This is a genomic window from Vibrio sp. ES.051, from assembly GCF_002563795.1.
Taxonomy (GTDB): Bacteria; Pseudomonadota; Gammaproteobacteria; order Enterobacterales; family Vibrionaceae; genus Vibrio.
In genome coordinates, this window is record NZ_PDJL01000003.1 from 1095619 (window position 1) to 1153289 (window position 57671).

A 57671-nucleotide genomic window follows, 5' to 3' on the forward strand; every position below is an offset into this window, starting at 1 on the left:
GCAAATCGGTTACCGTTATTGCTTATATCTGAAAGTTTGATTCTGACTTCGTGCCACTTTTCACTCTCATTAAGAGGCACAGAATAATCCCCTACAGTAGGCCAACCGCTGTCAATTTTAACTAACAACTCTGAGCCATTAGTGTTGCCTTTCGTTTTCAAATCAAACACTAACTCACCATCCGAAGCCCAATCACTCAGATCCACTTCCGGTGAGATCAAAAACGCGTTACCGGTGTTGCCAGTTTTGGTGACTTTCATCACCTTGCCGCGTTCAGCAAGATCTTCATAACTGACAACGATGTTTTTCTCCGGGTCGTAACCACTCAAGATCAAGTGCTTATTCAACGCTTCTTCAAAAATAGAGAGTTGCTCACCTTTACCATAATTCGCATCAGGAACAATGATGAGTGGTGCACTATTCCCTTCAACAAACTTCGCTTCTTCTGATACGGTTGCGCAACCTTTACCCGTTTCAGGATCAACAGAGCATTGGAATACACGCACATAATCGACTGCCATGGTCTGTGGGAAAATACCGTGGTCAATGCCTTTTTCATTGGTATTCCCAGCCCACGATCCCCCAACCGCTAAATTCAACAGAAGATGAAAGCGTTCATTAAAAGGCGCAGGTGCCTCTGCCGTTACGAGCTGCCCATTATCTTTATACTGGGCATACCACCCCTCCTGACGCTGCGTAGCATAGTGACTATTATCGACATACCAGCGGATTTCTCCCTCTTCCCACTCAATCGCATAAGTGTGAAAACCATCAGAGGGGTTTAGATCATTGGGTAAGTGAAATTGAGTGCCAGAGTGAACGTTTTCCGGCCATTGCCGACCATAATGCAAGCTGCCATGAATACGCGATTCACTATCACCTGGCTGGGCCCCCTTTTCATCTGACTGAGTTTTTAGATTCACCGCTTCTACAATATCTATTTCTCCAGAGGCAGCCCATGTTCCATAAACATTGTCTGACGGTAACATCCAAATGGCAGGCCAAGTGCCTTGCCCGTATGGCAAGCGAGCCCTAATTTCAAACCGACCGTATTTCCAGTCACCTTTATTAAGAGTGCGTAAACGCGCAGAAGTGAAAGGCAGAGTCGCTTTGCTACGCATGTCTCCATCGGGGTTGTTGGCTCCGGTATAGCTGCCTTCCTTGGCCACAATATGGAGCACGCCGTCTTTCACAAATGAGTTTACTTTCCGCTTGGTATAACACTGCTTCTCGTTATTACCCCCACCCCAGCAATTCTCTTCATGACTCCATTTAGACTGATTAATTTCATTGCCTTCAAATTCATCAGACCATATTAGCGACCAACTTGGATCGGGAGTGCCCGTAGGGTCAACGAACTCACTTGCGCTAAACGTCACTGGCTCGCTGGTAGACTGACAACCTGTCAATGCCATCAATAGTGATATCGACATTAACGATAATTTAGGTAACGTCTGTTTTTTCACGTTAACTGACTTAATTTGCATCATTTTTGACCATCTCGTTTTAATTTTCGCTCGGAAAGTTGATTTAAAATTGATAGATAACGACTGACTCTAATGCGTGTTCACGCACAGCCATCATGCTGCTGTGAATCATCTACGCCGCTTGATGAGTGCAATAGCTATCTTCCTGATTGCTCGAACAACGAATAGTTAAGGAGCTCTTTGCCACTTCTTGCATCAAAGACCCCCGCATCTTAAATGTCTCTTAGATAACTATTCGAACCACGAAATATTTCGAATTTGGATCTCCGATTCCGTCAGCCCTGAGTTCGTGGTGTTATGCACAACGAATGGCTGGGCAATTTTGGTCAGGTCCGGCGCACCAGAAAACTCACTAATGTCAACATCAACGGTCTGCCACTCGGTGGTTAACTGGCGGCCACCTTCGTTAAAACGAATGGTGTGGTTGGATGCCCACTCTCCCCCAGTGTCAGACTGGAACCCGATCCCAAAACCAAACTCGGCCAGAGGTTTGCCCCCCTCGGTGTAGCTTCGAATGTCAAACTTAAGTGTTTTAATGTTGCTGAAGTCACGCACAGTGTCATCACCAATATGCGCCCCCCACCCCCAGTCTTTCGCACTATCTGGCAATGTCGCTACAGTCAGTACGCCATCATCATCAATGCCAGCCCAAGAGGTACCTTCCCATGCGATCGCACTCGCGCCGCTGAACAGGCTTGCACCAAGCACTTTAAATTCGCCCTCCAAAGGAGGTTGCTCCACAGGAGCAAAAGGCGGTGGCTGCACGTCTGCCAACAGCGTTTCCAGTACTCCGCCATAACTCGCCGAAAATGCGCAGTCACGCGTTAGGCCTAGTTCATTTAACGTTTTTACTTTGTCCCAAGCGGTGTACTTCACGTGGCAATCGATATCAATCAAACCGAAATGCTGCTCTGAGTGCCCGTTATTAGCAGCATCTCCTTTCCACGGCTCATCAAAAGCTTGAAAGAAGAACAGGGAAACCCCTGAATTATTGGAAAAATCTCGCATGTCATCGTAGAAGAGCTTCTGCTTGTATTCATCCGCTGCCTGAGTACCATCGTCGCCATAAGCTTCGTTAGAGAAGGTAGACCACCCGGTTTCCCCGATATGAATAGGTTTACTTGGGTCGACATCATGGATAAATTGTTGCGCTGCAGCATATTGCTCTAAGGAATGAACGTATGCTTTATCCATCGCGGTGGCAATTTGCTCTTCCTTAGTAAGCCCCTGATCTTGCTCAGAAACCTTCCACTCCTCACTTAACTCCGGATGCCATTTCGTATCGTGGAAAGCGTAAGTATGTAAAGACACATAATCCACCGCTTGAATCAGAGCTTTTAAATCGCTTTGTTCGTTTTGGTTACCGTTCGCGTCTATTCCTGCCCATACCGCCCAGTTGTCAGACGTCGTAATCCAAAGGTTTTGAATACTCTCGTGCGCTTGCTTCCAACTCTGCAAATCATTGACGTGATCTAAGATGATCGAAGGATGAACCTTATAAGAAGATGCCCAATCAACCATCGCCTCGTTACCGACTGCAACAACTTTGACGATATCTGGGTATTTTAGAGCCAACTCTTTAGCCTTGGCGATTTCTAAAGCGTTATTGGGAGAGTCCACGCTAGAGTCAATAGGGTTGCCTGTCCATGAGTTCAAAGCGTCAATCCAAACACCTAACATCACGTACATTTCAAAGCTCTTGCCATCAGCCTCGGCTTGATCTTTTAACAGGCGTATCGCAGCCAAAAGGTTTTCAGTATTACTTTGGCCGTCTGTTCCTTTAAAACCCTGCGTATTATAAGTACGCACCATTTTGATACCCATTGCCGAGAGTATCTTCATATCTTCGAGATGCTGTGCCACTGAAGGGACAGTATCACCATCAGTACGTGCTCTTTCCCTCCACGCACCGTATGAAATCGCCTGATATTCAGGGTTACCCAATAAAGGCTTGCCAGAATCAGAGACTGGGTAGTTTTTCGGTTGAGGCTGATCAAGCAATCCATAACCTTCATGACGAACGTTATCCCAATAAACGACCCTATCCACCCCGCTGTTGCCAAAATCAAAGAAAACGCTCTTCTTATTAAAAACAAAGCTTGGATTTAGTTCACCGCCTTTTGGTTGGGTGAAATCAAAGGTCAATTGCTCCCATTCATTCGCCTTTGTCGTTCTCACCTCAGCCTCGACAAATTCGTTGGCATTGTTGGCATTTTCCACTTTGAACAACACAGGAATATCCACTGCCGATGAATAGACCCACATGGTTATTTGACTACGTTTTTCACTAAGTTCGAGAGTTTTTGAATCAGGTAGCGTGGTACCAGCCCATATTTCTGCTGTGGTAGGCTTAGTTGTTTTGATCACGGTTCCCAAAGGTTTGACCACCAGCGAACTCGCTGGCGCCACACTATCAGGATTAATTGCGTTGACTTCAGTAACCGCGCCTCCAAACGAGAGATGCTCACCAGACAATAATTCCAGTTTATAATCTGGTGAAACAGATACCGTCACGCTATCGCCACTATCTTCGCCTCCAGGAGGATCAGTAATGATATTTTCTTTGAGGCTTTCATCACCACAGCCTATAAGCGCAAGGGTAATCGCTGAACATAACGCCGCCTTGGCAAATCGAGACCTCTGATTAGTTACTCTCATGCTATCTTTCCTTTTATTTTATTCACTCTTTCATTTCACTTTGCCCCAAAAAGAAAGCGCTTTCTTTTTGGGGCAAAAAAATAGACTTCTTAGAAGTTACATAACTAGAAGAAGACTAATGAGAATCGAGCCGCTCCTTTCTCAAATACTTTGGTATGTGGTAGCTCTAAGGCTCATTTTTTATTCTAGAAATAAATAACCGCATAAAATGTGAGCACACACGTTAAGAAAGCGATTTCTTATTGTAATGATCACATTTTAAGCAATTGTCTTAGAGGAAAATTTAGGAAAAATTTTGGCACCAGTTCGTGCATAAATTTATTAAGATATCTAGGCGTTCAATGCCGTTGCAGGTAAGATAACCACTAGATTAATCCGTTTTACATTAGAGGGCACCCCGTTGATCACAATTAAAGAAGTCTCTGAGTTGGCCAAAGTGTCTCAATCCACGGTGTCGAGAGCAATCAACGGCCACCCAACGGTAAAAGAAGCGAATCGTAAAAAGGTCTTTGAGGCGATTGAAAAGCTTGGCTACAAACCGAACGCGTTTGCTCAGGCTTTAGCGTCGAGCCGCTCCAACAGTATTGGTATGCTGGTTGGTTCGCTTGATGGTCCTTTCTATGGTCCACTCATGCACCACGCTGAAAATACGGTTCGTCAGCATAACATTCATCTTATTGTCACCAGCGGTCAAGAATCCCACAGTAAAGAACAAGATTCGATTAATTTTCTGTGCTCAAAGCGAGTGGACGGGCTGATTATTCACTCAGATACACTCTCCGATGATGAGCTCATCGACGTGATTAAAGAAACACCGGCCACCATCCTTCTCAACCGCTATATTCCTGAAGTCGCGGATAAGTGCATCTACATTGATAATGAACTTGGCGGCTACCTAGCAACCAAACATTTGCTAGAGCACGGGCACACCAAAATAGCTTGTATTACCGGCCAACTGAGTAAAATTGACAGTCGTGATCGTCTCCAAGGTTACCGTAACGCCTTAGCCGAGCACGGTATTGGCTATGATGCCAATCTTATCGTCGAAGGACGTTTCGACCATGACGGTAATCACGATGCAGCGCGACGTTTGTTAGCGCGCGACCCAGAAATCAGCGCTATTTTTTGCCAAAATGACAATATTGCACTGGCCGTGTATGACGTTGCTGTAGAGCTAGGATTGAGCATCGGCGAGCAGCTTTCTGTCGTCGGCTTTGATAACGATACCCACAGTCAACATATTCGCCCACGTCTGACTACTGTTAACTTCCCAGTGCAAGAGATGGGATGTGAAGCGGCCAAAGGGGTAATGGCGATGGTCAAAGAACAAACCTACCCGCTCAAGCACAAACTGATGCCACAATTAGTGATACGAGATTCGGTTGGAGTACACGCCTAAAATCGATTGACTTGTCGAGGTTCAATACAACCGAAAAGATCAACAGCCCTCTCCTCCATATTTTGTTTTTTGCAAAAAAAAAGACCTCAAGCAAAAGCTTGAGGTCTTGGTTATCAACCCACTCTCTAGACGCGCAGTCGTGCCTGAGGGATAGACACCAACACTTTTTCTATCTCACCGCTACGGGAGAAAAGTTTTGAACAAACTGCTTGAGGCAGTGTTAGTTGATCGAATGTCATAACATTGCCGTCCACCAGACAAACCTCGATGTTGGCTTGTGTCTCTGATTCAACCAGTTGATAAATCACTGGAACCTGACAATAAGTAAAGGCCAATTGTCCCGACTCGATGATATAACTGCGGGCTTCACCACGGACCGTCTGGAATGTGAACGGCTTCGGTGACGTAAGAAACTCGCAACGCTTAAGCAAACGCGGCTCGATGTGCACCTGACCTGCGTCAACCATTAGGCCTAACTCTATAAACCGAGTGATCACTTCTTCTTTCACTTGCCCTGTCATCCCAGGTTGCTGAGCGCCAGCGTGTTTTGGGGTATGGGAATACGGGTCGGTTGGAAACGCACCATAGTTTTGTGGCGTTTTGTTAAAACCAATCCCTTCACGGACTCGGTAATAGTAATCTGCCAATTGTTGGGTCTCAGTACTATTAGGATCCAACTCTCGTGCCATCAGATAGTTTTCTTGTACTGCCAGTAACAGCTTAGAAACCATATGCCAGTAGATACAGCCTAATCCTTCATAACCAAACATGGTTCCTGAGCGACCAGTAAAAGCTTTATGGTTGAAGATGTCTTCATATAACACTTCAATATTTTCCCACTCTTCATCGCTCGTCTGTGGGTAATCGACACGTAACGACTCAATCTTCGCCTTGAGATAACCGCTATTCTCTAGGCTTGCATGGAAATGGTATTGGCCGAGCTCGTCTAAGTTAACCAAACGCTGATCATTATTCGCCACCATGGCGTTTAATACGGCATTCGCTTTGACCTGTTCCTCGGTGACGCAGTTTTTGTCCATAAAATGGCTCAAATCGCGATCTGGGTACAGCATGAAGCTGTGTTGATCTTCGCGGTACATCTCACTGGCAAACAGGTTATCTAATAGCTTCACTGCTTGACTTGGTGTCAGTATCCCTGCACTCAATGCCGCCACTTGTCCTTCTAACATCGGATACAACTCTTCAACATGAAGACTCTCAGCCGAATAAGTCAAAATGTTATAGGCATTGTATAGGCCATCTTGTCGTAGATTATTGGTAATACTCGCATCGATCACCGTTAAGCTGACATCCAACAGTTGCTTAATGGCTGAAAACTCCACCGTTGTTTTACCCGAGAAACCATTAACGCGATACACGCGCTGACGGAAGTCTTCCGCCGCTTTTTCAAGTTGGGTAAGAATCGCTTTACGGGTTTGACGTGTTACGGTTTCTTGACGAATCTCTTTGGCTGCTTCAGATAAAATACGCGTAGTCGATGATATCCACTCAAACACTTCTTTCGACATACTCACTCGTGTAGGCGCATCCTCGAGCAATTGCTGTAAGAAAGCGACATAACGGCGCATGTAGTAGAGTGTGACCATTGATAAGCCATTGCCCACAATCGCGTTATTGGCGTCATTCCATTCTGGTCGCTGAGTATTAAGCCAAATACCACCGTCGAGCACCAAGTTACTCAGCTTCGCCAGTAATGGAACCAGGACTTTCTCGGTGAGGTTAACCATGTAAACATTTTGGTTACTATCGAGAACTAAGCGGCCATCACTGCCCATGAGCTCTACTCGCTGCTCGATCCGCTGCTGCAACTCGTCATTGAACGCGACAGTATCTTTTGGATTGGCAAACAATTTATCAACATCACACAGCTCGTAAGGCACGTTGGCGTAGCTGAACATGTCCGTCTGCATTAGTGCGAGTAAATCATCGCGTTGGTACTTATTCGCTAACTCAAGAAACTTAAGTAAATAGATGATCTGATGATCGCCCCAATAACCGATATTGCTCCAAGGATCGTCCGGCTCAAGCAGTTCCCAATCAATGCCATCTTTAGTGATTCGATATGGGTTATAACCATCCATCGTCGATGCATTAACAAATTTCGCTAGGAATGACTGAATAAACTCTGGGTAGCTAAGGGCAATCGCCTCCCAATTCTGGAAAATATCGCGCCAGTTGCCTTGGTAAGACAGTAAGCGCTCACCATTTTCATTCTTCAACTTAATTTCATAATGGTTCCAAGGGCGACTTGGATCCCCATGACGACGACCGAAAGTCAGCGGTAAGTACTCATAAGCGAGGCGGATCAGCTGCGAATCACCACTCTCTTTTGCTAATGAGACTAGCTCGGTATGAGTAAACTCCTCAGGCAGATCAGTAAACAGGTTAGCGTGTCGCTCGTAAACACCTTGATTGGCGTTACGAATTGTTGCCAGCACATCTTTTTTATCGAGGGCATAGTTGTTTTCAAACACCCCGCCGCGCATATTGTTAAATAATACATTGGCGTAGTGATGAACACTCGTCGCTTCTTCCGCCGTCACTTGCCAAGCATCAGCACCTGACATCAGACTGATCAGTTCCTGCTGGTTAGCAGCAATACTTTGCGAGACTCGCTGCTCCATGTTGACTGGCTGAGCAAGCTGGTTACGTAGTTTATTGATATCAGAGTGATTTTTATCAATATCAGCGACAATCAACCAAGACTTACTTTGGTTCGACTCCAACTTAATCGACTTATGGATCAAGTAGCTACCACGCACGCCTTTGGTCAACGACTCGTTACGTAGCTCACTTCCCTTGCGAAACGCGTTTAGCTGCTCACTGCTAAGCAAACGCTGGCCGTAGTCATTATCGACGCTGAATATCGTGGTCGCGAGTAGAGATTCAGCTGGCTCAGCTCGGTCACTCAGTTTGGCGTACATGGTAAATAGGGCGAGAGAACTGCCTTCAAGCAACTCATTCCACTTATATGCATCTACCAGAGCACTGCGGGTTTGCAATGCCGCCAGCGGCGCACCAGAAGGCAGCACGTTTTGTAGCCCGTCAACCAGCTCAATCTGACGTGTCTCGCCCGCGAGATCAACCAGTTCGGCACGGCGTATAAAACCGAACTCTTCACTCGTGCTCCAACTGTATTGAAATTTGAGCTTTAACGTGTGGTTAATCTCTTCAAAGACGATCTTATCACCAACGGTATTTTTGTATAAATGACGTTCAGTTTGGTATAACCCATCGTGATGGCGGTTAAACGGTTCCCACATTGCCACGTTGTTTTCAGACGCAATTTTGATGATGGTTTTTGAGCCCGTGTTTTCCGCACTCTCATGAATGTGGTCAACCGACTTGTAAGGAAACAATGCGTTCTCCGGACGGATACGGCCCGCTGATAGACTCCCAGTCGATGAGATAAACAACCAATGGTCACTTGATGACACGACGCTGATAAAAAACGGATTCATCTGGTCGACATTGGCAATCTTGTAATAACGCTCGCCGTCTAAATCGACAAAACCACCTTCTACGGCATGGCTAGAGTAATTTGCAAAATTCATACTATTCTTTCCAATAATTTTATGAAAGCGCTTTCTTTTCTCGCTTTTTTTATAAACTAGTTTCGCTGTTTTAACCTAAGTGATGACAACGCGCGTAATGATTTTCCCCGACCTGGCTCGCCTCAGGTAGTGTCTGCACGCACACTTCGGTCGCCTTCAGACAACGACTTGCAAACGGGCACCCCACGCTGCTTGGCTTCCATTGTGGAATATCCCCTTTCTTAGCCATTAGCTCACGTTTTCCGCCGTGACCCACTTCCGGCACGGCTGACAGTAAGAGTTGTGAATACGGATGCTGCGGATTCTGAGTAACGCTATCGCTATCGCCCCACTCCACCATATGCCCAACATACATCACCGCCGTTTTTTCAGCGAAGTAACGAGCGGTGGCAATGTCGTGGGTAATATACATAAACGAAATGCCGTGTTTGTCTTTAAGATCTGACATCAGGTTTAAAATGCCAAGCCGCACTGATACATCCAGCATAGAGATAGGTTCATCGGCTAAGATTACCTCTGGATCAACCGCAATCGCTCGAGCTATCGCGACACGCTGTCGCTGACCGCCGCTGAGTTCGTGTGGGAACTTTTCTGCGGTTTCTTTTACTGGTGATAAGCCGACTAGATCGAGCAATTCATAAACCAGTTTAGGAATGGCTTCTTTCTCTGCACGCTGATGGATTAACAGCGGACGAGCGATATGGTGATAGATCGTATGTACCGGATTCAACGAGCCAAACGGGTCTTGGAAGATCATCTGCACCTGACGTGCATACTCCAACTCACCGTGATTTTTAATATAGTCGCTCAGCGCTTCGCCTTTAAACGTTACATCACCGTCAGTTTTATCGTAAATACGCGTCAAGATCCGTGCACCAGTGCTTTTGCCTGAGCCAGACTCACCAACAATGGCGAGAGCTTCACCTTTACGTAGCTCAAATGACACGTTGTTCATCGCGCGCATGAGGTTATTTTTCGAAGAGTGTCCGACCGGAAAATCTTTCACTAAATTCTTGATTGAGAGAATCACTTCTGGGTTTGTTACATTATCCATTTATCCCTCCCGATTAAATTAAATGGCAAGACACGAGGTTGCCGTTGTGCGCATCGACCAAATTGGGTTCGCTTTTTTGACACTTTGCTATGCATTCTTTACAACGTGCTTGGAAATTACACCCCTGAGGGAGCTTAAGTAAGTTCACAGGATTGCCGGGAATACCATATAAACGCTCTTTCGGCCCATGAATGGTTGGGAAAGAGGAAATCAAGCCTTTGGTGTAAGGATGCTGTGGGTCACCAAAGACCTTACTCGCATCACCTAGCTCAACTAAGTTACCGGCGTACATAACGCCTATGCGGTCTGCAATTTCTCCCATCAAACTCAAGTCATGACTAATGAATAAAATCGAAAAGCCGAACTGACTTTTAAGCTCGTACAGCTCATTGAGAATTTCACGTTCTACCACCACATCTAAAGCCGTGGTTGGTTCATCCATGATGATCAATTTCGGCTCTAAGACCAGTGCAATGGCAATCACGACACGTTGACGCATTCCGCCACTCAATTGGTGCGGGAAGCTCGCCATACGGTCACCGTGAATACCAACGATACCCAACAACTCGACCGCACGCTTATGAGCCTGTTTATACGTCACTTTGCGATGAGTCAGAATCACATCAGTGAGCTGTTCTCCGATGGTGATCACTGGATTGAGCGAGTTCATCGCACTCTGAAAAACTATTGATACATCATTCCAACGGAAATCACGCAGCTGTTTGTCGTTCATCTTTAGTACATCTTGACCTTGGTATAGGATTTCTCCTTCAGAGATCAAGGCAGGGGCTTTGTGCAAGCGAGAAATGGCAAACGCCAAGGTACTTTTACCGCAGCCCGACTCACCCGCGATACCAAGAGTCTCGCCCGGTGCGATTGAAATGCTCACGTCATTAACCGCGCGAGCAATACCATTAGGGGAGATATAATCCACGCATAGGTTGTTAATTTCTAATAGGTTACTCATCTTAGACCTCGGCGTTTATCAGCTTCTTTTTTTAGTTTGTGCCACTGTTTGATGTGTGGGCCAGTACGAAGTTTTGGGTTACTCACTTGGTCAATCGACATGTTAATCAGTGCCAATGCACCACCTGTGATGGCTAAGGCCATTGCAGGGACTAGCATTTCCCACCAAGCGCCGGTGTAGAGCGACGATGACGTCTGTGCCCAATACAGCATGGAACCCCAACTGACTTCGGTTGCGTCACCTAAGCCAAGAATACCTAAACCCGCTTCGGCGCCCATGGCGTAAATCACGGTCCCTAAGAAGCCACCAAATACGATCGACACTAGGTTCGGTAAGATTTCGACTAAAATGATGCGGATTTTCGACTCACCCATGACTTCTGCTGAGATGATGAATTCTTTGCTGCGGATCGCCATGGTTTGCGAACGAATCACCCTCGCCCCCCAAGGCCAAGAGGTTATCCCGAGCAATATGGTGATGACTAACGATCCGACTTGGCCAAGAAAAGCCGCCAGTACAATCAACAAAGGCAGTTGTGGGAATACGAGGAACACGTTGGTCAAGAAATTTAAACGCTCATCAATTTTTCCACCAAAATAGCCTGAAGACACACCGATGATCACCGCTAGGCTCATCGCAATGATGCCCGCTGACAGCGCGACACTCAGTGATTTACGCGCGCCATGGAGCACTTGGCTATAAACATCACGACCACTTCGCGTCGTGCCCAAAATATGTTCTGCGTTCGGAGCGACGTGAGGCCTGGCGACTCGGCGCTCAGGATCATGCGTTGCTAGTGACGATGAAAAAATGGCACCAGCTAAGACTATCGAAAGTAACAAACCACCGATAATGGCTGGCGGGTTGCCGTAGAAAAAGGCATAAACTTTGCCAAAGCTTTTCTTGATTCGTCGCCAAGAGAATCGTGGGTCGGATGTCATTTGTTCAGCAGCCTCAGAAGATGTTGAATTAGTGATTAATTTGTCCATGATTCACCTTAATTAGAAATTCTCGGGTCAAGCCAAACATAAAGTAAGTCAGCAATGAAATTCGCGGTGAGTACCGCTGTCACGAGGATCAATAGAATGGCTTGAATGAGTGGATAGTCACGCGCGACAATACCTTTTAGTAAGATGTTGCCCAAGCCTTGATAGTTGAATACCACTTCAGTCATGATTGACCCGGCAAACGAGAAACCAATCGCCATCGCAATCGCGGTTGCAACTGGCAAAATGGCATTACGCCCCGCGTAACGACTCATCACTTTGTAGCTACTCAAACCTTTGGCTTCTGCCATGGTCACATAGTCTTCACCCAGCACATTAATCATGGCATTACGCATATTAAATACCCAGGTTGCGATACCAACAATCACCATCGAGCCCACAGGTAATACCGCGTGTTTCGCCACACTGCTAATGAATTCCCAAGTGAAACTTGGCTCCAGAGACGGGTCGTATGTATAAGCCAACGGCAAAAGCTCTAACTTCAGACCAAAGAAGTAGAACAACAACAGTGCCGTCACGATATATGGAAAATTACTAATAAAGGCCAATACTGGCGGTACCACTTGACCGAAAAATCCCTCGCGGCGGTATGACGCATAGGTACCAATGCTGACACCAATGATCAGAGCCACAATAAGAGAACCGAGAGCAAGGAACATGGTCCATGGAAGTGCCATCGCAATCACGTCAGAAACGTCGACCGGAAACATTAACACTGATGGCCCAAGCTCGAGCGTAAACACGCTTTTCATGTAAGCGATATATTGAACAAAGATGTTGCCATCCACAAAGCCATACATCTCACGTACAGCGTCCATCTGAGCAGGATCCATGCGACCTTGTGCGGCAGCAAATAAAGCATCAACGGGGTCACCTGGCATCAATCGAGGCAACATAAAGTTGAAAGAGATCGCTATCAGAAAGGCAGTAAAGTAAAAGCCAAATCGGCGAGCTAAAAACGACATAACAAACCTTTTAACCTAGGAGCCACAACACGTTAGCTGTGGCTCCGGTGTAATATAAAGAGAACGTATTAACTATTTAAGGTGTAAGTTGTTCAGGATGATCACGCGCTTACCGCCATCATACCAAACGGGTTGAACGTAAGGGTCTTTCTCACTCGGCCAACCTACAATGTTCTTGGTACTGTATTGGAACCAAGTCGGGTTAGAGAACAACGGAATAAACGGTACATTTTCCGCCGTAAACTCCTGCAGTTCAGACAGAATCGCTTCCTGTTTATTGGCGTCACCAATTTTACCGAAGCTCTCGATAAGCTTGTCGATTTGAGGCGAGTGAACGCCATGACCCGCATGCCAAGTTTTACCAATACGAGAGGTAGAGAAGTATTCCTGATAAGCTAAGATTGGATTGGTAGCAACCATCGACCAGTTGATCGACATGGTGTAGTTGCTCTCTTTTAGGTTTGCATCGTAGACAGCCCAGTCGACGGTTTTAACATTCGCCTTCACACCAACATCAGCAAAGTATTCCGTCACCATCTGAACGACTTGGATCCAGTCCGTCCAACCATTAACCACTTCGATATCAAACTCAACCGTTGAGCCATCTTTGGTGTCACGTAAGCCATCACCGTCGCGGTCAATAATGCCTGCTTCATCCAATAGCGATCTGGCTTTATCAACATCATACTCTGCTAGATAACCGTATTTTTTGTTAACATTTTCATCGATGTGAGTTTTATATAATTCCGCAATACCGCCCATATTGTAGTTAGGGGTTGGGTAACCATAGGCCGCGATGTCGACAATCGCTTCGCGATCGAGTGCCATCGACAGTGCCTGACGGACGCGTAAATCATCAAACGGGGCTTTCTTCGTATTCACATATAAGTGAATCGCGTCGTTTGCTGGGTACCAAAAGTGGTTGTTTTCTTTGTCTTGATCAACGAATGTTGATTCAACATCAGCAATAAAGTTTGAACCCCAGTCAATTTCACCTTTGATCAACGCAGGTTGGATCTGAGAGTTGTCGTTGTACGAACGGAAGGTCACACAATCTAAGTACGGACGGTTTTCAAGATAATAGTTCGGGTTGCGGCACAACTCCATCTGTTGTGGCTTGATGTATTTCACTGTCGTCATTGGACCGCTACCAACCGGATCAGGGTTAGTAAAGGTGGTTAAATCAGACACTTCTGACCAAATATGTTTTGGCACAATGTGATAGGCGCTCAAGTTCCACAAGAAAGTGGAATCCGCCTTCGCTAACTCAAACACTACGGTGGTGTTGTCTTTCGCTTTGATCGACTGAAGGTTTTCACCTGACCAGATGCCCTTTTGGTCAAACGCGGGGGCGTTCTTAGTTAATTCAAAACTGTAAACCACATCTTCGGCGGTCAGGGGTGAACCATCAGACCACTTTAGGCCATCACGTAGCTTCAGAGTGATGGTTTTCAGGTTATCGGAATATTCTGCAGATTCCGCAAGACGATAGTTGGTCTTACCAGTCATGTTGTTAAACACCAATAAAGGTTCAAACATCACGCCGTGCAAAGTATCTTTTGTGGTATACGGATTAAAGTTATCAACAAAGCCAGTATTAATAACTGGCACCGTTAATGTCCCACCCTGTTTGATAGTCTCAGCCTGAGCGGCAGAGGCAAGCATCATACTGGCAGCAAATGTAGCGAGCAGAGTTTTATTATGCATCACATTGTCCTTTTATAATGTTGGATACGGCATAGAAAGCGCTTTCTCAACTTCCCACACAAAAGCAGCCCAAGATACAGTAAGAACAATTAACCTAAATATGAACTGACCGTCTCGCCGCAATCACAAAGAAAGCGCTTTCTTTACGGTGAGATAATCGTCAAAATGATGGGTAACTTCAATCGAAACAAACAAAAATCACGATCTGATCACAATAAAACAAAACCAATAAATTCATGCACTTAAATTGTTAGAATATTATCTCCTCAATTAAAGCCAATAAATATCAGCAGCTTATAATTAATCTTTTAACCTTGTATTCTGTGAGCTCATACAACTTTCTCCATACGCCAAGTCACACTAACTTCTTCGGTAAAACCGCGCTTAATTGCTCACTTTTGGACGGTTAGTTTTGTGCTCCTGCGCACGAAACCAATCTCACCCTAAAGAAAGCGCTTTCAATAAAGGCGAGAGAGTGGAATTATGGCCTCACCAGCGGCAACGGAGGAAAGCATGATGGTGCAATTTTGGAATGGAAATAAATCAGCCATTCGCCAACAATTTGAATGGGAAACCTTGCAGCTAGCGCTGCAGAAAAAGAAACCACAAATCAACATAAACAATGACTTGACTGACTATCCACACCCAGAGGATGAAGGGCAAGTATTCTTAAAAGGCACAGATATATTAGTCACGGTGGCAGGGAATAAGAAGTTTGCCCAAGGATCGTATTTGATGCTACCCCAGCCCTTATGCAAAGGATTATTAGGCTGCCGCGTTTTGGTTATACATAAAAATAGGCTCGATGAGTTCAGCGCCATACTTGAAAGCCAACTTCAACAACTCACTATTGGCATTCCGGCGACTTGGGCCGACGCGGACTTATTTCGCTTTAACCACTATCGAGTGAGTGAACAAGGAAGTTTAGAAGAAAGATTGCTGGCCGTGCAAAATGGCGAATGCGATTACATGGCATTGGGCGCAAACGAAGCGCAAGACATCGTAGCGCAATACGCTCACCTCACCCCAAACTTGGTCGTGGAGCCGACAATCTTGCTCTACTACCCGTTCCCTCTGGTTTTTTACTGCCATCCAAACAAAGCGGATTTGTTGGCAGATATCGAGAGCGGATTAACGCTTGCCAGCGCCAATAAGAAGTTAGATGGTCTGTTCGAGCAAACATACGGGCCAGCGGTACGAGCAGCCAAACTCCACCAGCGCCGCGTATTTCACCTCACCAACCCAATCTTGCCGAGTGAGTTCGCTGATTATCGTTCAGACTTGCTGCCAGTCTGAAGCGAAACTATTTTTGTCGAAATTTCGAGACGGTCGATTCGCGCACAACGAGATCAATTGGGGGGAGACGAGGGCTGCATTGCTCCCCCGTCAGCAGACTGAGAATCGACTCTGCACACGCCACACCAATTTCTTCTAATGGTTGACTTAACGTTGTTAGCCCCGGAATAAAATACTTGGACGTTGGTAAATCATCAAATCCCACCACCGAAATGTCCTCTGGCACTCTTAAGCCATGATCATGTAAGGCTTTCATCACTCCGTAAGCGGTTTGATCGTTAGCGGCAAAGATGGCTGAAAAATGGACTTTAGATTCAATCAGCTCTACCGTGCAGGCATAACCTGTTTCACTGCTAAAGTCGCCCTGCTTAATAAGATTGTTGCGCACTTTAACGCCAGCTTCAGAGAGGGCTTTCTTATAGCCTACGAAACGTGCTACCGCATCGGGTTGATTGAGCAAGCCTTTAATGTGCGCAATATTCACGTGCCCTTGCTGCAGTAGATGTAACGTTGCTATGTGGCCACCCAAAACATTATCAATATTGAATGTTCTTAGCTGCTCTCCCACATAGTTGTATCCAAAAGCCACCACTGGGATCTTAGCTGAATAATTCACTAGTTCTTGCTCAGTCAGGCAACCTGACACCACAATCAAGCCGTCGATGTTGCTCTTTTCCAGACAGTCCAGCGCGTGAAGCTGCATACTGTGTTGCCAATAACCAGAGGCGATCACCACCGAATAACCTTTCGATCCCAGAAAACGCTCCATATCGTTGAAAATCCGGCTGGTAAAGGGGCTCTCAGGGTTTTGCACCAGCACACCAATCGTCATTGAACGTGTATTGCTACCTTGATTCATGTGGTAGTTAAGCTTATAACCGAGTTCTTTGATTGCACCTTCTATCGCGATGGTTTTTTCTTTAGAGACAAATGTCGTGCGATTCAAAAAGCGCGAAACGGTACTAGGGGACACACTGGCTAATTTGGCCACATCATAAATCGAAGGCGCGCGTTTTTTCTTTTTCATAGTCATCCGACAAGTTCAACATGCAAGCTAATGACAAAAGAATAATTGACGGATTCTTTTCACTCAATATGCTCAAAGAAATTCCATACAGACAAAAAGAGCCAGTACACGGGCACTGGCTCTTTTAATATCAACAAACCAAGGTTAAAACGAGGCAAGCGAGTTTTCACTCAGTGCATCGAACAGATGAATGGCATCCAAATCTAAGTACAGCGTCAAGGTATCGACATCGACTTCTGCTGCTTGTGTTTCCACCATGAATGGCTGACCAGCAATTTCCGTTTTTAATAGAATGCTGGCACCAAGTCGCTCTTTGTCTTTGATCTTCACCGGTAATGCTAATACGCGGTCGTGAGCCACTTGCTCTGCTCGTAGATGAATATCGGTTGGTCGCACCCCAAAGTGCAGCGCGAGGTTTTTCGATGCCTGAGATTTAAAACGCTCTGGCAGAGGCATACGTACATCGCCTAATTCCACCTCCCAGCGCCCCTCTTCTTCGACCAACTTCGCATCCAACATGTTCATGGATGGGTTGCCAATAAACTGCGCTACGAACTTGTTCGCGGGGCGTTGGAACACTTCCGTTGGTGTGCCAACCTGAGCCACATAACCGTCTTTTAAGATCACGATGCGATCCGCCAGCGTCATGGCTTCAATCTGATCGTGCGTAACGTAGATAGTGGTGGTTTTCAGCTCACGGTGCAAATGTTTGATCTCTTCACGCATCACACCACGCAACTTAGCATCAAGGTTTGATAATGGCTCATCAAACAAGAACACTTTGGGTGTACGTACCATCGCGCGCCCCATAGCAACACGCTGACGCTGACCACCCGAAAGCGCTTTCGGCTTACGATGCAACAACGTATCCAGTTCTAACATTTTCGCAGCTTTACGCACTTCTACATCGATTTGTTGTTTCGGCATACCTTTCAGCTTGAGGGCAAAGGCGATGTTTTCGTACACGGTCATGTGCGGATACAGAGCGTAGCTTTGAAATACCATCGCCAAGTCACGATCTTTGGCATCAATGTGGTTCATCAACTTATCGCCAACATAAATCTCACCTGCGGTGATGCTTTCTAAACCTGCCAGCATTCGTAACGTCGTCGATTTACCACATCCAGATGGCCCAAGGAAAACCACGAATTCCCCATCTTGAACCGTGAAGTCAAAGTGTTTCACGACGTCTACATCATCGTAAGATTTCTTGATGTTTTTGAATTCTACTTTAGACATTATTTGCTCTCCTCCGCTCGCTCTAGCCACACATTTCGGTACGCAACCGCGCCATCAAGTGGCAACCCAAGACGGCTTACCTTAAAATCTTGGGGGGATCGGAATGTATTCATTCAATTGTTATACCTTAAATTTCTCTTAACCTTTTACAGCACCTGAAGTTAGGCCGCTGATCATCTGTTTCGAAGCAAACAAGTAAGCAATGACTAACGGCAGAATGGAGATCGTCGTCCCAAGCATTACCGCGCCCCATGGCGTATTGGGAATGCCTTGAACACTGCGCAGTGCCTGAGTAATCACGTAGTTTTCTGGTGTCGTTAACACGACGAGCGGCTGCATGAACATGTTCCAGAAGAAAACAAATTGCACGACGGCGAGCGTTGCTAACGCGGGCTTCATCAGTGGCAGCACTACGCTCCAGTATGTACGAAATTCGCCAGCGCCATCCAGTTTCGCAGCTTCCAACAGCTCTTTAGGAATCGATGCCACAACGTGCTGACGCATCAAGAAGATACCAAATGGAGTGGTAGTGAACGGCAGCCAAACCGCTAAGTGGCTATCGAGCAAGCCGAGGAACTTCACGATCATGAAGTAAGGGATCAAGCTCAACACTGGCGGAATCATCATCGAACCAACCAGCATGCCAAACAGCACGTTTTTACCTTTGAATTTGTAGACCGCGAAGGCGTAGCCCCCCATGCTACAAAACAACAGTGAAATCGTGGTGCCAAGGAATGCGATATAAATCGAGTTAAACATCGCCTGCCAGAAAGGCATGATTTCCAATAATTTGGCGTAGTTCACCGCTAGGCTGTCACCAATCGCAAAGCTGATGCCAGTACCGAAGATTTCAGTGCGATCACGAGTAGAAAGCAACGCTGACCATATGAACGGGAACACCGTCATGATGGCAGAAACAATCAGCACGGAGCCAAGCATCACCATCAGTATTTTGGTAAAAATCTCGATGCTGCGATCGCTAGGACGCCAACGCGGCGCGGCAGATAACGGGTTTGTACTCACCTTATTGCTCCCCTAGTCCTTTCTTACCGAAGAAGAAAAATTGAACCGCAGTACAGCCTGCAATCAAGGCAAAGAGCAGCCATGAAATCGCCGACGCTGTCCCCATTTCTAGCCATTCCCAACCCACCTTGTACAAATACATAGAAATGGTTAAACCAGATTGACCAGTGCCGCCGGTGCCGCGTGTAAGAACGAATGGCTCTTCGAACAACTGCAAGTTACCGATGATGGTCATCGTGACCGCGAAGAAGATGAATGGACGAATCATTGGCAGTGAAATACGCCAGAACCGGCACCATGCATTGGCACCGTCCATGCGCGCCGCTTCTAGAATGTCTTTCGGAATCGTCATCAACCCTGTGGTATAAAGCACAATGTTGAAACCGGTGTATTTCCAGAACACCATCATGGCAATAGATGGTTTCACGAGAGTGGCGTCATCCAACCAACGGATAGGCTGAAAATCATTAACCCAAGAGAATGCCCACCCAAATAGCGTACTGTCGGCCAACGCCATCAAGCTTTGGTTGATGATCCCTGAGTTTGGTGAGTACATGTTGAAAAAGATAAGCGAAGCTGCCACCGTTGAAGTAATGAAGGGTAGGAAGTACGCCGACGTCAACCAGTGACGGAAACGGTCACCCAGTGACACCAAGACGTACGCCACAGGCAAAGCGACTACGTGCTGCGCGACACCGGATGTGATTGCGAGCCACAGAGTGTTTTCCAATGAGCGCCATAACCAGGGGTCGGTCAGAGCAATGTGGTAGTTCTCCAGCCCGACGTAATTCATCGCGCTCACCCCCTCGACCGGGTTCCACTCGTGGAAAGAAAGAAAAATAGAAAACAGCAACGGAAAAATTCCAAATACTGAAAAGATAATCAAAAACGGCAATAGGAACCCAAACGGTGTAAGCGCTTTCAAATTTAGACGAGAAAAAATGCGTTCACGCTGTGCTGTTTCCATCATCTTGCTCGCTGCCTGACTCATAGTAACGACCTCTTACCCAGAAGGGAGACCGGCCCCTTCCTGCCTTAAGTATTGGCAAAAATCACAACTTACGCGTACGACGTTTGATCATGCGATCGGCTTCTTTCAGCGCAGTTTTAATCTCTTTACCCTCATCTAGCACTTCCAGCAGTGCGTTTTCTAGGATGATAGAACGCGCCACGTGGTCCCCTTTGGCTGGCGCGACTGGTTTAATCTTTTTCGCCACGTCAGCAAACAGCAAACGAGCTTGCTGCCCACCGAGAAATTCCATCTTCTCTTCGAACATCGGGTCATCATAAGTGGTGGTATTCGCAGGGAATGCGGCGATGGTTTCAAAGTGTTTAAGCTGAATATCACGTCGCGTTGTCATGTATTCGATCAGCTTCCACGCTTCGTCTTGATGCTTTGATTGAGTTGGGATAGAAAGAAACGCACCACCCCAACTGCCGTAGATGCCGTCAGGAAGGTTAGACACTCCCCAATTCCCTGCGGTTTCTGGCGCAATCCAATTGTTTAGGTGCCCCAATAACCATGCGCCAGAGAGTTGAGTCGCGAATGTACCATTACGAAAGCCTTCGTACCATTCGTTTGACCACCCTAAGATGGGGCCATCTAGGCCTTTATCACGGATCTCTTTGGCGACTTCAAACGCGTGTACAAAGCGCTCAGACGTCACAACCGAGTTACCATCTTTATCGAAGTACAGGCCTTCCCCTTCGGGTACTGTCGTCAAAATGATCGCTTGGGCGACGTCTGCCGCTGACGCGATGAGCTGGACATTTTGCTGTTTCAGTTTTTCACCCGCTGCGATGTAAGAATCCCAATCTTTGATCGTTTCGTTGATATCAAGGCCCGCTTTTTCAAAGATGTCGGTGCGGTAGTACATTACACCAGGGCCGAGGTCAACTGGCATGCCGTATACATCGCCATCTGCGCTTTTTCCTTGCGCCCATGCGTATGGCGCAAAGTTTTCTGCATACTGGTCGGCGCCGTAGGTTTCAGACAGGTTTACCAACCCCCCTGATGCTACGAATGGACCAATTTTTTCGACATCGACAACAATCACATCACCCGCACCAGATCCCGTTGCTAAGTTTGTCGTGAGTTTCGTATGATGGTCACCGTGATTGTTCATCAGGTAATCAACGTTAATATCGGTTTCTTTCTCAAAGTCTGGTAGTAGAACTTTCAAACTACTGTCGAAATCAGGAAAACCATCGAAGCGGATATGGGTTTCATCAGCAGCGTTCACCGTTGCAACGGCCCCCAAAGCAGCGGCCATGGCAAGCGTCAAAGTTTTCAGTTTCATGTTATTGCCCTTCATTATTGTTTTATCGCGCAGACCGAACTTCTTGGTATCAAGGTAGGAATGAGCTTGAAGTTCACATCACGTTTGTTTTTGTTCAGCACTTGAATAACAAGTTGAACGGCCTCCGCGCTCATCTGTTGTATGGGAAAGTTAACGGTGGTTAAAGCTGGCGTGAGATAACGTGCAAACAAAATATCATCGAAACCCACTAACGATATTTGTTCCGGCACTTGCATACCCTCAGCCTTTAGAACTTCATAAGCGCCAAATGCCATATGATCATTACATGCAAACACAGCCGTGAAATGGCATGCTCGCTTGAGTAGCTTACGCATCCCGCTGGCCCCTGACTCTTCCGTAAAACCGGCCTCGGACACTAACGTTTCGTGATACTCAATTCCCGCATTTTCAAGCGCTTTGCGGTAACCTTGTAAACGCCCCCGCGCGTCAGACCTGTCCAGAGGGCCAGTGATACAAGCAATGTTGCGATGCCCCATTCGCAACAAATGTTCGGTCGCCATGCGGCCACCCAGTTCGTTATCGATCTCGATGCAGCTGTGCGCCATTTCTGGAATATAGCGATTCACCAAAACCACCAGAATGCCCTTGTCATCAAGGTCGATCAAGTAGTCGTCTGACAGACTTTGCGTATGCAGAATCATCGCATCTACGTGGCGATCAAGTAGAAACTCAACCGATTCGCGCTGGCTCTGCTCTGTATTAGACCCTGCGGTGACCACCACGTGGTAACCCATGAGGCGCAGGCGCTTCTCCATGCAATGTAAAATGTTGGAGTAAAAGGGACCACCCAGTTCGGGCACGATGATGCCAACACTGCCAGTGCGGCTTGATGCTAATGCCTGAGCAATCGAGTTAGGACGGTAGCCGAGTGCTTCAATGGCTTTTTCGACTTTTAGCTTTTTGTCGTGGCTAACACTGCACGTACCGTTAATCACTCGTGATACGGTTGCCTGAGACACCCCAGCGTATTCAGATACATCTTTAATTGTCGTCACAGAAACCCTTCACAGACTGAACAATACGAGTTTCAGCATTTTAGAAACCGCTTTCATAAATTAAAATTATTCAGTCTTTAGACTGAGTTTATCGTGAGAGCAATCACAATAAGCTTGAGGATTAATTGAGTATTTAGATAAATAATGAGGGGACTTACAGTTTTACTTTCATTTATGAAACTGTTTCATGAATGAACATTTATGCAGTGAGACATATAGAAAAAGGTTAACGTATCTTTAGACCTGTACTCAACGTAACGAATTGCCCGCTAAACGTACTTTTCTGCCATATCGAGGTGGACTGAATAACGCTACTCGATTCAGGCCCAGTTGACGTCATTAAAGGTGATCGGATTAAGCAAACACATGCATTGCCCATAAGCTCAACACTAAAAAGACCAGCAGCCAGATTACTTGACGGGCACGGCTAGGCTTGCCTTGCTGCTGAGTGGTGATCGGTCTAAACGCGCGCTCCTTGATTTTTCCCATAAAGCTTTTTGCTAAGGCTTGTTTATAAAGCTCACGCCTTTTATGGGCTGCGTTTGCGACTTTAGTAAAACGCCGTCGTTGCTCGTTGGTGAGATCTTCCGCCTCATAACGAGGAGAGAGATCTGAATGCTTACGTTGTACTGCCATCCCTTCCTCCTTGGTCGATGGGTGTACTTATGTTAAGTATATACACAGTTACGCATAAATAGCGCAAAGATACCGAGCCAGACGTTGTATCTCGTGCGCGGGTTCAAGGAAAATATTCATTATTGGTTTCCTTATCCAACATCCGCTTTTTTATCTGCTTATCGGCACACAAAGGTTTACCACTGCAATGTAAGATCGACTCTGTAAGACTCCGAGCACTTGATAAAAACAAAACCATCAATAAGCATTCCTCCGGCGATAAAAATGGACATTAGATCATAGTTTCTATGTCTCAAAGACGGGATTATTTGTTTTTACCCTCGAAGGTTTTCACCATGACAAAAAAGGAGGAGAAATCAACACATGACTGACTCAGCTCGCCGAAAGCGGAAAAAACACCAAGCACCACGACTTTCATTTTGGGCTCGCCACCAATTCAAGATCGTTAAGACCGCATTTAGCGTATTTGGATGCAGTCTGTTGGCGTTTCTCAGCTATCAAATCCACCTCTCTTATCAGGACTATTCCGATCCTGGAAAAGTGTACGGGGAATGGATCGAAATTGGGGCTCCACCTTATCAAACTGAACGCCTTACCTTCTCTGCTGACGGAGTATATCGAAATCACCGCCTTATCACGACAGAGTTTGAATTTGATGGCAAAGTCATCACGCTACACACAGGGCTGGGTAAAACCGCCTATCAAATTTCCGGTTCCCACCTTTCACCACAGCTCCGTCGTATTACACCCTTAGTGCCTGATCAGCGCTTTATTCGCAAAGGGTTTGAACATACGGTTCAAGGCTCAGAAACAGGCGTCGCCTCTCAGCGCCGAGCAGCGCTGAGTGACCATTTCAACGACGATTAATACCCTATCGCGTTTATTAGCCTATCGCGCTCAAGCTGGAGAATTCGCGTGTGGTTGTGCCACCTAACCAAGTAACGCGTTCCATCCCATATATCTCAAGACTATTTGGCTAAATTCTCATAGGGGGGGCAAAGGACTGACTGGTAGGCATTACCTGTCACCTAAACTCCAAGACAGGCCGACCTGTAAATAAAACCTTAATAAACAATTAAATAGAATATTGATCGCATTTAATACTCCCACTAGTCGGTATACAAAAATTCACTTCCTGCCGAAAATTTATAAATTATTGACTCAGTCTGACATTTTACGTGCAACAGCGTGTGAGTTTGATTGAACTTACCTCCGGTGACTCGAAAAGCGTTTTTATTTTTTTTGACGAAAAAAAACTCTCTGGGATGCTACGGGTGATGCTTTTGCTCATGAAGTACATCTAATCTTATTGTCTGGTGCAAGAGCAGCCTATGTTCGCGGTAGAACATAAATCCAAGGATTGAGAGAGAAGTTATGATTCGATTTAATCTATGTGCAGCCGGTGTTGCTTTAGCGCTATCTGGCGCTGCAGTGGCGGCTCCAACCGCACCAAGTATCGATATGTACGGTTCCAACAACCTTCAATTTTCTAAAATTGAACTCGCAATGGAAACCACATCTGGCTACTACGACATGGTGAAATATCATGATCAAGCCAAAATCAACGTTAAATTTAACCAGTGGAGCGGTACTTCTGGCGATACTTACAACGTCTATTTTGATGGCGCAAAAGTAGCGACAGGCCCGATCACTGGTAGCCAAACCACAGCAACATTCGAATACGGCCAAGGCGGCTTGTACCAAATGGAAATCGAAGCGTGTGATGCCACTGGTTGTGCGAAAAGTGCACCGGCGGCAATCACCATTGCCGATACCGATGGTTCTCACTTGAAGCCATTACCCATGAACGTTGATCCAAACAACAAAACATACAACACAGATCCGAGCGTTGTAATGGGCACCTATTTTGTTGAGTGGGGCATCTATGGTCGTGAATACACTGTCGATAATATGCCAGCCGACAACCTGACTCACATTCTTTACGGTTTTATCCCAGTTTGTGGTCCAAATGAGTCAGTGAAGTCTGTGGGTGGTAACAGTTTCAATGCACTGCAAACAGCGTGTAACGGTGTGCCTGATTATGAAGTCGTTATCCATGACCCTTGGGCCGCATTCCAAAAGAGTTTCCCTCAAGCTGGTCATGAGTACAGCACGCCTATCAAAGGTAACTATGCCATGCTGATGGCATTGAAACAACGTAACCCGGATCTAAAAATCATCCCTTCTATTGGTGGCTGGACATTATCTGACCCATTCTACGATTTCGTTGACAAAACCAAACGCGATACTTTTGTAGCGTCAGTTAAGAAGTTTCTAAAAACATGGAAGTTCTACGATGGCGTGGATATCGACTGGGAATACCCTGGTGGCGGCGGTGCGGCTGCGGATAAAGGCGACCCGGTAAACGATGGCCCGGCATACATCGCATTGATGCGTGAATTGCGCGTAATGCTTGATGAGTTAGAAGCAGAAACTGGTCGTACTTACGAGCTAACTTCAGCCATCGGTATCGGTTACGATAAACTTGAAGACGTCGATTACGCAGACGCGGTTCAGTATATGGACTACATCTTCGCGATGACTTACGACTTCTACGGCGGTTGGAATAACGTACCAGGCCATCAAGCCGCACTTTATTGTGGCTCGTTCATGGCACCTGGCCAGTGTGACGGCAGCGGCGTTGATGAAAATGGCGAACCATACAAAGGCCCTGCTTACACTGCAGACAATGCGATCCAACTTCTTCTTGCACAAGGTGTTCCTGCGAACAAGCTTGTTCTTGGTGCCGCGATGTATGGTCGTGGTTGGGAAGGTGTCACTCCTGATACACTCACCACGCCAAATGACCCAATGACAGGTACTGCAACAGGAAAACTAAAAGGCAGCACAGCTCAAGGGATTTGGGAAGATGGCGTTATTGACTACAAAGGCATTAAGTCATTCATGCTAGGAGCAAACAATACGGGTATCAACGGCTTTGAATATGGCTACGATGCACAAGCTGAAGCACCATGGGTATGGAACCGTTCAACAGGTGAGCTGATCACGTTTGATGACCATCGCTCAATATTAGCGAAAGGTAGTTACGCGAAATCTCTCGGTCTGGCAGGGCTATTCTCTTGGGAAATTGATGCTGACAACGGCGATATTCTAAATGCAATGCATGAAGGTATGGCTGGTGGCGTAGTTCCTCAACCAAACCGTAAACCAACGGCAGCCGCGGGCGCAGACCAATCAGTCACGGGCCCTGCCAACGTGGTTCTAGATGGCAGCTTATCCAAAGACGCGGATGGGACGATCGCAAGTTACGCTTGGGAACAAGTCTCTGGCCCTGCTGTTGCTATTACAGGTGTGGATACTGCTCAAGCAAGCTTTGACGTTGCGGAAGTCACAACACAAGAGCAGCTTACCTTCCAATTGACAGTCACTGACAACGAAGGGGAAACAGCATCTGACCTCGTCGTAGTAACGGTGCAGCCAACTGACGTCGTCGAACCACCACAAAACATCGCTCCAATCGCGAATGTCACCGCTCCAACAACGGCCAACGCAGGCGATGTCGTGATCGTCGACGCATCAGCATCAAGCGATGCCGATAACGACGCGCTAACGTTCAACTGGGCGCTGCCTCAAGGTCTTAATGCAACGGTTCAAGGTTCTAAAGTCACTTTTACTGCGGCTGAATACCCGCAAGACACCAGCCTAAGCTTCACTGTAAGTGTTAGCGATGGCAAAGCCTCTTCGACTGCGAGTGCGACGGTGGTGGTTGCACAATACTCCACCGACCCAAACCCAGGCACATGTGACAACGCATGGGATGCAGGTACGGTATACACAGGTGGAAACCAAGTCACTCACGCAGGTCAAACTTGGGAAGCCAAATGGTGGACTAAGGGCGACGACCCAAGCAAGTCTGGCAAATGGGGAGTGTGGAAAGAAGTTGGCCTAGCTAACTGTAACTAAACCTCACTCAACCTTACAGATATTCTGCAAGGTTAAGCGACAAAGGGCAGCTTCGGCTGCCCTTTGCTTTTGTGCTCTGAAGCAAAGAGATTACCAAGAGCGATCGAGTAAGCGATCAAAGCTACTCAAGACTTGTGCACATTTCATTACGCGACCATGCCCTTGTCCTTGTGTTGTTACCAGTTCGACATTTTCAATGTCATTGGCGGCTTGAACAGAAATACTGTGCTTAGTGAACTTATCTTGCTCATCATGCACAATAATGGTCGGAGACTTTCGTTTAGAAAGACGCTTCAATGGGTCAATAGACTGTAATGGGTAGCCAAACTGTTCTTCGACTTCGGAGACCACCGCGTTAAAAAGCTTCATGGAATAACCAGAACGCGCGATACTGCCGAATAAGTTTTCAACATAGTTAAGGACCGGTGCAATCAGTAATAAAGGTTTGCCGTCTAGCTTACTATGTCGACATTCAAGCGCAGAAGCGGTTCCCATGCTATGCCCAACTAAGCCGATAATATCGTCAACCGAATCCAGTACATCCTCTAAGCCTCTAACAAAGCCAGGGATATGCCCATACCGTCCTTCACTCTCACCATGGGCCGGATGGTCGTACGCCAACGCCGTAAAACCTTTTGCTGCAATATGCTCCATTAACGGATAAAACTGACTTGCCGTGCCAGACCAGCCATGAGTCAAAACCCAAACAGGGCCAGAGCCCAGAGCGTAGGTTTTAATAACCCCGCCATGACCGTTGATTTCTCCCTTTACAAGGCCTTGTGGTTCCGCATTTTTAGGTTGGGTGCGTGCTGGCGTCAGCAGGAGTTTTCGGGCGGTATTTTTTGCATGCGATGGAGCAAGCGTGTGGTGTAAACGAGTACTGATATTAACCAAGCTACGTTTGAAACTAAAACGCTGCGAGGTATTAAAATAAATTTTCTCACTCATGATCTTTCCTTAATTATCAGCTTCAGCAAAAAATAGAACGGTCGTGCTTTTTATGCTGATAAGAAAGAGCGAACGTTGTCGCTCTCCATAGTTATGTTTTACGTGTCAGCCTTTCCAGAGAGCAAACAGGTTATCAATACCTTGCCAAAATAAGCGCAAGCTCTCTTCCTCACCTTTAATTGAGTAAAAAACATGCGCACTTAAGTAGAGTCCATACAAGTCAAACGTTGCTTGACGTGTATCTAAACTGGCAACAAACTCTCGAGTGTCTCTACCTTTAGCAATTTGTATTTCTAAATAACTCAACCAAGTGTCGATCGATTTACGCAGCCCTGCTTGAAGCGGACAATCTTTCTCTGCGGTGTCATTCCAAGCATCAAGAAACATGCAGCTGCCTTGAAAGGCGTGATTCCACGTCATCCAACAATCCAACAACCCTCGAATTTTACACTCGATGTTGGCATCGCCTAATTCTCGAGCCGGTTCAATAACTCGAGCTGTAAACACTGTATTCGCGTGTTTGAGCACCGACAGCTGCAAATTCAGCTTGGAATTAAAGTGAGCAAATAAACCACTCTTTGACATCCCGCACTGTTTAGCTAATTCACCAATAGTAAGACTTTCTAACCCATCTTCGCTGGCGATCTCAAAAGCACGCTGTAGGATAAACTCTTTCGTTACTTTTCCTTTTTGCATGATTCTATTTTTTAGCACGATCGTTCTTTTTGCAATATAAAATTAACTGGTCGAGCCATTAATTGATGCGCATTCTACTCATCCATCTCTTATCTAGTGCGTGGATAGATTCGTACTTAAGAAGTTTGAAGTTAGTCTTAAATTTAAAAACTCCCCCTATTTAAATGCTGAACTGTTGATTTTTTCATACATGAAGACAGCAACAAACTGCTACGTTCGCTTGAGTTTTTATTTAGTAGGTCAGTCACGTATGGCAAAGAAACAAAAAATAGCCAGCTTAGAGTTTGCTCGTATCATCGCAATAGTCGCGATCATAGGGTTACACTGTCAAATGGCACTCACATATTGGCAATGGGATGAAACACCTTGGGTCGGCTATATACTCAATCAATTAGCCCGCTTTGCGGTACCACTTTTCTTCCTCATTTCTGGTTACCTCATTCAACCTAAATTGAGCCGTGACCCTGTCGAAACTTTTAAAAACTACGCCAAACCACTGATGAAGATTTGGGTGATTTGGAGCCTTATCTCTTTAGTCATGCCGTTTCAATGGCAGACGGTGGCAGAAGCTGGTTACCTCGCGGAGCGGCAAAACTATTGGGGATACTTAATGTCTACCCCGATAAACACGATCTTCGAAGGCGGTCTGGTGCATTTATGGTTTATTCCCGCATTGGTGATTGCCGTGGCCTTAGTGACATTGTTGATACGTATTAACATGGCTCAACTGCTCCTTCCAACCGCGGTATTACTCTACGTTTATGGCGTATTTGCCGGCAGCTATTCCACTCTTACCGACCTGCCAGCCCCTTTCTTTACTCGAAATGGTCCCTTTTTCAGCACCTTGCTAGTAGCATTCGGTTACCTAGCACGTGACAACCAATGGCAATGGTCGAGGAATAACACCATTCGACTCATACTGCTTGGTATGGCCCTGCATTTTGGCGAAGCATATTGGTTGATGCAGCACGATGTGGCCTTCAATTCCCATGATTTCCTATTTGGTACCGTAATTTGGGCACTGGGTGTGTTTATGTGGTTACTGGCTCATCCAAACTTTGGCAATATGCCTTGGGTATTTAAGTTATCCCCAAACGTGCTTGGGATTTATGTCAGTCACCTGCTTGTGGTTATTATCATGATGAATATTGCTGGATTGATGGGATTACAAGACTTCGCCAAAGATGCGTTTATTTATCCTGCGACCATTTTAGTAACCCTCTTCTTAGTAAAAGGGATTGAAGCCTCCCCACTGAAAAAAATGCTATTGCGCTAAATAGATTCAGCTGTCGACATAGCTTGCTCTAATCCCTTTGGGTGAGAGCAAGCTCGTAAAGATAAGTTTTCTCTCTGACCAAACTTTGACTTTCTAATCCTTCATAATTTGCCATTACTCACAAAAAACATTGTTCATTTCCTTTAAATTGGTTCGCCTATGACAACATTGCTCATTAAACGGAGGCTGTATGTGGGCAGGTCAAGGACTCGTTCCTTTTTTAGAAATTAGTCACTGGTTAACTTACGGTTTATACGCTGCTGCCATTTTATTTGGTGCAGCAAGCATTGCGTCACTCAGAAAGTAGTGGCGCGCGATGCGTTTTTCCTAACTCCTACTGTTAATTCGAACTCTCTCACAACTAACCCTCTAATTTATGGCTAATATTTCTCCAACCAGACAAGGGAGAAATGTCTATGCCAATCTATCCAGTAGTGGCTTTCTGCTGCTTGCTATTTTCTAGCTCTAGCTTTGCCGCCACTAGTGAACTGAATCTTGTTAATTCTGCCGTCGGTTACACCGCGCTAATAATATTTTCTATCGCGTATATCTTGGTTATGTTGGAAGAGTATCTGAAAATGAGAAAGTCCAAGCCAGTATTACTCGCGGCTGGGCTAATTTGGATTCTGATTGGCTACACCTTTGCGCATAACAACCAACCTGAAATAGCCAAAACCGCACTAGAACACAACTTACTGGAATACGCCGAACTGTTGCTGTTTCTTTTAGTCGCGATGACGTACATCAATGCGATGGAAGAACGTAAACTCTTTAATGCACTTCAAGCTTGGATGGTGGGAAAAGGCTTTGGCTTCAAGCAGTTATTTTGGCTCACTGGGTTTCTCGCCTTTGTTATTTCACCCATTGCAGATAACTTAACCACGGCCTTATTGATGTGCGCTGTGGTAATGAAAGTCTCTGGTGACAACCCAAGGTTCGTCAACCTCGCCTGCATCAACATCGTCATTGCTGCCAATGCTGGCGGGGCATTCAGCCCTTTCGGTGATATCACAACCCTAATGGTATGGCAGGCCGGACACGTCAGTTTTGCAGAATTTATCCCTCTCTTTGTGCCGGCTTTAGTGAACTACTTGATTCCTGCATTTGTAATGTCACTGTTTGTACCAAACACCAAACCAAACACCATTCATCAGCATGTGGAGCTCAAACGTGGCGCAAGGCGTATCGTCGCTCTATTCATTCTAACGGTCGCGACGGCGGTCTCTTTTCATGCATTACTGCACTTCCCACCCGTCGTTGGCATGATGATGGGTTTGGCTTACTTGCAGTTTTTCGGTTATTTTTTGCGCCAAACGCTCAGAAACTCATTGGCGAAAAAGGCAGCGATGGCGATCGCCAATGGAGACGAGCATGCACTGAAGAGACTCGGGTCAGTGGTACCCTTCGATGTTTTCCATCGTATTTCGCGTGCCGAGTGGGACACGTTACTCTTTTTCTATGGCGTGGTGATGTGTGTCGGCGGGCTAAGTTTACTCGGTTACTTAGAGTTGGTTTCTAACATTATGTACACCGAATGGGATCCCGTGTGGGCAAACGTTGTGGTTGGGATACTTTCTGCCATTGTCGATAATATTCCTGTCATGTTTGCCGTGCTGACTATGGAGCCAAGCATGTCGATGGGAAACTGGCTACTCGTCACACTTACCGCTGGTGTCGGTGGCAGTTTGCTGTCAATAGGTTCGGCGGCAGGCGTGGCACTAATGGGAGCCGCGCGTGGTCAATACACCTTCTTTGGCCACTTAAAATGGGCGCCGGTCATCGCTTTAGGTTACGCCGCCAGTATTGCCGTACACTTATGGATTAACGGCGTTCTATTTACTTAATATCGAGCATCGTTAAATGCTGGTCATCCAAACAAATAACCTAACAGCGAGCAGCGTTAAGAAAAACCAAAGGCTCCGTATCTCGGGGCTTTGGTTTTAAAGCGGAGTGCCCTGCTCTAACGCTAACAAGCGTTGCTTGCATTCGAGCCCGCCCGCATATCCGGTGAGTTTTCCACTTTTGCCGATCACGCGATGGCATGGCACGACTATCGAGAGCGGGTTTTTACCATTCGCTAAACCCACCGCACGCACCGCTTTTGGATTACCAATCGCGTTGGCAAGATCTTGGTAACTCCATGTTTCACCATAAGGAATGGTGGTCAACGCGAGCCAAACTTGGTTCTGAAAATCGGTGCCTGTCGCCGCAAGTGGTAAGTCGAACTCGTTACGTAAGCCACAAAAGTACTCATTTAATTGAATCACTGTTTGGCGCAAAATCGGATGCTGATCATCTCGTACCCCCAACTCATCTGGCTTGGTCGTGCAAGTCTCAAACCAAATACCGAGTAGGCCGTCAGCGTTGGTCTGAATCGTTACCGTACCTAATAGGCTCGGCATTTTGGTATAAACGGTCTTCATGATTGATTCCATAAGTGAAACGTCGCGTAGCTTCCCCAAGGGGCGGCGGTATGTGAATTCAATGATGGATAACGCTGCATCGCCTTTTTTACTACTAAGTCTTTATCTAAAAAACAATCAGGCTGAGATTGTCCGCGCAGTTGAGCATAACTGACCGTCCAAGGCCCAATGCCTTTTAGATCTGACCATTGCTGCGGATCCGCTTCGGAATTGAACTGCATAAACCGAGCAAAGCGAATCAGTGTTTCTTTACGGCTTTGCGGCATGCGCAAAAAGCTCACGTCAGCATTCGCGATGGTATCGGGTGTTGGAAAATAGCGAGTATCTTCATGTTCACTCAGCGTTGCCACCAGCAAGTTGAGCTGACCAATGGCGGCCTTGACCGACACTTGCTGTCCCAAAATCGCTCGCACTCCCGCCTCCCAAGCGCTCCATACACCAGGAATACGAACGCCTCTGCTCGCAACTAATCCCGGCGCGACATAATCCAAATGCTGCTCTACCGTGCAAATATCTGCGTCGAGGTCGAACATTCGCCGGACACCAGACACCAACAGTTGCAACTTTGTCACATCTTCAATTTCAAACTCTAGCTCTAAATGTCCGGCTCCTTTTGTCGTCTTAAACCACGCTTGGCTCTTATCCAGATAAACGGTGCGCTGGTAACTCTCTCCCGACACCTGTTCAATGCCTTCTATTGCTCTCAAACGATAAAAGTCCAACATGTACTGCCAATTTAACTCGCCCCGATAAGGCAATGCGATGCGGTTGGTACTGACACCATCCCATTCTTTTCTTCTCACTTGAGAGGGCGTTAACTTAAGCAATTTCTGGAAAGCATCGTTAAAACGGCGTGTACTATTAAAACCCGCGGCAAAGCCCACCTCACTAACCGACATTGCGCTCGAATGGAGTAACTGCTTAGCAAACATTAATTGTTGGTATTGCGCATACTGTTTTGGTGACATGCCGAGGTACTGTTCAAATAGCATACGTAAGTAACGATCCGAGATCCCAACACGCTCAGCCAACTCAGACACCGAGTGGTGATGCAGCTCCCCGCGATCAATTAACGAGATGGCACGTTGAAAAGTCGTCTCTACCCCCTTCCACGCCCAAGAACCGGGGGCACTATCAGGACGACAACGCAAACAAGGACGGTAACCGGCTTTGAGTGCTTGCGCTTTATCAGTGAAATACTCTACGTTTTCTTCTTTCGGCAAATTAGCAGGACAGATCGGGCGACAAAAAATGCCGGTCGTTTTTACAGCAACGTAGAATCGCCCATCAAAACGACTATCCCGTGACACTCGTGCTTTATGGCACTGCTCGGATGTCAACGATGTTTGGGGATGAATGAACATAATCCTTTCCTAGCGAATACTTTGTTGCATTGGGTGTTGACTGGTTCTGTTTAATATAATAATTCTACTCAAATGACTTAAAGATGCAGAACCAAGTCTATTTGGTATATATTATAGAATGCAAAAGTGCTCATGATTAGTCATTTTCGGAACTCAATATTGAGACTCATTGGCATTAGTGCTTTTGTACACTAAAGTTATATTCTGAATATCACAACAACGTCGGCTAAAGGGAATTGGCATGGACTTACACACTTGCGTAATTGTACTAAGAAACCAAAAGGTGATTACTAGTAGATCGGTTGATCACTCTATTGGAATTATTGAACGTGACTCTGGTAACGAGATCTCAGAAATTCAAATTAATGCCACAGATGGGCGTAATATCCGAACCTATCACTACAACTGTGTAGAAGAGTCACTGGAAAGTCTGATGAACCTTTAATCATTCTCTTTCACTCCTTTCCTCCCCCTTGATACTAGTGAAAGCAACAGAGCACATACCCTTGTGCTCTTTTTTTAACATAAAAACGCAAAGACCTTCGAAAATAATGATAGAGATGATTAAATAAACCTAAAGATAGCTTAAATATCCCCAAAAAAATAAAAATCAAATCACTGAAAATAATAACAATTAAAGCGACGTTCGATTTTTTTGAACTAGCTTGTCAAATTCCACCCGTTATTTATCACAATACCTCAGCCTAAACTGTTCTCAACAGCACGGGGGCGCACGCTTCCCACTCATTAAAAAGAGTCAGAGGACAGAATCATAGAAGCACGACTACAGAACATCACTACATCAAATGCATGCTACAGTTCTTAAAGATTACGTTAAGGCACGGCGACACCATTCGATTTGCCGTCACTCTCAATTCAATAAAATAAAAGCCGCCTTGGTTTCCCTAAGGCAGCTTTTATTTTCTCTAAGTCGAGTGCGATGCTACTCGTCTACCATCGCCGATCCCATTTTCTGAAAACTGTAAGCCGTGAGAGGGTCGATCTCTTTGACAATGTCTTCCACCTGCTTAATTGCGTCTACAGACGAGCTAGCTTTACGATAGATCAAATAAATAGGTCGATACCAATCCTCAACACCAGACACCTTGTGGAGCTGCCCATTGGCAATAAACGGCTCTACCAGTGATATGGGTAAGTAGGCTGCACCGCCCTTCTCTAAAATAAAGTCTAACGCGATACGAGCGGTTGAAGTACGCAGGTACGGCGCTGGGATCTTCGGGTGTCGCTCAGTGTGCTCAGAGGAGAAGCGCGTGCCCCAGTCCACATAGACGTATTTATTTTCAAACACTGTCTCTAATGAATTTTTCTCGGTCGACACCAAGACCAGCACAACATCAGCGACTTTTTTACAATGCAGCTCGTCTGCTTTAATTTGGTCAAAGGCAAATGCCATGTCCAACGTACGTTCTAACAGGCTGCGACTAAGCATTTCACGGCCCATGACCTCTGCCATAAAGCCATACCCACCAAAAGCGTCGGTCACAACACTTAAACCATTCTGTAAGTAAGCGTCCCAAATATTCGGTGTGCCACCTAAAGTCAGTTGCAACGCTTTACCGTCCTCGAGTGACAACTCTAGCTTGGCTTGTTGTAAGGTGTTGACCATTACCTCCGCATAGCTAGTTAAACGCTCACCGGCTGAGGTCAACTTTATGTTATTGCGATCACGAATAAACAATTGCGTATCGAAATAACTTTCCAGTTGCTTAATGCGAGCGCTTACCGCCGCTTGAGTAATATAGAGGTTCTCAGCAGCGCGTCCGAAGTGACGAACCCTTGCCAGCTCTAAAAATGTTCGAAAGACCTTTACATCCATAAACCATCTCCTGGTTAATATAAAACCAGATTAACAACTAATTAATATCATGACGATAAAAATGTTTTGTTTTTCTTTTGTTAGATTTGCGCCTAATTTTCGATGTAGTTCATTACCTTCATCAATAACGGTTACAGAGGCTGTTGACATGTCTGACACTGAATTCCGTCATGGCAAAAAACGTTTTTACGACAACGTAAAATTCCCACGCGGCTTTGCAAAATCTGGCGATTTTACTCTTTCAGAAGAGGAAATCCTAACGATTTACGGGGATACGATACTTGGCTTAGAGTCTGGCGAATTAACACCAGAAAATAGCGAAGAGAAACACTTCGTCAAGGTGCTAAAAAACCCGAGCAAAGCGAAAACAAAACTTGAGCGTACTTGGCTGAAGTACACCAACCTCGCTCGTGGCCGCAAGCGCTTCTACACGCTAAACGGTCGCAGCAAAACGGAAGCGACGGAAGACTTAATTGAAGAGAGTTTGGTTGAAGACGATTAATAACAGATAACCAGCCGCCAACCTTTGACAAACGCTCATTCTCTTGTACTGAGTGAATGTCGTAATTGGCCTATATTCTTATCCTAAAGCCCTAGGGGGCTTTCCCCCATGGGCTTTTTAATCAGTATGATGCGGCTTACTTGGCAAGCGTTGCAATCTTTTTCAAAAAACTCTCTTTCAAGTGCTCTTGGTCGTACTCAAGGTGGTAAGTATTGTGGAAGCCAACTTTAAGCTCAACACCGTTCCCTCTCAAAAAAACGTTGTAACCATCGTAATCTGAAAACGCTTCAACGCCTTCATAAATTTTACCGAACTCGGTTGGTGTCCCGTTGTTCATCACACATTCGTAAGCCTGTAATACTTTGCTCGCATCCAATTCATTTCTCATGGCGATTTCCCTACCCATTCACACGCCTTAATTATGGTTAAGGAATGCACGGTATGCCATATCCCCCTCTGATAGAGATCATAATATTTTAACTTTCTGCCGCTTACCATTCTGTCGAATCTTTAAAAACCGACGTTAGCGCACTTTACCGACTTAATTTCGGCCATGAATTTTATCGATTAAATGGTGAGAGTCATAAGGCAAATCTCTCTCTAATGCTGAATGCCTAGGCACATCTAGCCAGACGGTGTTGAAAAAAACCACACTGGTTAAAGAAAAAACAAATTTTTGACCTAAAACAATAGCAGTTCCCAACCACTTATTTTATAATGCGAATTAATGCATCAGAACATCTTAAATTCCAATGACTAGGGGCACAAAATGAGACTTATCCCGTTAACTCGAGCAGCACAAGTAGGTAAGTGGGCGGCTGCGCACATCACTAAGCGTATCAACGACTTTAAACCTACAGCTGAGCGTCCATTCGTTCTGGGTCTACCAACTGGTGGCACTCCTCTAGCGACTTACAAAGCATTGATCGAGCTATACCAAGCAGGCGAAATCAGCTTCAAACACGTTGTGACTTTCAATATGGATGAATATATTGGTATTCCTGCCGATCACCCTGAGTCCTACCGTTCATTTATGTACAGCAACTTCTTCAATCACATTGACGTTCAAGAAGAAAACATCAATTTGCTGAATGGCAACACCGATGACCACGATACAGAATGCAAACGCTACGAAGACAAAATTAAGTCTTACGGCAAGATCAATTTGTTCATGGGTGGTGTCGGTAACGACGGCCACATTGCGTTCAACGAACCTGCATCATCATTGTCTTCTCGTACTCGCATCAAGACACTGACAGAAGATACTCGTATTGCAAATTCTCGTTTCTTCGACGGCGATATCAATCAAGTACCTAAATACGCACTAACTATCGGTGTGGGTACATTGCTAGACGCAGAAGAAGTCATGATTCTAGTAACCGGCCATAACAAAGCTCAGGCGCTTGAAGCGGCAGTAGAAGGCTGTGTGAACCACCTTTGGACCGTATCTGCTCTTCAACTTCACCCTAAGGCTGTTATCGTTTGTGACGAGCAAGCTCAACAAGAGCTCAAAGTGAAAACCGTGAAATATTTCTCTGAGCTAGAAGCGGAAAACATTAAAGGTTTCTAATCCTTTGGGTGACAACCAAGATACACGCTGAAACACAAAACCCGTGATTCATCACGGGTTTTTTCATTGCTTTTTGCATGGCGCTGGGCTGAAAATTCCGTTTAATAAACTTGAATCTCAAACTGGCGCAAGCGTTTGGGTAGTAGCTCATCCAACTTATCTAGCTCACTCGGTTCTACTTCTATCAAGTTGAAGTTGTGCTGCGCATACACAGCGCGAATCGATTCACGCTCGGCTGGCGCTATTGGTCCAGTATCACTTCCCCAAAATTGCAAATAGACTTTACCGCCTGGTAGATAGAAATCACTCGTCACATCTTGCTCGATAGGTAGCTGACGTTCATAAGCGTGCACCACACCAGCCAAATAGAGCCAGTTATCGATCAAGAGCTCCCCTTTGGAACGCACGTAATGCCCGTCCAAAGTACGATGTTTGGCTTCAAACTTTTGACGAAAACTAGCATACGATTTATCGGTTGAGTGAGATTCCGCATCTTGGCCTAAAAACTCCACAACCGATTGCTTCAAACGCTTGTTGCGTAAAACTACATCATGCCAAACCACAAAAGTATTCTGCATTTCTTTATCAACTCTCTGTTGCCCTCCGGCGCGGACGCCTGCTTCAGTGGCCTTCCAACCTTCTTCCGACTTGGCAATCCAACCTAGTTCACTGAGCAGTTGATTCACTCTTTTTGCATTCAGTTTAAGTTTGTCACCAAGCTGAGTTGCGCTCAATGTTTTCCCTGAACTCGAAGTCAGCTCAATATGCAGATTGGTCGGCCACACAATAAATTGACCAAATTTTGAATGGTCCACATACTCGCCGCCAAACTTTGCGCCTTCTTCGGTCAGTATCCATTTGTCTTCTTGGCGAGTGATGTAGCCTGCACGCTTAAGATCGGCAAACAACAGCTTGGCTTCCATCTTGCGGGCTTTCGCTAATGCCGATGTCGATATTTTTTCAGACACACTCTATGCCTCCTGCTGTTGTAGAAATCAATACGCGGCTCCTTCCCTAATTCCCTAATTCCCTAATTAATACTGTCCTTGTAACCTTTGTGGTGTTATACATATATATAACACCACTTCAGTCACGAGATAAGCTTATGACCAATTGGCATGATCGCCAACCGATTTTTCGTCAGTTGGCTGACCAGATCACCCAGCAAATACTACAAGGTATCTGGCACGATGGCGACGCTCTGCCCTCTGTGCGTAGTCTCTCTGCTGATATGAAAATCAACCACCTGACCGTTATGAAAGGATATCAGTTATTGGTTGACGAGGGGTTGGTAGAAAAAAAACGTGGTCAAGGTATGTTTGTCGCTCAAGGTGCCAAACTAAAACTGCTCGCCGACGAGAAAATGCGTTTTCTTAAGCAACAACTGCCGCAGATCGCCGACACATTACAACGTCTGGACATGTCGCTCGACGAATTCATCCAGCAACTCAAACCACATATGAAAGGTGACCAATGAGCGTATTAGTCAGTGTAAAACAAGTCTCCAAACAATATCGTCAACAAGGAGAAGCACTACACGAAGTCAGTTTTGACCTACATGCAGGTCAAGTGCTTGGTTTGCTCGGCCACAATGGTGCGGGTAAATCGACGCTGATTAACGCCCTACTCGGCGCACACGAATATAAAGGCACGATCCGTATCAACGGGTTTGAGCCTATCATGCAGCGCGATAAAATCATGCAGAGTTTGTCATACATCTCTGATGTCAACGTTCTGCCCGATTGGATGACGGTAGCACAACTTCTTAACTATACCGAAGGGGTCCATCCAGAGTTTAACCGTAACAACGCCGATGCTTTACTTCGTCAAACCGACATCAACGCCCGTGCGCGCATCAAGTCCCTATCAAAAGGGATGAAAGTTCAATTGCATCTCGCCATTGTTATCGCGACCAACACGCAAATCCTGATCTTGGATGAACCCACCCTCGGATTGGATTTGGTCTATCGCGATACTTTTTATCGTCACTTATTGGAATGGTTCCACGATGGCGAGCGTGTGCTGATCATCGCCAGTCATGAAGTGTCTGAGATTGAACACCTACTGACGGATGTGCTGATTCTTAAGCATGGTCGCTCGGTGTTGCAGACCTCAATGGATACCATTCATGAAGACTATTTCATTCTTGATGCCAGTGATAGGCATCGCTTGAAAATTGAAACCATGCAGCCGCTCTCCTCTCAAAAAGGATTAGGCACCACAAAATGGTTACTCTCCTCCGAATACGCTCAGCAAGCAGAGCCTCTCGGCGATATCCATGGCGTGAAACTAGCCGACCTATTTTTAGCATTGCAGAAGGAGACAGTATAATGCGTACAGTGGTAGCGATGTTGCGCAAAGAATGGTTAGAAAACCCTCTCGTTTTACGCATTCCTTTGTTTGTGTTTGCATGTGGGCTCATACTGTTTATCAGCTTAATGAGTAATGCTGACCTGCAGCATAATATGTTGTTCCAAATGAGCGTTAGTGGGGATGTCGGTGATATTCACAAAGACCTCAGCGACAACGTCAGTATATTGATTATGGGCAGTGCTGGCCTGTTGTCTATGCTGTTAGGCATTCAATACTTCCCAAGAACCCTGAGAAAGGAGCGCAGAGAAGGCAGTATTATGTTCTGGCGGAGTATGCCTGTCAGTGATGTTAAAACCCACTTGGTCAAATTAGGATTTGGCCTGTTGGTGATCCCACTCGTCTGCTCTGCCTTGGTATTGGCTGCGGACCTTATGTTGTGGTTGTTGGATATCTCGACCGACCACCAACTGACGTTATTGTACCGCCAAACTTCTTTAAGTTACGTGTTGCTGCATTGGAGTGAGTTCTTAGCAAGAATGGTCGTGACAGGTTTTCTACTATTGCCGCTGGCTTTAACTGCCATGGCGATGTCACAGAAAGTAAGTTCTCCATTAGTGATTCTGTTTATTGCCATTTACGCGCTCCGTTGGATGCCAATCGCACTATTTGGATATTACGGGATTGACCAGTTCTTCAAAGCTGTACTCTATCTCCCTTTACACGCCGTTATCTCACCAAATCCATTGAGTGCCATTCCTGACGCTGGTTGGCTGAATGTTGGGGGATATGCATTCATTGGTGTTCTCGGTTGGACTGCAAGCCTTAAATTCAGTCGAACGATTCAATAAGTTGATCTCAAGATGGCGCGTTGACACTTGTGACGTAAAGTGCGGCGCAGACAGACGTTGAGGGTCGTGAGTTCACGATTAGTTAAACGGCCTATGCCACCATGATAGTGTAAACAACCACTCAAATTGCTGCGATCAAAAAAGGCTTCCCTTGGGAAGCCTTTTTATAACGTCAACAGCGAGAAATTATAATTCTGCGTTGTGGTATACCTGTTGAACGTCATCGCAGTCATCTAGAAGATCTAAGAACTTTTGGAATTTCTCGGTATCTTCACCCGTTACTGGTGTGTGAGTTTGAGGAACGAAAGTAATTTCTTCCACATCAAGAGTGAGATCTGGAAATGCCGTATTCAAAGCCGTTTTTGTCTTGAAAAACTCGGTGTGAGGAGCAAATACTGTGATCACGCCATCTTCTAGCTCAACGTCAGTAACGTCGACATCTTCCATCATTAGTGTTTCTAAAATGATTTCATCATCATCACCTTTGAACTGGAATACCGCCTGGTGATCAAACATGTGAGAGACAGAACCTTCAACACCGATTTTAGCACCGACTTTAACAAAACACTGGCGTACATCTTGGAAAGTACGGTTGCCATTATCTGTTAGGCAGTCAACGATAACACTGACACCACCAGGGCCGAAGCCTTCATAGCGTGCTGGTTGATACTCTTCACCACCACCGCCGCTTGCTTTGTCTAGTGCTTTATCGATAACGTGTGCTGGTACCTGATCTTTTTTCGCTTTCGCGATCAAGTGGCGAAGAGACAAGTTCATGTCTGGGTCACTACCGCCGTTTTTCGCGCACATGTAAATTTCTTTACCGTATTTGGAATAAACCTTAATTTTCGCGCCTGCAGTTTTCGCCATAGAGGCTTTGCGCACTTCAAAACTTCTTCCCATTGGGATGTCTCTCTAAATTCTAATTCAAATTCAATGCGAGGAATTTTAGCAAAAAGCGAAACCTTTTCAATTTTCGCTCAGCAAAGGAATGGGGAGATGACCTCATTCGCCACACTGGATTATACCAATGACGCGATTCGTATTACGCGACACCCATTACTCGTTTGTACTTTTCGACCGATTGCTGGAAAAAAGCTTTTTCATCAGCATCGTGCATCTTGGATAACTGCTCTGCGATAACTTCTGGACCAGATTTGGCCTCTCTGAGTTTCCAAACCAAAAACGACGCTTGTTTATCCAGTTCGATTTGGTTTTTTTCATCAGGCGGCAACAGGGATAGATTAAACGACATTCACAGCCTCAAGGTACTTAAAATACTAGCCGCGCACTATAGCATACCGAGTCGCAATTGCAGAATAGAAACGCACTCAACTTGATCAATTTCAAGTTAACGATTTGGCCCCAGAACTGATACCAATCTTTTTGCTAAGCACTATTACTTGAATATTTACTGTAAGCGACCTTTCTTGACTGGCTTCGCTACAAACTCATTCATACCTGTAGCTTGAAGAGATAGAGTGGTTGGAAATAAAAAGGGCAGTCTGTTGACTACCCTATGAACTGGTGTACCTAAATGAAAAATTAGTGAATCAAGCCAAGCTCCCTTGCTTCTTCTATGCTCAACCCGCTTTCACGGATTTCACGTAGCGCTTCAATGCGTCTTCTGGCTTGTGCTGATTTTACTGTTTTCTCAGGCTTCACAACGCTTTCTTCTTCAGGTAATTCCCATTTGTGAGCAATGTTGGTCATCTCATCATGGTCGATAGAATTAATGGACATATTTCCTCCGAATAAACCATGTTTTCGATGCGTAATCTATAGCAAACCCAAGGGAAGGTGGTAAGAAAAACTGTAGGGAAATGTGACTCTTCCCGCCCTTTCATCAACTCTTTAATAGATCCATCATTTAAGCTTTGCCAAAGGGAATGTTTACGATTAGATTCGAGTAATTCCTCCGCCAAAAACACAGATGATCCAGCTCAATTTTTACTGCTTTTCTCTCTTTCAAATACAACGTTAGTGCCCTTTTATTCCCTTCTGTTTGCGAATAAATACTGCCCTTATTCGCGATTCTACCTTTCTGACATCCGTCACATTTAATCATGATAACGATTATCTATTGTTTTGGTCAGCAGTACTCGCTTACGGCGAAATCCACCACTCATATGCATAGCATTATGGATCTCAGACGTTAACACCTTGTTTTGGTAACTTCGTTAAAAGTGAGCCAAACTATTCAACAGGCACCAATGCGATACGAACCCGTAGCAACACTATCTTCGACAAATTCGATCACGTTGGATCAAATGACTTGGTAAAGCAACCGACTGAGGCAGCGTTATGGAATTGAGTCACTGGCAAGATCTGATCTCGATGTGGTATGAAAATCAGAACCATGATCAAATCGACGAACTGGAAGCGATCTTGTATCAGGTGCCAGATAGTGTATTTGGTCCGGAACTGACAGAGCCGCAAAGTAAAGCAATTGCATGTTGGTTGGATGGCTGCTTGCGAGTGTTTCAACACACAAGATACCAAAATAAGCAAAAAGCCTATCAAAGCCTTCTTTACACGAGCGCTAAGTTAGAGCAAACCGCATGTCAGGTCACCACCGATATCGTCATTAAAGACTGGTGCTTGAAACGATTACAACACCTCACCGTTTTAGGATTGGAATTTTGTAATCAACAGAGCGATCAGAAGGTATGGCAACAGCAAGCAAATAGCTTGATCGAAGCACACGTCGCTTTAATGCGGGCATTAAACTGGAATGAAACAAGGAAGCATGATCAAGGGTTATGTCATTAACTCGGCAAGATGATCATCGTGATAGTGAAATTTAGATAAAAAAATGCGAGTTTCCTGAGGAGAAACTCGCGAAATCTATTCAGAATGAATGTAACAATATGAGCCAATCTATTAATCATAAGAAAGGACAAAAGGTTGTCTATTCGGGATAAATATTAGCTCTCGCCCCGACCATCAATGTCAGCACGTTGTTAGCGTTAGGTTTGTTTTTCATCATCAAAAACATGGTCTCATTTCAAATCCATTGATCAGGTTTATTGCTTGAAAAATTTTAAGCATACTTACAATCCATCTTTAAATTGCCATTTCATCAAGTGCACGAAAAACCATCTCATTCATATGCCCATCAAAAATCTGTCGACAAACTTTTCGGCGAACCGCTAAACCCGCAATCAAGCGTTCAATCGTCAGGTGCTTAATGTCATTGTGCGTATTGAATAGCTCAACCGTTTTGCTCAATGTTTCGTATGGCACAGGGTGATCTTCTACTCTCAACCAATCTAGCTTCTCAATGTACTCTGAGCACTCTTCTTTGATTGAGGCATACGTATGCCCTGTCATTGCTGATAAAGCCGTTATACTGCGTTCTAAAGCCTCTGGGGAGGTATATTTAGATAGAGTAATGGTGATCTCATCAGCATTGATTTCCACTAAGTGTTTTCTTTGCTTCACTCGACGGCCTAAATTTCCTCTTGGGGACGGAGCTTTACGTTGAATAGGCTCAAATTCGCCGTCAATGATGCCTGAGAGCTCTTCTAATTGTTGTCGGGTAACCATCTCATTACGTAATGGGTTTGGCAGCGTAGGCGCCATATTACGCTTTCCTGCGTTCGTCGTTCGGGCGCGTGAGTAACGTAGTACTTCTTCCACATCACATTTTATATCGATCTGATAATCCATCACCTTGTCATTCTCGATCATTGTTTCGATCGTTAAGTGATAACCCCACAAATTGACCACAAAAAAATCGTCCGTTCCTTTGCCATCGGATAAACGTTTGAGTTCACGGATCAAATCCATTGAGAACCGACGCCACTCGATGTTACGCGCTAACTTTTGGTTGAGTTCACTCAATAACATACTATCGGTGTGACGGCGTACCATCCGACTACGGAAAAAGGAGTACATCTGAAACACTAATGTGTGTTGTTTAAGGATTTCTGGTGGGAACAAGAAGAAATAATCGCGAGTAAGTAACTCTTCGTAGAACGACGGCTCCCAAACAAGGATATACAGATTGGGTTTAATTCGAATTTCACCATCGCTCCCCTCAACTGGTGCCTCTTCCGAGGCGGTGATCGTTCTCGCAAGAAAACGGAATCGATCACTTTTGAATCCTTCGGGCATGTTTTCACTTAACCAGCGCCCGGTTAATTCGTGCAGTTGAAAGTCGGTAAACTCAATACGATCAATACTATCCCGAATGGAATCACGAGCTGGGCCGCTGTCTTTTTTGCCACGTAACGACAAAATATCGGTGATATATAATGGCGTTTTATTGGGTACATGCGCGGCGTCAAGATGGTATTGATCTTTGTGGTGATCATGATACTGAACCGTCAGTGTGAACAAAGCAAACAACGTCATCAGATCATCTACGGTCATAATATTTTTCGATGAACGTGTTTCGATGACGGCTTTGGTACCGGAGATCGACACCATCGATTTTTGATAACTCTTTCGTGTACGTGGCGGAGCAAGTGCTTGGTCAATGATCCCTGCCCAGTTGGTTGGAGAAACAATAAATTGCTCAGCTTCATCTTTCATTGTGGGTGGTGTATTTAAACCATGTTCATTCAACAACCGTTTGTTCACTTGGGTTTGTGCTAACGCTTTTGAACGTTTTTGTTTCTCGTTTTGACGAACTTTGTCGGTAACAAGACTGGTTGCTCCCAAAACTGAAATAAGCTGATTAGGATTTACAAACTTATGTAGCATACTTTTGCCCGCCAGCCCTTCTTCAAAGCGCACTGGTGTTTGGGTGAACAAGCCGATATTGACGGCTGCACGTAATCGTTGCTGAAGGGCAGCTCGCGTTAATTGACCATCGGTTGCCGCCACAATCTCCGTGGTTGACACCAATCCATCTTTGCTGCTGAAGCCTCGTAACGAGATCAAATTCAGCAGCTCTAGAATGCTTTTGGTCACTCCTTTGAAATACTGGTACTGCTCTACCCAATCTGCAGAAGATTCATGTACCTCAAAAAGGTGGCCATCCTTATGGCTTCTTGGTGCTTTAATCAGAATTTTTTCATCAGCCGTCATTTTAGATCCAGTTCACACTAGCCGTAGTTATGCTATGTTTCCGAAGAATAAAGAAAAACAGATCATAAAGAAAGAAAAATTATTGTTTTTTTAAATAACTGATCTTTTTGATTAATATGATCTTAAATGATTATATGATCTAATGATCTGGTTGTTTTTGTTGCTGTAAGTCATTGTTAAGTATTGATATTTCATGGAGCCCTTTCGGAACTATGATCATCTTTTTACTGAAACCATGATCAACATAGATAGGAAACGATGATCAAATATCTCTGCAAGCATGATCATTACGTTTCTGAAACCATGATCAAATAAGAAATGAAACGATGATCATGAACTCTTTACAGGTTATCCACAAATATCAGTCCTGCTTGAGTTTATCGACTCTTTCCTATGTATATAAAAAGATGCTTTTTTGCTTGGAACCATGATCAAGAGTAAACAATCTCATCGGTTCGAGTGCGGAAGTGATGAGAAATTATCCTTCTGATTGAAATGTCCTCAATTGTTATACATATCTCCTTCAATGCATTGAATCTGCTTAGTTTAGGAAGCATGATCATGATAATAACAGTTATTAGAGTTGATTATGGTTATTGTATTGTTCCACACACTTTATAGTCGTGCTTCTTCTTAATCCCCCGTTCTATCTGCATCCTACCGTAAAATAGCGATACAAACTCATGCTTCCGAGAGATTTTCGGTCTTGATCATCTTTCCGCTTCGTGGATCTTATCTAACTCATGTTTTCTCGTTGCACTTCCCCTCGTTTTTCCATGATCATGCTTTCGTAGCTTCAATCATACTCGGAAAGATGATCAAGCAATGCCCTTGATCATTCTTCCTGTTAAATTTAAACATAAACGGTTCCTTTTAGCTCGGATGCATGATCAAGAGCTGTCGACCATTTCAATATGCAAGTAATTAAAGTTATCCGCATTTAGATTAGGTTGATCTAACATAATCCGTAGTTTAGCTTATCAATATAATCGTTCCGTAAAAAATTGATTTACATTGTAAATGCGTGACGCTGTAACTGTTAAAATCTTACGGAGTAAGTTGTCTTATATACTGAGATTATTTGATTAAAATTGAGGATGTTTTTTACTATAAATCATAAAATCGTCGATTTAGGTGTTTTTTTATGTGATGGGTGTTCAAAATGAACGTGCACCTTTTTGTTGTTTTTGTTGTTTACTGCTGTACAATTGCAAGCATAAATCTTCCAACGGAATTTGGCATGAAAAGAGAAAAAACGATTGATAATCTTCTTGAGTTAGCTGAGCTCACGCAACAAGTTCAAGCGGATCGTATTGAGATTGTTTTAGAGGAGCGAAGTGACAACTACTTCCCTCCAATGTCTAAAGCGATGATGGAAACGCGATCAGGGTTAACTCGCCGCAAGTTAGATGATGCTATCGGTAAAATGGAATCGGCTGGTCATCAATTCACTAAGAATAACGCTAACCATTATTCTATTACGTTAGAAGAAGCGCATATGTTAATGGACGCGGCAGAAGTGCCTAAATTCCATGAGCGTAAAAAGAATGTTGCTAATAACCCCTGGGTTATTAACGTGCAAAACCAAAAGGGTGGCACAGGTAAGTCAATGACAGCCGTTCATTTAGCGGCATGTTTAGCGCTGAATTTGGATAAACGCTACCGTATTTGTTTGATTGACTTGGATCCACAAGGCTCTTTGCGTCTATTCCTCAATCCACAAATCAGCATGGCTGAACACAATAATATCTATTCCGCCGTCGATATTATGTTAGGTAACGTGCCGGATGGGGTAGAAATTGATAGCGAATTCTTGCGTAAGAATGTAATGCTGCCAACTCAATACCCAAACCTAAAGTCGATTTCGGCGTTTCCAGAAGATGCAATGTTCAATGCTGAAGCGTGGCAAACACTCTCGGAAGATCCTTCACTAGATATTGTACGTCTTCTTAAAGAACAATTGATTGAGAAAATCTCTGACGATTTTGACATCATCATGATTGATACCGGTCCACACGTTGATCCGTTGGTATGGAATGCCATGTATGCCTCTAATGCCCTGCTGATCCCTTGTGCGGCCAAGCGTCTTGACTGGGCTTCAACAGTAAACTTCTTCCAGCATTTACCGACGGTATATGAAATGTTCCCGAAAGATTGGAATGGTCTTGAGTTTGTTCGCTTAATGCCAACCATGTTTGAGGATGACAATAAGAAACAAGTCTCTGTTTTAACTGAAATGAACTATCTTCTCGGTGACCAAGTTATGATGGCTACCATTCCGCGTAGTCGTGCGTTTGAGACGTGTGCGGATACTTATAGTACCGTGTTTGACCTGACCATCAGCGACTTTGAAGGTGGTAAGAAAACACTCGCAACCGCACAGGATGCTGTGCATAAAAGTGCACTGGAGTTAGAGCGTGTATTGCACTCTAATTGGTCGTCATTGAATCAGGGGTAATGAGTAAATGGCTTTGAAAACGTCTGAACTAAACGCGAAATTATTTGGTAAAACCAATAAACGCCGTGTTGTCACTCCTCAGGAGGCGCAAACGGCGGCAAAAGACAAAGCTCAAACTATTGAGTTGGCCGTCGCTGGTGAAAACATCGTTCAATTTGAGCTAGTTCGTATTCCGGCAGATAGAGTCGCGTCAGATACAACCGTATTTGTGGATAATGCTCGTGAGCAATCGTTCTTAAATGAACATGCCTTGTCCGATGTATTGGTTACATTAAAAGAACGTGGTCAACAATACCCAGCGGTAGGCCGGCGAACGAAAGACGGCCAGATTGAAGTCTTAGATGGTAGCCGTCGTCGTATGTCTTGTATTCTTGCTGAGCAAGATTTCTTGGTTTACGTTGGTGACGAGATCAATACAGACCATGCTCGGTTTCTATCGGACGTAGCGAACGCGCACAAACCTCTCTCTTTGTATGAGAAAGGTAAAGAGATGCAGGCAAAACTAGACAGTGGCGAAGCGGAAGATCAAAAAGCACTCGCGAACATTTTTCAATGCAGTGAAGCGTTGGTTAGTGGCGCTTTGAAGGCCGCAGCATTACCGTTAGAGTTATTGCAAGCTTACCCTAACGTTAGCGACCTCGGACGTCCGACGATTGTTAAGTTACATAAACAATTCTCGATGTTAACGCCACAACAGCAGCAAGAGCTAATTAATAAATGCCGCTCTAGTGAGGGCTTTTTATGGCAGCGTAGTACGGCTCAGGGCGTCGCTCGTTTGACCAAAGAAGTGACCGAACACATCGAACATTGGATTGCAGAACTAGCACCAGCAAAACCTGACAAGAAAGCTGAAAAAGTTGACCTTGTAAAAGGTCGAGCAAGTTACAGTCGTAAAGGCAGTAACCTTGCTTTGAATTTGAAAAAAGTTGATGACAGTTTGATGGAAGAAATCCTCGCTTTTGTTCAAAGTAAAATGCAGTAACGCGTCGAACACTTTTGAACCGCCTTCGGGCGGTTTTTTTATGCCTGTAGGTTTGGTTGAACCACAGCGAAAAAATGAAGATGTGATACCATTGTGTGAGTCCAACGTTAGGTAAACATAATGTACGCACAATCTGACTTCCTTTCATTAATTCAGCAGAAAGCCCACCAGTCTTGGCAACGCTTCGGTGTCGTACTTCAAGGTGAGTCTAAATGGCAGGATGACCTGGTCTCTGTGTTTCACAAAACGCAACATCACCAACGCTGGTTTTGTGTCGGTGACTGGTCATTGGAGAGCACTGACTGTGTATCGGCCAAGCAGGGACATATGTTGTTGGGCAGAGAGTGTGATGTTTTATTGTTTGATGCTCGCCAACACTTTGATGCGAATAGTTTCACGGCGGCACTTGGGGCGTTAGTTGGTGGCGGTATTCTTATCGTTGTTGTTGATCAGCATCAATCCATTAACTATGCCCAACAATGGATACAGATGCAGTGGCAAAAACTCACCGTGCTTGAACAACATAAACACCTACCCGCGTTACCAGAAAGCACTACTTTAGAAAAACAGAGCCCATACTCAGAACAACAACATGTGGTCTGTTTGATTGAGAAAGTCGTCACCGGACATCGAAAACGTCCATTAGTATTAACTGCCGACCGTGGCCGAGGAAAAACCAGTGCGCTTGGCATCGCTTGTGCGCATTTGTTACAACAAAAGCCGCTTAGAATTTTACTTACGGCCCCTTCAATGAAAGCCGTTGAGCCGGTTTATCAACATGCTCTGCGTTTGGTACACAATGCTCAGCGTATTAAGAAAGACAGATTGGAAATCGGTCAGGGTTATATTCAATTTATCGCGCCGGATGAATTGTTATCAAGCTTACCTGAATGTGATTTATTGCTCGTCGATGAAGCTGCTGCCATTCCGGTTCCAATGTTGAAAAGTATGACTGAGCGTTATCATCGTCTGGTGTTTTCAAGTACGGTGCATGGTTATGAAGGTTGCGGGCGCGGCTTCACGGTCAAATTTATCGAATGGTTACAGCGACAACGGCCGGGCATCAAAACGTGTCACATGAAGCAGCCTATTCGTTGGAGTGAATCCGATAAGCTCGAATCTTGGCTATATGATGCCTTTTTATTGGATGCGGAGTTAACCTACAAAAGTATTGAAGGTATTGAGTCCGTTTGTTTAAGCAAAGTCGATAAACAAGCATTGCTTCTTAAACCTAATCTTTTGCGTGAGTGCTTCGCGCTGTTGGTCAACGCTCATTATCAAACATCTCCTAATGATTTAATTCATCTTCTACAAGATGACCGCAGTGAGGTTTATATTGCAACGCATAAAAACGATATCGTTGGAGTGCTATTGACGGTAGAAGAGGGAGGGCTTGACGCCGAGTTGATTAAAGATGTGCAGCTAGGTACACGTCGTCCGAAAGGACATTTAACCCCTATTACCATTGTCAATCAGCTTGGCTTTGCTAACGTTGGTGAGTTGTCGACTTTACGTGTGATGCGAATTGCGGTTCATCCTGAATTACAAGGTCAAGGTATCGGTCAAAAAATGCTGCAACAACTTGAGTTGTTTGTCGCGCCACACATTTCTTATCTATCGACCAGCTTTGGTGCAACCGAAGAGTTGATTCATTTTTGGCAGAAGTCAGGGTTCCAATCCATTCGCTTAGGAACCATGCGCGATGCAGCCAGCGGTAGTTATTCATTATTAATGGTTCGTCAATGCGGATCAAAAGCTCAAGCATGGATAGCAGAGTCGCAAACGTTATTTAAAGAAATGTTGTTTAGTCACGTCGCTTATGTGTATCCAAAATTAGAACCTTCCCTCTTTCGTATTTTGTTGCAACACTCAGCCTTGTCGAAGGCACTTCATCCTGCCAAACAAGCTTTGATTGAGAGTTATGCACATGGAGGAAGTAGTTTTGAATCGGTTTCGTTGTGGCTTCAACAGCGATTACTTCAACGTGGTTTAGGTTCTGTGTCCGATTTGATGATCAGTAAACTCTTTCTAAATCGAGATTGGGCCGAGTGCGGAAACCAATTTGGTTTGTCTGGAAGAAAGCAAGTCGAGCAACAATTAAGAGAGGAAGTGAAAAAATATTTAGAGTAATTTACATTGTAAATTAAGCAAGAGAAGAGGGTTAACTTTACACTGTAAATTTAACCCTCTTTTTGTTTCTATCCTTTCGTTCAAGTTAATTTGAGCTTTAAAGCAAACTGTTCATCACTTAAAACTGTAAACCTTGTCTTTGAGGTTCGGTGGATTCTAGCTGAATAACATCGCTACTCTAGCCAATAAATTGGTCTATCTCACCGTTTAAGACCAGTTTGGGCGATGAGTCGCGCATCAATACATCCTGCTTACAACGTAGCTACTTTAGTCACGGCCTTTAGTGACGTGAGCCTTATAATAAGCAATGCGAGGTTTGTTCATGAAATGGTTTTGGGTAAACTGAGGAGGGAATAGGGAAGTAGATTGGTATGAGTATGTGGAAGCTGTGTCTAGCGTTGTCTGAAGACGAAAGCAAGGTTGTTGCTCGCCTTCCGCGAGAAATTGAAGCAAAACTCAAGCATGAGGAATTAAGAGAGCAACTCGCTGAGATAGATGCTAACAAAATGTGGGTTGATGACGCTGAGGTCGTCCGATTTATTAACTGCGCAAAAGAGCGAAAAGCAGAAGCATACGACGGTATTGTCATCGCGCAAAAATGCAATGCCCAAGTTAATGTAGAGCTGTCTAACAATGACATGCTTGCGAGTATGACCGTGATTGGAGCGTATGGCGGAAGGGGACTCCTCGGCCCTGAAATTGTCCAAGCACTTGCTCAAGCTCGAGTATCCAAAGGCATTAACAAGCTGGCGCTGAAAAAAGTCATGGTAGTGAGTGCTCAACTGAAACCCGGTGAAACTTTTTCTCAACCTGTAGCGGTTGGTAAGCAACCCGTCAAAGGGAAAGACGCCATCTTCACTCCGCTTGTTAAAGACATCACCAAACGCATTCTCAAACCTAAAGAGGGCCAATCCTCTAGCGATAAAATTGATTTACGCAACCTCGGTGAAACGATTGCTGTGGAAGTTGGCGATGAAGTGATGCGACGCACGCCTGCCACGAAAGGCACTCCTGGGTTTACCGTTCAAGGACGTGTTGTTCCTCCGCTCGCGGGAAAAGATAGCCCGATGAAATCAGCGAAAGGCACAGAAATTAGTAAACATGATCCTAATTTATTAGTGGCTTCTGTGTCAGGCACGCCACTAATTAAAGACAAAACTATTGAAGTGGATAATGCGCTCTGCCTCAATAGTGTTGGGATCAACACTGGGCACGTAAAGTTCAAAGGTAATGTCATCATCGGCGGTAACGTCGAATCTGGTATGGTCGTCAAAGCTACGGGGTCAATCACTGTTGGCGGTTTTATCGAGTCTGCGGATGTCGAGGCGAGAGGGGATATCCAAGTTGGTAAAGGCATTATTGGTCATAACGTGAGTGATGGACAACCAAAGAGTTGTCACGTCAAAACGAAAGCCTCAATTCGCGCTAGCTACGCTCAGTATTGTGAGTTGACGTCAGGAGAAGATATCGAACTTGCGGTACATAGCATGAACAACGATATTCAATGTGGACGTAATCTTGTTGTGCTCGATGCAACCGGTAAAAATGGCACGCTCAGTGGCGGAGATGCCAAAGTTGCGGGTAAGGTGCTTTGTTCTCAACTTGGTGTCGAAGGAGATACGGCCACGAAAATTGAAGCGTTTGCACATTTTTCTGTATATAAAGAACGCATTGCTAAATTGAAAGAAGATTACAAGCTAGCGCAAGAGGGGACGATGAATGTGATCCGGCAAGAGCTCGAATTTAAAAAACGCCCGAAAATAGAGCGAACGAATGAAGAGCAAGCGCAGATTGAAGCACTTAAAGCAAAAAATAATAGTCGTCTTGAAGAAGTACAGCACAAGCTTGAACAAAGCGAGAATGAGTTTGACGTTGCGTTAGAGGATAATGTCGTGGAAGCTAAGGAGCGTGTCTTTACACGTGTGACGGTGCAGTTTGGAGATGAAAAGGTGACGACCAAACGCACACATGGCGGAAGTATATTTTGTTTTAATCAATACGAAATTAAAGTTTCTGCGAATTTGGAAAAAGATTGCCTCGCAGCCGTTTAACTATCTAACTTAGCCCACGTTTTTAGTTATGCGGTTAAAAACGTGGGCTTTTACTTTCGACAATTTAGGAAGTTATCTCAGTTATAGCTTTTAATAGTTTTACATTGATACCCAATATGACTGTCATCGCTTGTTTGATGAATAAAGCCAAATAGCCACGGTATTCGCCAACGATGGCATTGGGCGCTACATGGCCTTGGATTATTTAATCTTTTGACCACATGTAAAAACACAGAAAGATGATGTTCAAGGGTCGTATGCTGAGTGTCGAGGCTTTCAACTCTTCCCACTCAAATGGCGGTATGGAAATGAATGGTTCAATCAGTACTGCTTTACACTGTAAACTGCTCGCGCGCCGAGCATATTTAGCTGATCTTAATTTGATAAAGCTCGAGCAAAGACAAAAAAAAGAGCATATCGAATGTTTACTCTACACGTCGGTGGATGTGATTTTTCGTTATATCTTGTTTATCCAAAGCGTTAGCATTTACCAAAAAGTGAGCAAAAGAAATTAGAAACGGTGCGAGCCGTAAGCACGCAAAGATGCAGCTAACCAAATTTGTGTTGAAGCTCGTCGCGTCAACTTGTTATTTACACTGTAAACCACAGTTAGTGTCACTACGTCATCGATATTGGTTTGGGAGAGTTAACCATCCAATTCATCTTCAGAATAAAAAATACCAAGCATTAAATCAATTCAGGTAATAACATCTCCCCTCCACCTAGGAGGCATTATCGATAGCTCTAACTCTCTATTTTTGATTAAGATTGAACTGTAGTAGAGCGATAAATGCGGAGAGATGCTTTTCGATAGTGAGGTCGACCGAAATAGCGGGCAGTTCAACCGTGATACAAGGTAAGAGGCGCTCACTACACCAAGTGCCAAACGAGCCTGGAGTCTCGTAGTCGACTTCAGTCACTATTGGTAAATTGAATTGTTCACTGAGCCACTGTGCAATATTCGAATATTCTGGGTCATCGACAAAGGCGAGTGGTTCGTGGAAGGAGACCACAAATTTCGGCCTACGCGCTTCAATTAATCTGATCAGTGCTTCGACTTCGGGCTCTAATTTCTCTTTACTGCCTGTTTTTACTTTAACATCTCGCACTGGCGTGTGAGAGCTCCAGCGATATACCGTATTATCTTTCGTCCAGTTTTGGGTTGGGAAGGCGCGGTTAAGGTCGACTTGATTGGCATTAGCACGAGTACCGAGTTGATTTCCATCTGGGTTTATAGACAGGATCACATCGTGTCTCAAACTGTCAGCAGGCACACTTCTCAGTGCGCATGACAAACCTGCAATAGAAGATGTTTCATCACCGTGAGTGCCCGCGATAATTAGCCCTCGCGAGTCACTGTCCACTTGCGCAGGGAAGTAAAGTAAAGGTGCACCCAATACCGACTGCCCATATAATGTTGGCTGAATTAAAAAGGCTGCTCTTTCCGTTCTTGGAATTAGACTCACCGTAATCTCCTGATTGATGAAGTAGTATTGATCACTACATAAACCGAACTGTTTACGCTCGTCAACGGTTGTCATGTTAATTGTGGTGCTTGCTTCACAACACGAGTTAGGAGAAAGAAAACAATATGGTTTTAAAAACACATTTTACGGCGCTACTGATTTCCTCACTATTTATCTCTACTCCAGTTTTTGCTGGTTCTTTGCCAGAGGGTGTTCAACTTGCTGCTGAACAGCATTTGGTGCGCGCTAACGATGCGGAAGCTGCAACGTTGGATCCTGCAAAAGCGGAAGGTCTACCGGAAATGCACGTGATTCGTGACTTGTTTGAAGGATTGGTCATTCAAGATCGTGAGGGCAATCTCATTCCTGGTGTTGCTGAATCTTGGGACACCAAAGATAACCAGACATTTATTTTCCACTTACGCAAAGATGCCAAATGGTCGAATGGCGATCCCGTCACGGCAGAAGACTTTGTTTATTCGTTAAGACGCGCGGTGGCTCCTCAAACCGCTTCGCCCAATGTGTGGTATCTCAAACTAACCAAGATCAAAAATATCGCAGATGTGGCAGAGGGGAAAAAGTCATTAGAAGCGCTCGGCATTACGGCTGTCGACAAACATACTCTGCGTTTCGAGTTAGATAGTAAGGTTCCTTACTTTGTCGCCATGACGGGACACACTTCCATGATGCCAGTGCACAGAGCCACGCTAAAAAAGAGTGATAAACCGTGGAGCGATCCCAAACAATTTGTTGGTAACGGTGCCTTTAAGCTGGATCAATGGGTCGTGAATGAGCGCATTGAGCTGGTGAAGAACCCCAACTATTGGGATAGTACGAATACTCACTTAAACAAAGTCACTTACATTCCGTTTGAAAACCAAAATGCATCGATTAATCGCTACGCAGTCGGGGAAGTGGATATTACGTCAGATATTCCAACCTACATGGCAAAAAAGCTCAAGCAAGATTATCAGCAAGCTTATACCGTGGTGCCATTGTTGTGTACTTATTACTACGCATTTAACACCACCCGTCCTCCGTTTGATGACGTGCGTGTGCGTCAAGCCGTGTCCTACTCCATCATGCGAGATGTGATCACGAATGGTGTAACACAAGTGGGGCACCTTCCAGCTTACACTTTTGCTCATCAATACACGGCTGGATTTGATGCCACACAACCGGAATACAGTCACTGGACACAAAAACAACGTGATGAGAAGGCACGTCGATTACTAAAAGAAGCGGGATATGGTGAAGAAAATCCATTGAGGTTCAAACTGCTTTACAATACCAGTGAAGCGAATAAATCGATCGCTGTCGCCATTGCTTCAATGCTGAATCAAAATTTAGGGGCGAAGGTTGAATTAGAGAATCAGGAGTGGAAATCTTATTTAGTCGCGCGTAAACAAGGCAATTTTGATGTGATGCGTGCTTCTTGGTGCGGTGATTACAACGAAGCCTCAACCTTTTTGAGTTTATTGCGTTCTGGTTCTTCTGGTAACTTTGCTCGTTACACTAGTGCAGCGTACGACCAAGTCATGGAAAATGCGCTAACGGCAACCGATGAAAGCATCCGCCACGATTATTATGATCAAGCAGAACAATTGCTCGCGACAGATATGCCAATCGCACCGATCTACTATTACATGCAAGCGCGCTTGATTCGTCCAACGGTTGGTGGTTTCGCGAAGAACAATGTCGAAGGGCGTGTTTACTCAAAAGACCTCTATATCAAGAAATAAAGAAGTCGTTTTAACTACATAAAAGCCGATGTTTGTACATCGGCTTTTTTGATGATTCATTTGTTTATACGGGTGTAAATCCGAGATTTCGTTTGCTTTGACTCGTGTTTGGTTTTAGCCAACTTTAATACCGCTTTTTGCAATATCTGGTTGTTTGGATAAGTGATCAAGTTACCATTAGCGTGTTTAATCAACACATGAAACATACTGATTTCCTGTTAATCAGGCTTGACGCTTGATATGGAGTGGGGGCTCTCGTTGTCATAGCGGCTCATTGAGCAGAGCTTTCTTTACTTACAACATTCTCTTACGTTTTAAGTTATATCAGCTATTCACAGCATGCACTTTGCCATGTTTCAAATCACTTAATACCTGTGCTTTCGGTCCGTCAGCGATAATGCTGCCTTTTTCCATAACGATCACACGCTCGACGATATCGAGCATCGACGTTTTGTGCGTAATCAAGATCAGTGTCTCACTCGGTTTTAGTTGTGCTAATTGGTGCTTGATGTGCATCTCAGAGCGGTTATCCATTGCGCTGGTTGGTTCATCCATAAGTAACACCGGAGGACGGCCCAACAACGCACGAGCAATGGTTACCGCTTGACGTTGACCGCCAGAAAGCATCGCACCGCCTTCGCCAACTTGACGCTCCAAACCCGCCGGATCGGACTGGGTAAACGCAGTCACCCCAGCACGGTTTGCGGCATCCAATACATCACGGTCATCGGTCAGCGGGCGGCCTAAA

General features: G+C 45.1%; 46 protein-coding genes and 1 pseudogene (2 of these 47 only partly in view). 18 read left to right on the forward strand and 29 right to left on the reverse strand.

The genetic code is table 11. The annotated features are described in order from the left end of the window. Together ATG66_RS05680 and ATG66_RS05685 are read right to left on the reverse strand one after the other, a co-directional pair. On the reverse strand, window positions 1-1490 hold the 5' portion of the coding sequence (locus tag ATG66_RS05680; RefSeq protein ID WP_257145720.1) for a family 16 glycosylhydrolase. 103 nt of this gene lie to the left of the window's left edge; 1490 of the gene's 1593 nt are visible here — the first part of the coding sequence; it begins with the start codon at window positions 1488-1490; its stop codon lies beyond the left edge, outside the window. Window positions 1491-1718: 228 nt separating this feature from the next. Beyond that, on the reverse strand, window positions 1719-4145 hold the full coding sequence (locus ATG66_RS05685; RefSeq protein WP_098414377.1) for a hypothetical protein: 2427 nt from the start codon (window positions 4143-4145) through the stop codon (window positions 1719-1721). Between the two features lie 400 nt (window positions 4146-4545). On the opposite strand from ATG66_RS05685, the gene ATG66_RS05690 reads away from it, so the two are divergent. After that, complete coding sequence (locus tag ATG66_RS05690) at window positions 4546-5544, forward strand: LacI family DNA-binding transcriptional regulator (RefSeq protein ID WP_098414378.1); 999 nt, start codon at window positions 4546-4548, stop codon at window positions 5542-5544. A 125-nt stretch (window positions 5545-5669) separates the two neighbouring features. Here ATG66_RS05690 and ATG66_RS05695 read toward each other — a convergent pair whose 3' ends face one another. From ATG66_RS05695 to ATG66_RS05720, 6 genes are all read right to left on the reverse strand, one after another. Beyond that, a complete protein-coding gene (locus tag ATG66_RS05695; RefSeq protein WP_098414379.1) occupies window positions 5670-9119 on the reverse strand; it encodes a hypothetical protein in 3450 nt (1149 codons plus the stop codon). Window positions 9120-9189: 70 nt separating this feature from the next. Further along, window positions 9190-10173, reverse strand: coding sequence for an ABC transporter ATP-binding protein (locus ATG66_RS05700; protein WP_098414380.1), 984 nt, complete (start codon window positions 10171-10173; stop codon window positions 9190-9192). Between the two features lie 13 nt (window positions 10174-10186). Beyond that, window positions 10187-11140, reverse strand: a complete 954-nt coding sequence (locus ATG66_RS05705; protein ID WP_098414381.1) for an ABC transporter ATP-binding protein — start codon at window positions 11138-11140, stop codon at window positions 10187-10189. After that, a complete protein-coding gene (locus ATG66_RS05710) occupies window positions 11137-12129 on the reverse strand; it encodes an ABC transporter permease (RefSeq protein ID WP_098414382.1) in 993 nt (330 codons plus the stop codon). The genes ATG66_RS05705 and ATG66_RS05710 overlap by 4 nt, the downstream gene beginning before the upstream one ends. Before the next feature lie 8 nt (window positions 12130-12137). Further along, complete coding sequence (locus tag ATG66_RS05715; RefSeq protein WP_098414383.1) at window positions 12138-13112, reverse strand: ABC transporter permease; 975 nt, start codon at window positions 13110-13112, stop codon at window positions 12138-12140. Window positions 13113-13184: 72 nt separating this feature from the next. Continuing rightward, window positions 13185-14819, reverse strand: coding sequence for an ABC transporter substrate-binding protein (locus tag ATG66_RS05720; protein WP_098414384.1), 1635 nt, complete (start codon window positions 14817-14819; stop codon window positions 13185-13187). Between the two features lie 483 nt (window positions 14820-15302). Here ATG66_RS05720 and ATG66_RS05725 point away from each other — a divergent pair, with 483 nt between their 5' ends. Beyond that, window positions 15303-16115 carry an ABC transporter substrate-binding protein gene (locus ATG66_RS05725; protein ID WP_257145721.1) on the forward strand — a complete coding sequence of 271 codons (813 nt, stop codon included), beginning with the start codon at window positions 15303-15305 and terminating at the stop codon, window positions 16113-16115. Window positions 16116-16122: 7 nt separating this feature from the next. On the opposite strand, the gene ATG66_RS05730 is transcribed toward ATG66_RS05725, so the two are convergent. The 7 genes from ATG66_RS05730 to ATG66_RS05760 form a co-directional block, all read right to left on the reverse strand. After that, on the reverse strand, window positions 16123-17142 hold the full coding sequence (locus ATG66_RS05730; protein WP_179885598.1) for a LacI family DNA-binding transcriptional regulator: 1020 nt from the start codon (window positions 17140-17142) through the stop codon (window positions 16123-16125). Window positions 17143-17286: 144 nt separating this feature from the next. Then, window positions 17287-18381, reverse strand: a complete 1095-nt coding sequence (locus ATG66_RS05735) for an ABC transporter ATP-binding protein (RefSeq protein ID WP_098414386.1) — start codon at window positions 18379-18381, stop codon at window positions 17287-17289. A gap of 138 nt (window positions 18382-18519) precedes the next feature. Continuing rightward, window positions 18520-19404 (reverse strand): carbohydrate ABC transporter permease, encoded by an 885-nt coding sequence (locus tag ATG66_RS05740; protein WP_098414387.1) that lies wholly within the window; start codon window positions 19402-19404, stop codon window positions 18520-18522. Window position 19405: 1 nt separating this feature from the next. Continuing rightward, window positions 19406-20395 carry a carbohydrate ABC transporter permease gene (locus ATG66_RS05745; RefSeq protein ID WP_098414388.1) on the reverse strand — a complete coding sequence of 330 codons (990 nt, stop codon included), beginning with the start codon at window positions 20393-20395 and terminating at the stop codon, window positions 19406-19408. A gap of 61 nt (window positions 20396-20456) precedes the next feature. Next, window positions 20457-21704 carry an extracellular solute-binding protein gene (locus tag ATG66_RS05750; protein WP_098414532.1) on the reverse strand — a complete coding sequence of 416 codons (1248 nt, stop codon included), beginning with the start codon at window positions 21702-21704 and terminating at the stop codon, window positions 20457-20459. Window positions 21705-21718: 14 nt separating this feature from the next. After that, window positions 21719-22720 carry a LacI family DNA-binding transcriptional regulator gene (locus ATG66_RS05755; RefSeq protein ID WP_098414389.1) on the reverse strand — a complete coding sequence of 334 codons (1002 nt, stop codon included), beginning with the start codon at window positions 22718-22720 and terminating at the stop codon, window positions 21719-21721. 354 nt (window positions 22721-23074) lie between these two features. Next, the gene (locus ATG66_RS05760) at window positions 23075-23356 is read right to left on the reverse strand and encodes a hypothetical protein (protein ID WP_098414390.1); all 282 of its coding nucleotides are present in this window, start codon (window positions 23354-23356) and stop codon (window positions 23075-23077) included. 363 nt (window positions 23357-23719) lie between these two features. Here ATG66_RS05760 and ATG66_RS05765 point away from each other — a divergent pair, with 363 nt between their 5' ends. Next, window positions 23720-24223: a DUF2850 domain-containing protein gene (locus ATG66_RS05765; RefSeq protein ID WP_098414391.1), complete on the forward strand. Its 504-nt coding sequence runs from the start codon at window positions 23720-23722 to the stop codon at window positions 24221-24223. A 507-nt stretch (window positions 24224-24730) separates the two neighbouring features. After that, on the forward strand, window positions 24731-27280 hold the full coding sequence (locus ATG66_RS05770; RefSeq protein ID WP_098414392.1) for a glycosyl hydrolase family 18 protein: 2550 nt from the start codon (window positions 24731-24733) through the stop codon (window positions 27278-27280). A 90-nt stretch (window positions 27281-27370) separates the two neighbouring features. Here ATG66_RS05770 and ATG66_RS05775 read toward each other — a convergent pair whose 3' ends face one another. Both ATG66_RS05775 and ATG66_RS05780 read right to left on the reverse strand, forming a co-directional pair. Further along, window positions 27371-28228 (reverse strand): alpha/beta hydrolase, encoded by an 858-nt coding sequence (locus tag ATG66_RS05775; RefSeq protein ID WP_098414393.1) that lies wholly within the window; start codon window positions 28226-28228, stop codon window positions 27371-27373. A gap of 105 nt (window positions 28229-28333) precedes the next feature. Continuing rightward, window positions 28334-28924, reverse strand: coding sequence for a TetR/AcrR family transcriptional regulator (locus ATG66_RS05780; RefSeq protein ID WP_098414394.1), 591 nt, complete (start codon window positions 28922-28924; stop codon window positions 28334-28336). 250 nt (window positions 28925-29174) lie between these two features. Between ATG66_RS05780 and ATG66_RS05785 the strand changes: the two genes are divergently transcribed. Further along, window positions 29175-30200 carry an acyltransferase gene (locus ATG66_RS05785; protein ID WP_098414395.1) on the forward strand — a complete coding sequence of 342 codons (1026 nt, stop codon included), beginning with the start codon at window positions 29175-29177 and terminating at the stop codon, window positions 30198-30200. 416 nt (window positions 30201-30616) lie between these two features. Next, window positions 30617-32044 carry a sodium:proton antiporter NhaD gene (gene nhaD / locus ATG66_RS05790; protein ID WP_098414396.1) on the forward strand — a complete coding sequence of 476 codons (1428 nt, stop codon included), beginning with the start codon at window positions 30617-30619 and terminating at the stop codon, window positions 32042-32044. A gap of 96 nt (window positions 32045-32140) precedes the next feature. Here the strand turns inward: nhaD and ATG66_RS05795 are convergent, their stop codons facing one another. Both ATG66_RS05795 and ATG66_RS05800 read right to left on the reverse strand, forming a co-directional pair. Beyond that, complete coding sequence (locus ATG66_RS05795) at window positions 32141-32623, reverse strand: methylated-DNA--[protein]-cysteine S-methyltransferase (RefSeq protein WP_098414397.1); 483 nt, start codon at window positions 32621-32623, stop codon at window positions 32141-32143. Beyond that, the gene (locus ATG66_RS05800; protein ID WP_098414398.1) at window positions 32620-33987 is read right to left on the reverse strand and encodes a DNA-3-methyladenine glycosylase 2 family protein; all 1368 of its coding nucleotides are present in this window, start codon (window positions 33985-33987) and stop codon (window positions 32620-32622) included. Before ATG66_RS05800 ends, ATG66_RS05795 begins: the two co-directional genes overlap by 4 nt. A gap of 241 nt (window positions 33988-34228) precedes the next feature. Here ATG66_RS05800 and ATG66_RS05805 point away from each other — a divergent pair, with 241 nt between their 5' ends. Then, window positions 34229-34432 (forward strand): hypothetical protein, encoded by a 204-nt coding sequence (locus ATG66_RS05805; protein ID WP_098414399.1) that lies wholly within the window; start codon window positions 34229-34231, stop codon window positions 34430-34432. Between the two features lie 498 nt (window positions 34433-34930). Here ATG66_RS05805 and ATG66_RS05810 read toward each other — a convergent pair whose 3' ends face one another. After that, window positions 34931-35824: a LysR family transcriptional regulator gene (locus ATG66_RS05810; RefSeq protein WP_098414400.1), complete on the reverse strand. Its 894-nt coding sequence runs from the start codon at window positions 35822-35824 to the stop codon at window positions 34931-34933. Window positions 35825-35972: 148 nt separating this feature from the next. On the opposite strand from ATG66_RS05810, the gene ATG66_RS05815 reads away from it, so the two are divergent. After that, window positions 35973-36326, forward strand: coding sequence for a DUF413 domain-containing protein (locus ATG66_RS05815; protein WP_098414401.1), 354 nt, complete (start codon window positions 35973-35975; stop codon window positions 36324-36326). A gap of 136 nt (window positions 36327-36462) precedes the next feature. On the opposite strand, the gene ATG66_RS05820 is transcribed toward ATG66_RS05815, so the two are convergent. After that, a complete protein-coding gene (locus ATG66_RS05820; protein ID WP_098414533.1) occupies window positions 36463-36714 on the reverse strand; it encodes a DUF3081 domain-containing protein in 252 nt (83 codons plus the stop codon). A gap of 381 nt (window positions 36715-37095) precedes the next feature. Between ATG66_RS05820 and nagB the strand changes: the two genes are divergently transcribed. Beyond that, window positions 37096-37896 (forward strand): glucosamine-6-phosphate deaminase, encoded by an 801-nt coding sequence (gene nagB / locus ATG66_RS05825; protein WP_098414402.1) that lies wholly within the window; start codon window positions 37096-37098, stop codon window positions 37894-37896. 101 nt (window positions 37897-37997) lie between these two features. Here nagB and ATG66_RS05830 read toward each other — a convergent pair whose 3' ends face one another. Next, window positions 37998-38864: a glycerol kinase gene (locus ATG66_RS05830; RefSeq protein WP_098414403.1), complete on the reverse strand. Its 867-nt coding sequence runs from the start codon at window positions 38862-38864 to the stop codon at window positions 37998-38000. A gap of 137 nt (window positions 38865-39001) precedes the next feature. On the opposite strand from ATG66_RS05830, the gene ATG66_RS05835 reads away from it, so the two are divergent. From ATG66_RS05835 to ATG66_RS05845, 3 genes are read left to right on the forward strand one after another with little or no spacing between them, the layout of a single operon-like run. Continuing rightward, window positions 39002-39373, forward strand: a complete 372-nt coding sequence (locus ATG66_RS05835; RefSeq protein ID WP_098414404.1) for a GntR family transcriptional regulator — start codon at window positions 39002-39004, stop codon at window positions 39371-39373. Continuing rightward, window positions 39370-40227 carry an ABC transporter ATP-binding protein gene (locus ATG66_RS05840; protein WP_098414405.1) on the forward strand — a complete coding sequence of 286 codons (858 nt, stop codon included), beginning with the start codon at window positions 39370-39372 and terminating at the stop codon, window positions 40225-40227. The genes ATG66_RS05835 and ATG66_RS05840 overlap by 4 nt, the downstream gene beginning before the upstream one ends. Next, window positions 40227-41057: a hypothetical protein gene (locus ATG66_RS05845; protein WP_179885599.1), complete on the forward strand. Its 831-nt coding sequence runs from the start codon at window positions 40227-40229 to the stop codon at window positions 41055-41057. Before ATG66_RS05840 ends, ATG66_RS05845 begins: the two co-directional genes overlap by 1 nt. Before the next feature lie 186 nt (window positions 41058-41243). Here the strand turns inward: ATG66_RS05845 and ATG66_RS05850 are convergent, their stop codons facing one another. The 3 genes from ATG66_RS05850 to ATG66_RS05860 all read right to left on the reverse strand — a co-directional run bounded on the left by ATG66_RS05850 (window position 41244) and on the right by ATG66_RS05860 (window position 42800). Then, entirely contained in the window at window positions 41244-41960 is a 717-nt protein-coding gene (locus tag ATG66_RS05850) for a YebC/PmpR family DNA-binding transcriptional regulator (protein ID WP_098414406.1), read from the reverse strand. Window positions 41961-42102: 142 nt separating this feature from the next. Continuing rightward, a complete protein-coding gene (locus ATG66_RS05855; RefSeq protein WP_098414407.1) occupies window positions 42103-42312 on the reverse strand; it encodes a DUF3283 family protein in 210 nt (69 codons plus the stop codon). 290 nt (window positions 42313-42602) lie between these two features. Continuing rightward, window positions 42603-42800 (reverse strand): PA3496 family putative envelope integrity protein, encoded by a 198-nt coding sequence (locus tag ATG66_RS05860; RefSeq protein ID WP_098414408.1) that lies wholly within the window; start codon window positions 42798-42800, stop codon window positions 42603-42605. Between the two features lie 561 nt (window positions 42801-43361). Here ATG66_RS05860 and ATG66_RS05870 point away from each other — a divergent pair. Then, window positions 43362-43829 carry a transcriptional regulator gene (locus ATG66_RS05870; RefSeq protein ID WP_098414410.1) on the forward strand — a complete coding sequence of 156 codons (468 nt, stop codon included), beginning with the start codon at window positions 43362-43364 and terminating at the stop codon, window positions 43827-43829. 294 nt (window positions 43830-44123) lie between these two features. On the opposite strand, the gene ATG66_RS05875 is transcribed toward ATG66_RS05870, so the two are convergent. Then, window positions 44124-46094 carry a replication initiator protein RctB domain-containing protein gene (locus ATG66_RS05875; RefSeq protein ID WP_098414411.1) on the reverse strand — a complete coding sequence of 657 codons (1971 nt, stop codon included), beginning with the start codon at window positions 46092-46094 and terminating at the stop codon, window positions 44124-44126. Window positions 46095-47334: 1240 nt separating this feature from the next. Between ATG66_RS05875 and ATG66_RS05880 the strand changes: the two genes are divergently transcribed. The 4 genes from ATG66_RS05880 to ATG66_RS05895 all read left to right on the forward strand — a co-directional run bounded on the left by ATG66_RS05880 (window position 47335) and on the right by ATG66_RS05895 (window position 53715). After that, on the forward strand, window positions 47335-48552 hold the full coding sequence (locus ATG66_RS05880) for a ParA family protein (RefSeq protein ID WP_098414412.1): 1218 nt from the start codon (window positions 47335-47337) through the stop codon (window positions 48550-48552). Between the two features lie 7 nt (window positions 48553-48559). After that, window positions 48560-49534, forward strand: coding sequence for a ParB/RepB/Spo0J family partition protein (locus ATG66_RS05885; protein ID WP_098414413.1), 975 nt, complete (start codon window positions 48560-48562; stop codon window positions 49532-49534). 120 nt (window positions 49535-49654) lie between these two features. Then, window positions 49655-51664: a tRNA(Met) cytidine acetyltransferase TmcA gene (locus ATG66_RS05890; RefSeq protein ID WP_098414414.1), complete on the forward strand. Its 2010-nt coding sequence runs from the start codon at window positions 49655-49657 to the stop codon at window positions 51662-51664. Window positions 51665-52041: 377 nt separating this feature from the next. Further along, the gene (locus ATG66_RS05895) at window positions 52042-53715 is read left to right on the forward strand and encodes a DUF342 domain-containing protein (RefSeq protein ID WP_098414535.1); all 1674 of its coding nucleotides are present in this window, start codon (window positions 52042-52044) and stop codon (window positions 53713-53715) included. Between the two features lie 752 nt (window positions 53716-54467). On the opposite strand, the gene mpaA is transcribed toward ATG66_RS05895, so the two are convergent. Next, complete coding sequence (gene mpaA, locus ATG66_RS05905; protein WP_098414536.1) at window positions 54468-55181, reverse strand: murein tripeptide amidase MpaA; 714 nt, start codon at window positions 55179-55181, stop codon at window positions 54468-54470. A 125-nt stretch (window positions 55182-55306) separates the two neighbouring features. Between mpaA and ATG66_RS05910 the strand changes: the two genes are divergently transcribed. After that, window positions 55307-56923, forward strand: coding sequence for an ABC transporter substrate-binding protein (locus ATG66_RS05910; RefSeq protein ID WP_098414416.1), 1617 nt, complete (start codon window positions 55307-55309; stop codon window positions 56921-56923). 56 nt (window positions 56924-56979) lie between these two features. Here ATG66_RS05910 and ATG66_RS21015 read toward each other — a convergent pair. Next, window positions 56980-57141 (reverse strand): annotated as a pseudogene (locus ATG66_RS21015) (mechanosensitive ion channel family protein); the annotation flags it as partial. Window positions 57142-57247: 106 nt separating this feature from the next. Beyond that, window positions 57248-57671, reverse strand: partial view of a type I secretion system permease/ATPase gene (locus tag ATG66_RS05920; protein ID WP_098414417.1) — the end only. 1694 nt of this gene lie beyond the right edge of the window; only the last 424 of its 2118 coding nucleotides appear in the window; its start codon lies off the right edge, out of view; its stop codon occupies window positions 57248-57250.

Excerpts from the sequence above, each read along its gene's own strand:
- ATG66_RS05910 (WP_098414416.1), top strand. The coding sequence starts at position 55,307 with ATGGTTTTAAAAACACATTTTACGGCGCTACTGATTTCCTCACTATTT.
- ATG66_RS05745 (WP_098414388.1), bottom strand. The coding sequence starts at position 20,395 with ATGAGTCAGGCAGCGAGCAAGATGATGGAAACAGCACAGCGTGAACGC.
- ATG66_RS05805 (WP_098414399.1), top strand. The coding sequence starts at position 34,229 with ATGGACTTACACACTTGCGTAATTGTACTAAGAAACCAAAAGGTGATT.
- ATG66_RS05820 (WP_098414533.1), bottom strand. The coding sequence starts at position 36,714 with ATGAGAAATGAATTGGATGCGAGCAAAGTATTACAGGCTTACGAATGT.
- ATG66_RS05810 (WP_098414400.1), bottom strand. The coding sequence starts at position 35,824 with ATGGATGTAAAGGTCTTTCGAACATTTTTAGAGCTGGCAAGGGTTCGT.
- ATG66_RS05685 (WP_098414377.1), bottom strand. The coding sequence starts at position 4,145 with ATGAGAGTAACTAATCAGAGGTCTCGATTTGCCAAGGCGGCGTTATGT.
- ATG66_RS05710 (WP_098414382.1), bottom strand. The coding sequence starts at position 12,129 with ATGGACAAATTAATCACTAATTCAACATCTTCTGAGGCTGCTGAACAA.
- ATG66_RS05770 (WP_098414392.1), top strand. The coding sequence starts at position 24,731 with ATGATTCGATTTAATCTATGTGCAGCCGGTGTTGCTTTAGCGCTATCT.
- ATG66_RS05885 (WP_098414413.1), top strand. The coding sequence starts at position 48,560 with ATGGCTTTGAAAACGTCTGAACTAAACGCGAAATTATTTGGTAAAACC.
- nhaD (WP_098414396.1), top strand. The coding sequence starts at position 30,617 with ATGCCAATCTATCCAGTAGTGGCTTTCTGCTGCTTGCTATTTTCTAGC.
- ATG66_RS05705 (WP_098414381.1), bottom strand. The coding sequence starts at position 11,140 with ATGAGTAACCTATTAGAAATTAACAACCTATGCGTGGATTATATCTCC.
- ATG66_RS05860 (WP_098414408.1), bottom strand. The coding sequence starts at position 42,800 with ATGTCCATTAATTCTATCGACCATGATGAGATGACCAACATTGCTCAC.
- ATG66_RS05750 (WP_098414532.1), bottom strand. The coding sequence starts at position 21,704 with ATGAAACTGAAAACTTTGACGCTTGCCATGGCCGCTGCTTTGGGGGCC.
- ATG66_RS05760 (WP_098414390.1), bottom strand. The coding sequence starts at position 23,356 with ATGGCAGTACAACGTAAGCATTCAGATCTCTCTCCTCGTTATGAGGCG.
- ATG66_RS05835 (WP_098414404.1), top strand. The coding sequence starts at position 39,002 with ATGACCAATTGGCATGATCGCCAACCGATTTTTCGTCAGTTGGCTGAC.
- ATG66_RS05895 (WP_098414535.1), top strand. The coding sequence starts at position 52,042 with ATGTGGAAGCTGTGTCTAGCGTTGTCTGAAGACGAAAGCAAGGTTGTT.
- ATG66_RS05815 (WP_098414401.1), top strand. The coding sequence starts at position 35,973 with ATGTCTGACACTGAATTCCGTCATGGCAAAAAACGTTTTTACGACAAC.
- ATG66_RS05720 (WP_098414384.1), bottom strand. The coding sequence starts at position 14,819 with ATGCATAATAAAACTCTGCTCGCTACATTTGCTGCCAGTATGATGCTT.
- ATG66_RS05700 (WP_098414380.1), bottom strand. The coding sequence starts at position 10,173 with ATGGATAATGTAACAAACCCAGAAGTGATTCTCTCAATCAAGAATTTA.
- ATG66_RS05855 (WP_098414407.1), bottom strand. The coding sequence starts at position 42,312 with ATGTCGTTTAATCTATCCCTGTTGCCGCCTGATGAAAAAAACCAAATC.
- ATG66_RS05880 (WP_098414412.1), top strand. The coding sequence starts at position 47,335 with ATGAAAAGAGAAAAAACGATTGATAATCTTCTTGAGTTAGCTGAGCTC.
- nagB (WP_098414402.1), top strand. The coding sequence starts at position 37,096 with ATGAGACTTATCCCGTTAACTCGAGCAGCACAAGTAGGTAAGTGGGCG.
- ATG66_RS05850 (WP_098414406.1), bottom strand. The coding sequence starts at position 41,960 with ATGGGAAGAAGTTTTGAAGTGCGCAAAGCCTCTATGGCGAAAACTGCA.
- ATG66_RS05715 (WP_098414383.1), bottom strand. The coding sequence starts at position 13,112 with ATGTCGTTTTTAGCTCGCCGATTTGGCTTTTACTTTACTGCCTTTCTG.
- ATG66_RS05765 (WP_098414391.1), top strand. The coding sequence starts at position 23,720 with ATGACTGACTCAGCTCGCCGAAAGCGGAAAAAACACCAAGCACCACGA.
- ATG66_RS05730 (WP_179885598.1), bottom strand. The coding sequence starts at position 17,142 with ATGAAAAAGAAAAAACGCGCGCCTTCGATTTATGATGTGGCCAAATTA.
- ATG66_RS05785 (WP_098414395.1), top strand. The coding sequence starts at position 29,175 with ATGGCAAAGAAACAAAAAATAGCCAGCTTAGAGTTTGCTCGTATCATC.
- ATG66_RS05845 (WP_179885599.1), top strand. The coding sequence starts at position 40,227 with ATGCGTACAGTGGTAGCGATGTTGCGCAAAGAATGGTTAGAAAACCCT.
- ATG66_RS05735 (WP_098414386.1), bottom strand. The coding sequence starts at position 18,381 with ATGTCTAAAGTAGAATTCAAAAACATCAAGAAATCTTACGATGATGTA.
- ATG66_RS05775 (WP_098414393.1), bottom strand. The coding sequence starts at position 28,228 with ATGAGTGAGAAAATTTATTTTAATACCTCGCAGCGTTTTAGTTTCAAA.
- ATG66_RS05800 (WP_098414398.1), bottom strand. The coding sequence starts at position 33,987 with ATGTTCATTCATCCCCAAACATCGTTGACATCCGAGCAGTGCCATAAA.
- ATG66_RS05780 (WP_098414394.1), bottom strand. The coding sequence starts at position 28,924 with ATGCAAAAAGGAAAAGTAACGAAAGAGTTTATCCTACAGCGTGCTTTT.
- ATG66_RS05870 (WP_098414410.1), top strand. The coding sequence starts at position 43,362 with ATGGAATTGAGTCACTGGCAAGATCTGATCTCGATGTGGTATGAAAAT.
- ATG66_RS05840 (WP_098414405.1), top strand. The coding sequence starts at position 39,370 with ATGAGCGTATTAGTCAGTGTAAAACAAGTCTCCAAACAATATCGTCAA.
- ATG66_RS05875 (WP_098414411.1), bottom strand. The coding sequence starts at position 46,094 with ATGACGGCTGATGAAAAAATTCTGATTAAAGCACCAAGAAGCCATAAG.
- ATG66_RS05695 (WP_098414379.1), bottom strand. The coding sequence starts at position 9,119 with ATGAATTTTGCAAATTACTCTAGCCATGCCGTAGAAGGTGGTTTTGTC.
- ATG66_RS05795 (WP_098414397.1), bottom strand. The coding sequence starts at position 32,623 with ATGAAGACCGTTTATACCAAAATGCCGAGCCTATTAGGTACGGTAACG.
- ATG66_RS05725 (WP_257145721.1), top strand. The coding sequence starts at position 15,303 with ATGGCCTCACCAGCGGCAACGGAGGAAAGCATGATGGTGCAATTTTGG.
- ATG66_RS05890 (WP_098414414.1), top strand. The coding sequence starts at position 49,655 with ATGTACGCACAATCTGACTTCCTTTCATTAATTCAGCAGAAAGCCCAC.